The sequence below is a fragment of the Bradyrhizobium sp. genome (genome assembly GCF_035935975.1).
In the GTDB taxonomy this organism is placed as follows: domain Bacteria; phylum Pseudomonadota; class Alphaproteobacteria; order Rhizobiales; family Xanthobacteraceae; genus Bradyrhizobium.
On the sequence record NZ_DASYWN010000042.1, the window covers coordinates 1 to 45,910 of the forward strand.

39 protein-coding genes and 1 pseudogene are annotated in these 45,910 nt (G+C 65.2%); 24 read left to right on the forward strand and 16 right to left on the reverse strand.

From position 1 onward, the window contains the following. Positions 1-211: 211 nt before the first annotated feature. The 6 genes and pseudogenes from VGR99_RS25845 to VGR99_RS25870 form a co-directional block, all read right to left on the reverse strand. Positions 212-946 (reverse strand): thioredoxin family protein, encoded by a 735-nt coding sequence (locus VGR99_RS25845; RefSeq protein WP_326902464.1) that lies wholly within the window; start codon positions 944-946, stop codon positions 212-214. Positions 947-962: 16 nt separating this feature from the next. Further along, positions 963-1,295: pseudogene (locus VGR99_RS25850) on the reverse strand (SRPBCC family protein); the annotation flags it as partial. Between the two features lie 11 nt (positions 1,296-1,306). Continuing rightward, complete coding sequence (locus VGR99_RS25855; RefSeq protein ID WP_326902465.1) at positions 1,307-1,795, reverse strand: metalloregulator ArsR/SmtB family transcription factor; 489 nt, start codon at positions 1,793-1,795, stop codon at positions 1,307-1,309. A 107-nt stretch (positions 1,796-1,902) separates the two neighbouring features. Next, positions 1,903-2,157 (reverse strand): DUF3551 domain-containing protein, encoded by a 255-nt coding sequence (locus tag VGR99_RS25860; protein ID WP_326902466.1) that lies wholly within the window; start codon positions 2,155-2,157, stop codon positions 1,903-1,905. A 126-nt stretch (positions 2,158-2,283) separates the two neighbouring features. Next, positions 2,284-2,556, reverse strand: coding sequence for a DUF3551 domain-containing protein (locus tag VGR99_RS25865; RefSeq protein ID WP_326902468.1), 273 nt, complete (start codon positions 2,554-2,556; stop codon positions 2,284-2,286). A gap of 150 nt (positions 2,557-2,706) precedes the next feature. After that, complete coding sequence (locus tag VGR99_RS25870) at positions 2,707-3,681, reverse strand: tripartite tricarboxylate transporter substrate binding protein (protein WP_326902470.1); 975 nt, start codon at positions 3,679-3,681, stop codon at positions 2,707-2,709. Positions 3,682-3,806: 125 nt separating this feature from the next. Between VGR99_RS25870 and VGR99_RS25875 the strand changes: the two genes are divergently transcribed. Together VGR99_RS25875 and VGR99_RS25880 are read left to right on the forward strand one after the other, a co-directional pair. Continuing rightward, positions 3,807-4,217, forward strand: a complete 411-nt coding sequence (locus VGR99_RS25875; RefSeq protein ID WP_326902471.1) for a VOC family protein — start codon at positions 3,807-3,809, stop codon at positions 4,215-4,217. A 125-nt stretch (positions 4,218-4,342) separates the two neighbouring features. Next, positions 4,343-5,920 (forward strand): ATP-dependent acyl-CoA ligase, encoded by a 1,578-nt coding sequence (locus VGR99_RS25880; RefSeq protein ID WP_326902472.1) that lies wholly within the window; start codon positions 4,343-4,345, stop codon positions 5,918-5,920. Positions 5,921-5,970: 50 nt separating this feature from the next. Here the strand turns inward: VGR99_RS25880 and VGR99_RS25885 are convergent, their stop codons facing one another. Further along, positions 5,971-7,065 (reverse strand): HD-GYP domain-containing protein, encoded by a 1,095-nt coding sequence (locus VGR99_RS25885; RefSeq protein ID WP_326902473.1) that lies wholly within the window; start codon positions 7,063-7,065, stop codon positions 5,971-5,973. 480 nt (positions 7,066-7,545) lie between these two features. On the opposite strand from VGR99_RS25885, the gene VGR99_RS25890 reads away from it, so the two are divergent. Next, positions 7,546-8,787 (forward strand): IS4 family transposase, encoded by a 1,242-nt coding sequence (locus VGR99_RS25890; protein WP_326902474.1) that lies wholly within the window; start codon positions 7,546-7,548, stop codon positions 8,785-8,787. A gap of 152 nt (positions 8,788-8,939) precedes the next feature. Here the strand turns inward: VGR99_RS25890 and VGR99_RS25895 are convergent, their stop codons facing one another. Further along, positions 8,940-9,614, reverse strand: a complete 675-nt coding sequence (locus VGR99_RS25895; protein WP_326902475.1) for a DUF938 domain-containing protein — start codon at positions 9,612-9,614, stop codon at positions 8,940-8,942. Positions 9,615-9,850: 236 nt separating this feature from the next. Between VGR99_RS25895 and soxX the strand changes: the two genes are divergently transcribed. From soxX to VGR99_RS25945, 10 genes are all read left to right on the forward strand, one after another. Further along, the gene (soxX, locus tag VGR99_RS25900) at positions 9,851-10,204 is read left to right on the forward strand and encodes a sulfur oxidation c-type cytochrome SoxX (RefSeq protein WP_414645176.1); all 354 of its coding nucleotides are present in this window, start codon (positions 9,851-9,853) and stop codon (positions 10,202-10,204) included. 38 nt (positions 10,205-10,242) lie between these two features. Next, complete coding sequence (gene soxY / locus VGR99_RS25905) at positions 10,243-10,734, forward strand: thiosulfate oxidation carrier protein SoxY (RefSeq protein WP_326902477.1); 492 nt, start codon at positions 10,243-10,245, stop codon at positions 10,732-10,734. 10 nt (positions 10,735-10,744) lie between these two features. After that, positions 10,745-11,056, forward strand: coding sequence for a thiosulfate oxidation carrier complex protein SoxZ (gene soxZ / locus VGR99_RS25910; protein WP_326902479.1), 312 nt, complete (start codon positions 10,745-10,747; stop codon positions 11,054-11,056). Then, positions 11,056-11,919 carry a sulfur oxidation c-type cytochrome SoxA gene (soxA, locus tag VGR99_RS25915; RefSeq protein ID WP_326902480.1) on the forward strand — a complete coding sequence of 288 codons (864 nt, stop codon included), beginning with the start codon at positions 11,056-11,058 and terminating at the stop codon, positions 11,917-11,919. The genes soxZ and soxA overlap by 1 nt, the downstream gene beginning before the upstream one ends. After that, complete coding sequence (locus tag VGR99_RS25920; protein WP_326902481.1) at positions 11,916-12,221, forward strand: hypothetical protein; 306 nt, start codon at positions 11,916-11,918, stop codon at positions 12,219-12,221. Before soxA ends, VGR99_RS25920 begins: the two co-directional genes overlap by 4 nt. Before the next feature lie 53 nt (positions 12,222-12,274). Further along, positions 12,275-14,026: a thiosulfohydrolase SoxB gene (gene soxB, locus VGR99_RS25925; protein WP_326902482.1), complete on the forward strand. Its 1,752-nt coding sequence runs from the start codon at positions 12,275-12,277 to the stop codon at positions 14,024-14,026. A gap of 370 nt (positions 14,027-14,396) precedes the next feature. After that, the gene (locus VGR99_RS25930; protein ID WP_326902483.1) at positions 14,397-15,434 is read left to right on the forward strand and encodes an MBL fold metallo-hydrolase; all 1,038 of its coding nucleotides are present in this window, start codon (positions 14,397-14,399) and stop codon (positions 15,432-15,434) included. 82 nt (positions 15,435-15,516) lie between these two features. After that, on the forward strand, positions 15,517-15,678 hold the full coding sequence (locus tag VGR99_RS25935) for a hypothetical protein (RefSeq protein ID WP_326902485.1): 162 nt from the start codon (positions 15,517-15,519) through the stop codon (positions 15,676-15,678). Positions 15,679-15,835: 157 nt separating this feature from the next. After that, entirely contained in the window at positions 15,836-17,056 is a 1,221-nt protein-coding gene (locus tag VGR99_RS25940; protein WP_326902488.1) for an MFS transporter, read from the forward strand. Positions 17,057-17,135: 79 nt separating this feature from the next. Then, complete coding sequence (locus VGR99_RS25945) at positions 17,136-18,851, forward strand: N-acyl-D-amino-acid deacylase family protein (protein ID WP_326902490.1); 1,716 nt, start codon at positions 17,136-17,138, stop codon at positions 18,849-18,851. 236 nt (positions 18,852-19,087) lie between these two features. Here the strand turns inward: VGR99_RS25945 and VGR99_RS25950 are convergent, their stop codons facing one another. Continuing rightward, entirely contained in the window at positions 19,088-20,413 is a 1,326-nt protein-coding gene (locus tag VGR99_RS25950) for an MFS transporter (protein ID WP_326902491.1), read from the reverse strand. A gap of 148 nt (positions 20,414-20,561) precedes the next feature. Here VGR99_RS25950 and VGR99_RS25955 point away from each other — a divergent pair, with 148 nt between their 5' ends. The 4 genes from VGR99_RS25955 (at position 20,562) to VGR99_RS25970 (ending at position 25,220) form a co-directional block, all read left to right on the forward strand. Next, on the forward strand, positions 20,562-21,215 hold the full coding sequence (locus VGR99_RS25955) for an ABC transporter ATP-binding protein (RefSeq protein WP_326902493.1): 654 nt from the start codon (positions 20,562-20,564) through the stop codon (positions 21,213-21,215). Continuing rightward, positions 21,212-23,674: an FtsX-like permease family protein gene (locus VGR99_RS25960; RefSeq protein ID WP_326902495.1), complete on the forward strand. Its 2,463-nt coding sequence runs from the start codon at positions 21,212-21,214 to the stop codon at positions 23,672-23,674. Before VGR99_RS25955 ends, VGR99_RS25960 begins: the two co-directional genes overlap by 4 nt. After that, entirely contained in the window at positions 23,664-24,746 is a 1,083-nt protein-coding gene (locus VGR99_RS25965) for a lipocalin-like domain-containing protein (protein WP_326902496.1), read from the forward strand. Before VGR99_RS25960 ends, VGR99_RS25965 begins: the two co-directional genes overlap by 11 nt. 84 nt (positions 24,747-24,830) lie before the next feature. Continuing rightward, complete coding sequence (locus VGR99_RS25970; protein ID WP_326902497.1) at positions 24,831-25,220, forward strand: MAPEG family protein; 390 nt, start codon at positions 24,831-24,833, stop codon at positions 25,218-25,220. A 192-nt stretch (positions 25,221-25,412) separates the two neighbouring features. On the opposite strand, the gene VGR99_RS25975 is transcribed toward VGR99_RS25970, so the two are convergent. From VGR99_RS25975 to VGR99_RS25985, 3 genes are all read right to left on the reverse strand, one after another. Further along, the gene (locus VGR99_RS25975) at positions 25,413-26,606 is read right to left on the reverse strand and encodes an ABC transporter substrate-binding protein (RefSeq protein WP_326902499.1); all 1,194 of its coding nucleotides are present in this window, start codon (positions 26,604-26,606) and stop codon (positions 25,413-25,415) included. A gap of 305 nt (positions 26,607-26,911) precedes the next feature. Further along, positions 26,912-30,076 (reverse strand): multidrug efflux RND transporter permease subunit, encoded by a 3,165-nt coding sequence (locus VGR99_RS25980; protein WP_326902500.1) that lies wholly within the window; start codon positions 30,074-30,076, stop codon positions 26,912-26,914. Continuing rightward, positions 30,073-31,290 carry an efflux RND transporter periplasmic adaptor subunit gene (locus VGR99_RS25985; RefSeq protein ID WP_326902502.1) on the reverse strand — a complete coding sequence of 406 codons (1,218 nt, stop codon included), beginning with the start codon at positions 31,288-31,290 and terminating at the stop codon, positions 30,073-30,075. The genes VGR99_RS25980 and VGR99_RS25985 overlap by 4 nt, the downstream gene beginning before the upstream one ends. 343 nt (positions 31,291-31,633) lie before the next feature. Here VGR99_RS25985 and VGR99_RS25990 point away from each other — a divergent pair, with 343 nt between their 5' ends. The 7 genes from VGR99_RS25990 to VGR99_RS26020 all read left to right on the forward strand — a co-directional run bounded on the left by VGR99_RS25990 (position 31,634) and on the right by VGR99_RS26020 (position 40,053). Beyond that, complete coding sequence (locus VGR99_RS25990; protein WP_326902504.1) at positions 31,634-32,788, forward strand: iron-containing alcohol dehydrogenase; 1,155 nt, start codon at positions 31,634-31,636, stop codon at positions 32,786-32,788. Between the two features lie 20 nt (positions 32,789-32,808). Next, complete coding sequence (locus tag VGR99_RS25995) at positions 32,809-34,359, forward strand: AMP-binding protein (protein WP_326902506.1); 1,551 nt, start codon at positions 32,809-32,811, stop codon at positions 34,357-34,359. A 221-nt stretch (positions 34,360-34,580) separates the two neighbouring features. Beyond that, positions 34,581-36,179 (forward strand): ABC transporter substrate-binding protein, encoded by a 1,599-nt coding sequence (locus tag VGR99_RS26000; RefSeq protein WP_326902508.1) that lies wholly within the window; start codon positions 34,581-34,583, stop codon positions 36,177-36,179. A gap of 33 nt (positions 36,180-36,212) precedes the next feature. Continuing rightward, positions 36,213-37,160, forward strand: coding sequence for an ABC transporter permease (locus tag VGR99_RS26005; RefSeq protein ID WP_326902510.1), 948 nt, complete (start codon positions 36,213-36,215; stop codon positions 37,158-37,160). Positions 37,161-37,169: 9 nt separating this feature from the next. Beyond that, entirely contained in the window at positions 37,170-38,063 is an 894-nt protein-coding gene (locus VGR99_RS26010) for an ABC transporter permease (protein WP_326902511.1), read from the forward strand. Next, the gene (locus VGR99_RS26015) at positions 38,063-39,070 is read left to right on the forward strand and encodes an ABC transporter ATP-binding protein (RefSeq protein ID WP_326902513.1); all 1,008 of its coding nucleotides are present in this window, start codon (positions 38,063-38,065) and stop codon (positions 39,068-39,070) included. Before VGR99_RS26010 ends, VGR99_RS26015 begins: the two co-directional genes overlap by 1 nt. Further along, positions 39,067-40,053, forward strand: coding sequence for a dipeptide ABC transporter ATP-binding protein (locus VGR99_RS26020; RefSeq protein ID WP_326902515.1), 987 nt, complete (start codon positions 39,067-39,069; stop codon positions 40,051-40,053). The genes VGR99_RS26015 and VGR99_RS26020 overlap by 4 nt, the downstream gene beginning before the upstream one ends. On the opposite strand, the gene VGR99_RS26025 is transcribed toward VGR99_RS26020, so the two are convergent. The 4 genes from VGR99_RS26025 to VGR99_RS26040 all read right to left on the reverse strand — a co-directional run bounded on the left by VGR99_RS26025 (position 40,025) and on the right by VGR99_RS26040 (position 45,673). Then, a complete protein-coding gene (locus tag VGR99_RS26025; RefSeq protein WP_326902517.1) occupies positions 40,025-40,837 on the reverse strand; it encodes a hypothetical protein in 813 nt (270 codons plus the stop codon). The genes VGR99_RS26020 and VGR99_RS26025 overlap by 29 nt on opposite strands. Positions 40,838-41,105: 268 nt before the next feature. After that, on the reverse strand, positions 41,106-43,079 hold the full coding sequence (locus VGR99_RS26030; RefSeq protein ID WP_326902519.1) for an acetyl-CoA carboxylase biotin carboxylase subunit: 1,974 nt from the start codon (positions 43,077-43,079) through the stop codon (positions 41,106-41,108). Next, a complete protein-coding gene (locus tag VGR99_RS26035) occupies positions 43,076-44,692 on the reverse strand; it encodes an acyl-CoA carboxylase subunit beta (RefSeq protein ID WP_326902520.1) in 1,617 nt (538 codons plus the stop codon). The genes VGR99_RS26030 and VGR99_RS26035 overlap by 4 nt, the downstream gene beginning before the upstream one ends. A gap of 114 nt (positions 44,693-44,806) precedes the next feature. After that, on the reverse strand, positions 44,807-45,673 hold the full coding sequence (locus tag VGR99_RS26040; RefSeq protein WP_326902521.1) for a 3-keto-5-aminohexanoate cleavage protein: 867 nt from the start codon (positions 45,671-45,673) through the stop codon (positions 44,807-44,809). Between the last annotated feature and the right edge of the window lie 237 nt (positions 45,674-45,910).

Genomic DNA, 45,910 nt, shown 5'->3' on the forward strand with positions numbered 1-45,910 from the left:
CCTCCTTAGAACCCCATCAGGCGACGGCCATAGCGCCGATCCCGTACAGAAGCAGGTTCCCGGTGAGAGGATGACGCGAAAAAGGGATTGACTAACCGAGGCCCGTTACAGAAGCCCGGATGGAGCGCAGCGTAATCCGGGACCTCTGCTACTTGTGGCAAGCCCCCCGGATTGCGCCGCGCTCCATCCGGGCTACGGCCCCACTACGAGCTCACCCGTGGCAGCACGCCCCCTTCGCCTGCGGCTCGTACTGGTCGCGCAGGCGGACCCAGTCCATCGGATAGGGCAGCCCGTCCTCGTGACGGCCGAGCGGAGTGAGGTCGAGATACTGGTAGGCCGCGTTCATCATGTCGAGGCCGCGGGCGAAGCACGAATAGGTATGGAAGATCTCGCCGGCCTCGTTGCGGTAGAACACGCTGATGCCGGGCAGCTCCGGGCCATAGAACGGCGTGGTGCCGAAATTGTATCTGGGCACGCCCTTGTCGATCTCTTCGCGCGTGAATGAGACTTCGTAATCGTAGTTGAAGTCGTTATCGCCGGAAGAGACCCAGTCGAACGTCCAGCCCATCCGCCTCTTGAAGGCTTCGAGCTTGGCGCTCGGTGCCAGCGAGATCGCGACCATGCTGGTGTCGCGCGCGGCCAGATGCGGCACCATGCGCTCGAAGCCGTCGGCCCAGAACGAGCAGCTCTTGCAGGCAGCGTCCCAGTCGGGCGCAAACATCACGTGCTGGACCACGAGCTGCGGGCGGCCCTTGAAGAGGTCGCCGAGCGTCACCTTGCCGTTCGGCCCCTCGAACAGATAGGCCTTGTCGACCTTCACCCAGGGCAGGGCGCGGCGCTCCTCGGCAAGGCGCTCGCGGGCCTGGGACAACTCCTTCTCATGCGCCAGATGGGCCTTGCGTGCGGCGATCCATTGCTCGCGCGAGACGATCTGATGTTGCTGCATAGTGTCCTCCATGAGGTCAGGCGACGAAGGCGTCGAGCTTGTCGAAGAACGACGACCAGCCGCGCTGGTGGTTGTCGCGCGCGGTCTCGTCGAAGAACTGGGCGTGATGGAAGATCATCAGCGTGCCCTCGCCGTCGGGCTTGAACGTGATCGTCACCAGCGATTCACGCTCCGGCGTCGAGTGCCAGGCCCAGGTGAAGACCAGCCGCTCGTTCGGCACGACCTCGCGATAGCTGCCGCCGGCTTCGAAATATTCGCCGTCATCGCGAGTGAAGCTGATGCGAAAGCGGCCGCCGCTGCGAACGTCGAGCTCGGCGTTCAGCGTCGCCGGCTTCATGTTCGGCGGCCCGAACCATTGCGCTAGCTGCGCGGCCTGCGTCCAGGCGGCGTAGACTTTTTCCGGCCGCGCGCGGAGCCGGCGCGTGAGCGTGAGGCTTGGGCGCTCAAGGCTTGGGGGCTCAAGGCTTGGGCGCTCTGCGTCGGCTGGACGGGACTGGGCGTTGACGGCTGCATTGGCCATGTCTCTTCCTCCACGAAGGCGGCGAGGCGATCGAAGGTCTCGGACCAGAACTGCGCGTAGCGATTGAGCCAGTTCATCGCCTGCTCCATCGGCTGCGCGGTGAGCCGGCAGGACACCGTGCGGCCGCTCTTCTCCCGCACGATCAGGCCGGCGTCGGTGAGCACGTCGAGATGCTTCATGATTGCCGGCAGCGAGACCGGAAACGGCGCGGCAAGCTCGCTCACCGACAGGCTCTCCTGCTCGCCGAGACGCGCCAGCAATGCGCGCCTGGTCGGGTCGGACAGCGCCGCGAACGTCCGGTCCAGTGCCTCGCCCTGATACTTAACCATATGGTTTAGTATAGACGCGAACGACCGGACGTCAAGCGGGGGCTTCCATGCATGGGTCTGCACGACTGCGTGATCCGCAGCGGGCCGCCGGCACGCGAAAGGCGTGACTAGGTCGGCGGGACGCGCCGGCCGCGCAGTGAGGGCGGAGGCAACGGTCGCGCGAGCACGGCAGGATTCGGACCGCAAAAACCCTTACGGCCGGACGCGCTCACCATGCACTGCTCGCGGGTTTGATACGCGCAGTCGCCGGGATAGCCGAACTCCGAATCCTGAATGCACCAGGCGTAATCCGCGCGCGCCGGGCTATTGCCGGCGAGCCAAACGAGAACCATGGTGCCCAGCACAAACTGCGCCTTGCGCATGACCAATCTCCCATGTTCGCCGCCCGACATGCGACCTCACTGAGAGAAAGGCTTGCGGAGCCGGTTTATTCCGGGGCGATCACGCGAAAATGCGCTCTGCACGGTGCTTCGTGGAACGCGGCGCGATCAGTACGGCGCCGCGGCCCGCGTACGGCGGTGCGGCTGCGGTTGCGGCGGCTGCCCGTAACCCAGGCGAGGGTTGCGGTCGCAGTACAGCAACCGGCCGGAGACGCTGGCCTGGCATTGCTCATAGGTGCTGTAGGCACATTCGCCGGGATAATCATATTCGCCGCCCTGGGCGCACCAGGGATAGTCGCGCGCCGCCGCGGGCGTGACGGTGACGACACCGGCAAGGACCGTCGCGCCCAGCGTCAGCAGCGCCAATTGCGTCTTGCGCATGATCCCAACTCCTCTCCTGACGGCGCGAGATACGGCGCCATCTGACATCAGGTTTCGCCGCGCCGGCTTATTCCAGATCAGCGCGGCAACCCACGCAAGAAAAAAGCCCTGCCTGATGGCAGGGCTCCATTCCCGATCATCACGAAATCGCTACTCGACCTTCAGGCCGGCGAACTCGACGACCTTCTTCCACTTGGCGGTCTCGGCCTCGATCTCCTTGCCGAACGCTTCCGGCGTCTCGACCAGCGGATCGCCGCCGAGCTCGACCAGGCGCTTGGTCATGTCGGGCTCCTTCATCAGCGCGTTGATCTCGGTGTTGAGCTTGGCGATCAGATCCTTGGGCATGTTCTTCGGCGCACCCATGCCGAACAGCGCGCTCGCCTCGTAGTCCTTCACGGTCTCGCCGATCGCCGGCACGTCGGGCAGCTGCGGGGAGCGCTGCGCGGTGGTGACGCCGAGCGCGCGCAGCGAGCCGGAGCGGATGTGCTGGATGATCGAGGGCATGTTGTCGAAGATCACCTGCACCTGGCCGCCGAGCATGTCGGTGATGGCGGGCGCCGCGCCACGATAGGGCACGTGCTGCATCTTGCAGCCGGTCATCGCCATGAACATCTCGCCGGACAGATGCACCGAGGTGCCGTTGCCGGAGGAGGCCATGTTCACCTTGCCGGGATTGGCCTTCACATATTCGATGAACTCGGCGACGGTCTTGGCGGGCACGTCCTTGTTCACGGTCATCACGTTCGGCACGCGCTGGAACGAGGCGATCGGCGCGATGTCGCGGACGAAGTTGAACTTGAGATTGGCGTAGAGCGTGGCGTTGATGTAGTTCGCCGGATTGACCAGCAGCACGGTGTACCCGTCGGGCTCGGCATTGATGACCGATTCGGTGCCGATATTGTTGCCGGCGCCCGGCTTGTTCTCGATGACGAATTGCTGTCCGAATTTTTCCGACAGCCGCTGACCGATCAGGCGAGCCAGAATATCGGTGGCGCCGCCCGGCGGATAGCCGACTACGAACTTCACCGGCCGGGACGGATAATCCGCGGCAAAGGCTTTCGACAGCGGGCTGGCTGCAAGAGGCGTGGCGGCAAGCAGGCCCAGCGCGGAACGGCGAGTGATCATCTCAAGGGTTCTCCCAGGTGTTGTTCTTAAAGTCCGGATAGCTTGAAACTGGCGTCGTCGCGGTTGTAACAAAGCTTGCGCAGCGCGGAAAGTGCGTGGGGCGCATCACGACGAAAGGATAAGGCATGCCGGTCAAGGTCGAAGCCCTCGATCATCTCGTCATCAATGTCGCCGACGTCGCGGTGACCGCCGAGTGGTACCGCAAGATTCTCGGCATGGAAGTCAAGGTGTTCGACCCCGGCGGCGGCAAAGCGCCGCGGACTTCCCTTCAATTCGGTAACCAGAAGATCAACGTCCGGCCGCGCGATGCCGACAAGGTGGAATGGTTTACCGCCGATCACCAGACCGCGGGCAGTGAGGATCTGTGCTTCCTGACCTCCGCAGCGCCCGACGAGGTGGTGGCGCATTTGCAGGCACATGGCGTCGCGATCGAGGAAGGCCCGGTTCCCAAGCAGGGCGCCCGCGGCACGCTGCGCTCGGTCTATTGCCGGGACCCGGATGGCAGCCTGATCGAGATCTCGTCGTACGAGGATTGAGGCGCGCGGCCCACGCGCACTGCTGCATACGTCCCCGCGATTTGCGCCGCGCGCCATCCGATGGCAGGAAGACGCAATAATCAAAAGGCAGCCGCCAGCAAGATGCAGGCTGCACGGGAGGAGACATGTCCATTCAAAAGACCGCCGGAATCGTGGGCCCGTTCGACGGGCTCGACGTGCCATGGCTGCTGAAGATGCGAGCGGAAGTCCGCCGCGATCATCCGTTCCTGATCTGGGCGCCGTTCGATGCGCCGGCGCGGCGCTGGAGCTATGGCGAGTTTCACGAGCGGGTCGGCGCGCTCGCGGCGGGGCTGACGAAGCGCGGCGTGAAGCCCGGCGAATACGTTCTCATTCATCTCGACAATTGCATCGAGGCGCTGCTGGCCTGGTTTGCCTGCGTCGAGCTCGGGGCGATCGCGGTCACCACCAACACCCGCTCGGCGCCCGCCGAGATCGAATATTTTGCCGATCATTGCGGCGCGGTCGCCGCGATCACGCAGCCGGCCTATGCGGAGATCGTCGCGCAGAACTGCCGCAACATTCGCTGGATGGCGGTGACCTCGCATGATGCCGGCGCAGCACCTGCGCAGGCCGTCTCGCGCGGCGACAGCTTTGAATCCCTGTTCGTGGACAGCGCGGACCGGCCACAACGCGCGACCGATCCGCTGGCGCCGTGCAGCGTACAATACACCTCGGGCACGACATCGCGGCCGAAGGCGGTGCTGTGGACCCATGCCAACGCGCTGTGGGGCGCCAAGATCAACGCCGCGCATGAGGACCTACATGCCGGCGACGTGCACCAGACCTATCTGCCGCTGTTCCACACCAATGCGCTGGCCTATTCGATGCTGGCGACGCTGTGGGTCGGCGCCACCTGCGTGATCCAGCCGCGCTTCTCCGCGAGCCGGTTCTGGGGCGTGGCACGCGAGCATGGCTCGACCTGGACCTCGACCATTCCCTTCTGCATGAAGGCGCTGCTCGAGCAGGAAATCCCGAAGGACCACAAATTCCGCCTGTGGGGCACCGCGATCAACGAGCCGCCGGCCTTCGCCGCATTCGGCGTCAAGATGATCGGCTGGTGGGGCATGACCGAAACCATCACCCACGGCATCATCGGCGAGGTCGATCAGCCCAACATTCCGATGTCGATCGGGCGCGCTGCGCCGGAATACGAGATCCGCATCACCGACGATGACGGTCGGCCGACCGAGGTCGGCGACACCGGCAATCTCGCGATCAAGGGCATACCCGGCCTGTCGCTGTTCGCCGAATACCTCCACAACGAAAAAGCCACGCGCGAGAGTTTTGACGCACACGGCTTCTTCCTCACCGGCGACCGCGTCGAACGGCTGACAAACGGCTTCATCAAGTTCGGCGACCGCGCCAAGGACATGCTGAAGGTCGGCGGCGAGAACGTCGCGGCCTCCGAGATCGAGCAGGTGATCGCGCTCGTGCCCGGCGTGCGCGAGGCGGCGGTGGTGGCGAAGAAGCATCCGATGCTGGACGAGGTGCCTGTCGTCTTCATCATCCCGCATGGCGGCGTCGCAAGCGCCGCGCCCGATCTGCACGACAACGTGATGGCCGCCTGCCGCAAGGGCCTCGCCGACTTCAAGCTGCCGCGCGAGATCCGGCTGGTCGATGACATGCCGCGCTCGACGCTGGAGAAGGTGGCGAAGGCGGAGCTGAGGAAGATGGTGGGGTGACTTTGTAGGGTGGGTTAGCCGAAGGCGTAACCCACCCTACGGCATCTCGCCTAGAACGACCCCAGCGCCACCGGGCGGAACGCCTGCAACAATTGCTGGTCGAGCTTGCCGCCCATGCCTTCCATCATCGTGAAGGCGCGCGCGTGGGTGAAGGGCATGCGGTAGGCGCGCTTCTCCACCAGAGCGGCGTAGATGTCGACGATGGTGGTCAGGCGCACGATGTCGCTGATCTGGTTCGACGACAAGCCGTTGGGATAGCCGGAGCCGTCGAGGAATTCGTGATGGTGCAGGACGACGTCCAGCATCTCCGGCGGGAAGCCGCCTTGGGCGGCGAGCGCGTCGTAGCCGCGGCGCGGATGCTGGCGGACTTCGGCCATTTCCTCGTCGGTGAGCTTGCCGGGCTTGTCGAGCAGCACGGAGGGAACGAAGGCCTTGCCGACGTCATGCAGCAGCGCGGCGCGGGTCAGGCGGCGCTGGTCGTCCTCGCGCATGCCGAGATGCTGGGCGAAGGCGACCGCAAAGCCGGTGACGAACAGGCAGTGACGATAGCTGCCGACATGGTGGCAGCCGACCGTCGTGAGCCATTCGCGCAGCGAGGAGTGCTTGATCGCCTTCAGGATCTTGCTCTCGGCGGCGATGACGTCGTCGAAGGTCAGCGGCACGCCGAGCGGCAGCTTCTCGAACATCTTGGCCAGCACCGCATGCGCCGCCTCGACGCCGCGGTTGAGCGTCTTGCCGCGATCGGTCGCGTCATAGGTGGCGGTGTCGGGGAAAGCCGCGCGGATACGCTGAAGAATGGCGTCGGGCTGGAGCGGACGCGAGATGGTGTCGGTGGCGCCCAAAGCCCAGGCCTGCATGGTGCCGTGATGCAGGGCATCGGCCAGCACGAACAGCCGCGGCATCGAACGATAGCCCTCGCCGCGCAGCTTGTTGCGGACACGCTGCACGCTCTCGGGCGAGCGCAAATTGATGTCGACGACGAGGCCGGACAGGTCGCGCGCCGGCTGCTCGGGAATTTCCTGCGTCGTCACCGTCGAGACGTCGCCGACCGCTTTCAGAATGCTGGCAAGCTCGGTGCTCTCGTCGCTCCGGTCGGAGGCGAGCAGGAGCCGGCGTTTGGCGGCGGGTTTCACTGACGCGTTCATGGCTTCCCCAAAAGCATGGAGACACGGGACTAGGTTTGGCGCGTCAGCCTAAGCCGGTTCAGGTTCTCTGGCCCTTAAGAGGCGTGCTCAATGGAACCTTGGGGAATTCCGCACAATTTTAGGAATCGGGTTTCGGGTCGGGAACCAGCAAAAGTGCGAAAACAACCCCATGCACAGTAGAGAGGGCCTTGATGGATAAGGGGAATTTTTAGGCGCTCTCGCCCCATCCTCCGCTGTCGTCGCCCGGCTTGACCGGGCGACCCGGTACGCCGCTAGAGTGCAAGCATCACCTCTCCCGCAAGGAGCTACGGCATTCACACATCGAGGTTGAAGACGGGAAGGATGTCTGATTCCGTGTTGTCCGACTGGCTAGGAGGACAGCATGGAGACTGGACTGGGACGGTTTGGCGACCGTCGCCTGCAAAAAGGGGGGCGTTCCTTCTGGGCCGCCTTGTTGCCTCGGGTGGCAGGAAGCTGCGGGTGCGTCGATTGGGCGGGTCTCGGGCAGGAGAGATCCGCCTGACGCGGCTTTTGCGGAATGAAGCGTTCAGCTGCGAGGAGATGCTGGCGGAGGCAGCCGGAGGGACGGCAGAACGCTGCGTGGGACGGCATGTCCTGGCGATCCAGGACACGACTGTGCTCCGCTCGGAAGGCGGCGGGGGCGAGTATCTGCATGCCGTATTGGCCGTGGATGCGCAGGACGGGGCGATCCTGGGGCTGATCGGAGGCTGCTTCCTGGAGCGCAAGGGAGGCCGGCGAGCAGCGCGCCGCTCCGTACCGATTGAAGAAAAAGAGAGCTTCCGATGGCTGGAAGGCGCCGACCATGCAGCATCTGTGTGCGCGGGCGCTGCTTCTGTCACGGTGATTGCCGATCGGGAGAGCGATATCTTTGAAGCGTTTGCGCTGCGTCCGGAACGCGTCGACCTGCTGGTACGTGCGGCTCATGACCGTGCGCTTGCCGATGGTGATGGTGATGCGCTGTTTGCCCGGGCCGATGCACTGCCTGCGATGGGGCGGGCTGAACTTGATTTGCCTGCTAGGCCCGGGCGCAGGCGGCGTATCGCGCAGCTTGAAATACGCTTCATGCCGGCGAAACTTGCGCGACCGAAGCATGGATTACGCGCCGGCTTGCCGGAAAGCGTAGCCGTGAACGTGATTGATGTCCGCGAAGTCAACCCGCCGACTGGCGAGGCGCCGATCCACTGGCGGCTTCTGACGACACACGCAGTGGTTAGCGAGACCGAGGCTTGGGAGATGGTCGAGCTTTATCGGCAACGTTGGGCAATCGAACAGCTGTTCCGCGTCCTCAAGAGCGCAGGCTTCGACATTGAAGATGTGCAGATCGAGGAGAAGGCACCCCGCGACCGGCTGATAACTGCGACGCTGATCGCGGCGGTGTGCATCCAGCAACTGGTGCACGCCCGCGATGGTGGTCCGGGACCGCTGCGGCCTCTGAGCGATGCATTCAAGCCCGAGGACATTCCACTGATCGAGGCCTGCTGCGCCGACCTTGAAGGCAAGACGGAGCGGCAGAAGAACCCCCATCCGAAGGGCTCGCTCGCGCGCGCTGCCTGGGTCTGCGCGCGTCTTGGCGGATGGACGGGCTATTACGGCAAGCCGGGCCCCATCGTCATGCTTCAGGGCTGGCTCGAGTTCCAAGCCATGAAGCGCGGCGCCAATCTGTTGATGCGCCAGTCGCAGATGGGCCAAACCGATGTGTGAATCGGATAGCCTTGCGGGGAAGGGGCAGGGAGAGGGGTAGCCACAAACTGAGACCTCGCTTGGGGCTACCCCTCTCCCCCGCCCTCCCCCGCAAGGGGGGGAGGGAGCGCACCGCCTTTGTGGCGCGCACCCAGACCTAGATCAGCAGCGCTTCAGTCTCGCGAAAACACCAGCGTCAGATTGTTCGCGGGCATCTCGATCGTATCAACGAGTCTGAGGCCCGCAGCCTTCGCGAGCGTCTCGACATCACTGATATCGCGCACGCCCCACTCCGGATTGCCTTCCCGCAATGACGTGTCGAACACGGCGTTGCTGAGCGCGGTGTGCTTGCCGTCGCGCTTGAACGGGCCGTAGAGGAACAGCTTGCCGTCGGCGCGCAGGTAGCGGCCGGCGCCGGCGAACAGGCCTTCCGCCACATTCCACGGCGCGATGTGGATGACGTTGGCGCAGAACACGGCCGCGAGGCTGGTCGGCGCCTGCCCGCTTTTCATCTCCGGGCACCAGTCGGGATCGGAGAGATCGACCCGCAGCGGAGAGCGGATGTTCTGCAGGCCCGAATGGACACGCCAGGCCTCGATGCTCCTGACGTGCCGCTGGTTGAGGTCGCTCGGCCACCAGGTCAGGCCGGGCGTATGGCCCGCGAAATAGACCACGTGCTGGCCGGTTCCGCTGCCGACTTCGAGCACGTTACCGGTGTAACCTGCGAGATGCTTTTCCAGGGCCGCCCAGAGCGGCTCGTGGTTGCGATGAAAGGCCGGCGCATCAAGCCGGCCATCGGGCTCGACGCGCCCGCCGTCCCTGCCAAATTCAACGACATAGTCAGCCAATTGACGTCCCCGGGAAATGAGAAAGCGGACCAAACCGCAAGCAAGGGCCAAACGCCCCGAACAGATGCCGGCGAAACCCGGCCGATGAACGATCTATCTCTTCAGTTGCAATGCGGAAGATATTAACGCCATTTTGCGCCCTGCATAGTCTTGATTGTCAGGGCATGCCCTTTGTGCTTTGGAACACTATATTTCCGCGAACCACCATCGATATAACGCCTCGGAACGTTGCCTTGATCGCTGTTCTCCGCAAGCCCGCCCTGCTCCTCGCGCTAGCCTTCCTGGCCGGCCTTTCCGCCAGTTCTGCGCGCGCGCAATCAGCCGTCGCCGACGGCCAAAAACTCGCCTTCGACCGCGGCAAGGGCAATTGCCTGACCTGCCACGTGATCAAGGGCGGCGACCTGCCCGGTACGATCGGCCCGGAGCTCAAGGACATCAAATCAAAATACCCTGATCGCAACGAGCTGGTCGCGATCATTTTCGACGAGACCAAGCGTAACCCGCAGACCATGATGCCGCCGTTCGGCCGCAACCGGATTTTGACCGAGCAGGAGATCAGCGCGATCGTTGATTTCCTGCAAACCCTGTGACCGCCGGCGCACCAACAGACTGTGCAGGAGAACCTCTGATGACTACGACGACCCGTCCCTTTCCGACGCGGCGCCTGATTCTTCAGGGCGCAGCCTCGGTCGCGCTGCTCGGCCTCGGCAATTTGCCGTTCGGCGTTAGCCCTGCGCTGGCGGCCGCCAACGACAAATATCCGGAAGAGGCGTTCAAGCAGAAGAACGAGGCCGACGCGATCAAGGCGCTCTACGGCAAGACCGTCGAGCCCTCGGACAAGGTCAAGCTCGACGCGCCCGAGATCGCCGAGAACGGCGGCGTAGTCCCGATCGCGGTGGCGACGACGCTCGACAAGGTCACCTCGATCTCGCTCTTCGTCGCCGAGAACCCGAACGCACTGGCTGCGTCCTACAGATTTGCCGACGGCACCATCCCTGCCGTCGCCAACCGCCTGAAGATGGCGAAGACCACCAACGTGACCGCGATCGTCGAGGCCGACGGCAAGCTCTACAGCGCGACCAAGGAAGTGAAGGTCACCGTCGGCGGCTGCGGCGGCTAGGAGAACAGACATGGCATCCAGCATTCGCGTACGCGCCACCGCCAACGGTGACATCACCGAGGTGCAGACGCTGATCCAGCACCCCATGGATACCGGCCTGGTGAAGGACGCCAAGGGCGAGCTGATCCCCGCACATTACATCCGGGAGCTGAAGTTCGAATGTAACGGCAAGGACGTCTTCGTCGCCAATTGGGGCACCGCAGTCTCCAAAGACCCCTATGTGAAGTTCAGCTTCAAGGGCGCCAAGAAAGGCGACGAGCTCAAGATCTCCTGGACCGACAACAAGGGCGGCTCGGACACGACCACCGCGAAGATCGCGTGATGAAGGCTCGCTCCGCCCTCCTGCTCGGCTCGCTTGGCGCCGCGCTCGTCGCGTTCGCGCTGACGTCTCCGCGCGTGGTCGCGGCCGACAAGGTCGATCCTGTCGCGGACGCCAAGGCGTTCCAGAATTTCTTCTTCCAGAAATTTCCGACCGTGAAGCACGAGGACTTCGTCAACGGTCCGTATTCGATGAACGCGGACATGAAGCGGCAGTGGCAGGAGAAGGAAGAATTTCCGCCTTACGAGTTCGCGCTCGATGCCGGCAAGGAGATGTTCGCGACACCGTTCAAGAACGGCAAGACCTATGCCGACTGCTTCCCGAACGGCGGCATCGGCATTCGCCAGAACTATCCTTACTTCGACACGAAAGAGGGCAAGGTCGTCACGCTGGAGCTCGCGCTCAACCGCTGCCGCGAGGCCAATGGCGAGGCGCCCTACTCCTACGTCAGGGACGAGATGGCCTCGCTGACGGCGTATATGGCCTACACCTCGCGCGGCAAGCTGATGGACATCAAGATTCCCGATGATCCGCGCGCGCTGGAGGCGTTCGAGAACGGCAAGCGCTATTTCTACACCCGCCGCGGCCAGATGAACTTCTCCTGCGCGAGCTGCCATGTTCAGAGCCCGGGCGAGCGCATCCGCGCCGAGATTTTGGCACCGGCGCTCGGCATCCTGAACGCGATGCCGATCTACCGCTCCGAATGGAGCGGCATGGGCACGACCAGCCGCCGCTTCGTCACCTGCAACAGCCAGACCCGCGCGGTTCCGCTGGAGCCGCAGGCGGATGAATATCGCGACGTCGAATATTTCCTGTCCTACGTCGCCAACGGCCTGCCGATTTCGGGCCCGGGAGCGCGGCCATGAAGCCGTCACTTACCTTGGCCATTCTGCTCAGCCTGAGCTTCGCGCCAGCAGCGCGCGCGGCAAGCGAGGCGGACTACAAGGCGGCCTATGCCGCAGCGGAGGCCGCCTCCAAGGAGGCAGCCGGCATGCGCAACCAGTGGACCGTGACCGTATCTGCGCTGGCGGCAGCCAAGAAGGCGGCCGACGGCGGCGATTTCGACCGCGCGGTTGCCGCTTCCAGGGAAGCCGAGGCGCTGGCGAAGGCGTCCATCTTCCAGGCGACGTCTGAAAAAGAGGCCTGGAAGGCCATGGAAATCCGCTAGAATAAGTTTAGTGGACCCTTCGAACTGCCCAGAGTAGGCGCGGAGAATTTTGGATGGCGATCCGCCGCCGCGATTTCCTGAAGAGCACAGCCATTGCCGCTGCATCGCTTAGCCTGCCGCGGCTGGCGCGCGGCGCTGACACCGCGAGCATCTACGACCTCGAGCGGTTCGGCAATGCGCGCATCCTGCACACCACCGACACGCATGCGCAGCTCAACCCGGTCTATTTCCGCGAGCCCAGCGTCAACATCGGCATCGGCGAGATGGCGGGACGGCCGCCGCACCTGGTCGGCCGCGCCTTTCTCGAACGGTTCGGCATCCGGCCCGACAGCGCCGATGCCTATGCGTTCACCTGCTTCGAGTTCGAGAAGTCGGCGGGCCGCTTCGGCAAGCTCGGCGGCTTCGCCCATCTGAAGACGCTGATCGACCGCCTGCGCGGCGATGTCGGCGACAAGCACGCCGTGCTCGTCGACGGCGGCGATCTCTGGCAGGGCACCGGCCTTGCCAACATCATGCAGGGCCGCGACATGGTCGAGGTCGCCAATCTGCTCGGCATCGAGGCGATGACCGGGCATTGGGAATTCACCTATGGCGAGCAGGTGCTGCGCGACAATCTCGAGCGCTTCAAGGGCGAGTTCCTGGCGCAAAACGTCTTCCTGACCGAGGAAGCCGCGTTCAACGACGCGCCCGCCTTCGACAAGGCGAGCGGGCGAGTGTTCAAGCCGAGCACGATCAAGGAGCTCGGCGGGCGCCGCGTCGCGATCATCGGGCAGGCGTTTCCCTACGTGCCGATCGCGCATCCCAAGCGCTTCACGCCGGACTGGACTTTTGGCATCCGCGAGGAAGAACTGCAGAAGCATGTCGATGGCCTCCGCAGCACCGATAAGGTCGACGCGGTCATCCTGCTGTCGCATAACGGCATGGACGTCGACCTCAAGCTCGCAAGCCGCGTCACCGGCATCGACGTCATCCTCGGCGGCCATACCCATGACGCCATACCACAGCCAATCCCGGTGAAGAACGCCGGCGGCACGACGCTCGTCACCAATGCCGGCTCCAACGGGAAATTTCTGGGCGTGCTCGATCTCGCGATCGAGAAGGGCAAGGTCAGCGACGTCAGATATCATCTGTTGCCGGTCTATTCCGAGCTGCTGAAGCCGGATCCGGCTATGGCCGAGCTGATCGGGAAGCTGCGGGCACCGCATGTCACCGACTGGTCGGAGAAGATCGCAACGCCCGACCGCCTGCTCTATCGCCGCGACAATTTCGCAGGTCCGGTCGACGAGCTGATCTGCACCGCGCTGCGCACCGAGCTCGACGCCGAGATCGCGCTGTCGCCGGGCTTCCGCTGGGGCGTCACCGCGCTGTCGGGCCAGCCGATGACCATGGAGGATGTGCTCGCAGAGACCGCGATCACCTATCCCGAGACCTATGTGCAGGAGATGACCGGCGCGCAGATCAAGGACGTGCTGGAGGATATCTGCGACAACCTCTTCAACGCCGATCCCTATTACCAGCAGGGCGGCGACATGGTGCGCGCCGGCGGGCTCGACTATGTCTGCAGCCCCACCAACGCGGTCGGCAGCCGCATCTCCGAGCTCAAGCTCGCCAACGGCAAGTCGCTCGACGCCAGCAGGCACTACAAGGTCGCGGGCTGGGCCTCGGTCAATGCCCAGCAGGGCGCGCCGGTGTGGGATGTCGTCGGCAAATATCTGCGCTCGGGCCGGATGTTTCCGGAGCGGCTGGGCTCCGGCGTCACGCTGACGGGCGTCGATGGCAATCCGGGCATCGCGGGACAGGGATGATGCGGCCGCCACGCCGGTGCAGATCGGGCGCGGGCAGCTCCTGGCGGAGAATGGGTACACGGTGGTGAGCCCCTGAGCCTTTTGTCAGGGCACGTCGTCGCCACACACTCAGTGTCATTCCCCGCGAAAGCGGGGAATCCAGTACGCCGCGGCCCCTCCGTACCCAACTGCGGCCTCTGGAATACTGGATCGCCCGCCCTCGCGGGCGATGACAGCGGTGGGTGGAGCGAGGATCTGCAGCAAAACCGCCCCCCACCCCATCACGCGGGATAAAAATTTTCTAAATTCTCCTCTCTACACAGTGAATTGCTTCTCTTGTCTGCCGGTGCCGTAGTAGAATCGTCGAAATCAATTCACGCCGGGTTCTGCCATGATCTTCCGCCAGCTCTTCGACAGCGTTTCGGGCACCTATAGCTACGTCCTCGCCAGCCGCCCCGGTGGCGAGGCGCTGATTCTCGATCCGGTGCTGGAGAAGGTCGACCGCTATTGCCAGCTGCTGCGCGAGCTCGACCTCAAGCTGGTGAAGGCCGTCGACACCCATCTGCATGCCGACCACGTCACCGGCCTCGGCGAGCTGCGCGACCGCACCCATTGCATGACCGTGATGGGCGACCAGACCAAGGCCGACGTGGTGGCCATGCGTGTCGCCGACGGCGACAAGGTGACGATCGAGGGCCTGTCGCTCGACGTGATGTACACGCCCGGCCACACCGACGATTCCTATTCCTACCTGATGGGCGACCGCGTCTTCACCGGCGACACGCTGCTGATCCGCGGCACCGGCCGCACCGATTTCCAGAATGGTTCGTCGCGTGCGCAATACGATTCGATATTCAACCGGCTGCTGAAGCTGCCTGACGAGACGATGGTGTTCCCCGCCCACGACTACAAGGGCGACACCGTCTCCACCATCGGCGAGGAGAAGCGCTACAATCCGCGGCTGCAGGTGCGTTCGGTGGATGAATATATCGAGCTGATGGCGAACCTGAAGCTGCCCAATCCGAAGATGATGGACGTCGCGGTGCCCGCCAACATGCGTGTCGGCCTGCATCAGGACGAGCTGGAGAAGGAGGGCCGCGCGCTCAGTGCGGTCGAGGCGATCCGCTCGCTCCACCGGCCCGACATCCTGCTGGTCGATTTGCGCGAGACCAACGAACGGATGAAGCACGGCATGCTCGAGGGCGCGCTGCACACGCCGTACCCGTCCGTCGAGGAGAACCTCAAGCCCGGCGGCATGCTGCGCGAGGTTGCGGCCGCGACGGGCCGGCGCGTGGTGTTCTTCTGCGCGTTCGGCGAACGCTCGGCGATGGCTGTTGCGGCTGCGAAGGAAGCGGGCCTCACCAACACCGCCCACATCGCCGGCGGCATCGACGCCTGGAAGAAGGCGGGCGGGCCTGTGGTGCACTGACGCTCCCCTCCTTGCGGTAAGTCAGGAACCTCACATATTTCCCGGGTAGAAGCGGATGACGCATCACCATCCGGGACCAGCCATGGCCAAGACCGCGAAGCTAAGCAAACCACCCAAAACGAAGACGGCTGACGACAAGGCGAAAAAGCCCGCGCCTCCGCGTGATCTCGACGACGATTATGAGGACGGCGACATCGCAACGCCGAAGCGGGATCGCAATGGCGACGATGACGAGCCGTTGTGAGGGGTCAGAAGCCCGAAACACCGCTGTCATCCCCTGCGAACGCAGGGACGACGGATAACGCCCCCACCTGCGCTACCTGCCATGCGCCTGCGTTCATGGACAAATAACCGCTCTCCCCGATAATTTGCGCCTCTTCCGGGAGTGAAACGGTACTGCAATGGTCGACGTTCTCGCCGCACCGCAACAAGGCAAGGCGGACAGCGCACTGCGCACGCTGACCGGGATCTCGATCGCGCATTGGGTCAGCCATTTCCATCTGCTGGTCCTGCCGATGCTGTTCCCGTTCCTGAAGGACAGGCTCGGCGTCGGCTATATCGAGCTCGGCTTCTCCCTCACCGTGTTCGCGGTGGTGTCGGGGCTGACGCAGGCGCCGACCGGCTATCTCGTCGACCATTTTGGCGCGCGAAGAATCCTGCTGGCCGGGCTCACGCTCGGCGGCTGCGCGCTGATCCTGCTCGGCCTGCACCTCAGCTACGCCTCGCTGATCGCCTGCGCCGTGCTGCTCGGGCTCGCCAACAGCGTCTATCACCCCGCCGACTACGCCATCCTCGCCGAGCACATGGACGAGGCGCGGATGGGCCGCGCGTTCTCGGTTCACACCTTCGCGGGCTTTCTCGGCGGCGCGGTGGCACCGGCGATCGTCGCGGCACTGGTCGCGATGTCCGGCGGCACCGGCGCGTTGATCGCGTCAGGAGCTATCGCCGTGCTGGTGGCGTTGCTGCTGATCGTCATGAACATTCCCGATGCCGGCGCGCACAAGAAAAGGCCCGGCGCGGAGAACGCGCCGAAGCAGGCAGTGATCACGCCGGCGCTGATGATGCTGACCGCGCTGTTCATGCTGCTCAGCCTGTCGGTCGCGGGCATCAACAATTTCGGCGTGGTCGCACTGATGAGCGGCTATGGCGCGTCCTATTCCTCGGCCAACGTCATGCTGACGGCGTTCCTCGGCAGCAGCGCCGCGGGCGTGCTTGCGGGCGGCTTCCTCGCCGACCATACCGCGCGCCATGGCCAGGTCGCCGCGGCCTGCTTTGCCGTGAACGCGGCCATCGTGCTGCTGATCGCGCTCGTCACGCTGCCGGGCTGGGCGCTCACCGCCGCGATGGCGACCGCGGGCTTCCTCTCCGGCGTGATCGCGCCGTCGCGGGACATGCTGGTGCGCAACGCCGCGCCTGCCGGCGCCGCGGGCCGCGCCTTCGGCATCGTCTCCACCGGCTTCAATCTCGGCGGCATCGTCTCACCGCTGCTGTTCGGCTGGATCATGGACCAGGGCGCGCCGCACTGGGTGTTCGGCGCGTCCGTGATCTTCATGCTGGCCACCGTGGTGCTGTCGCCGTTCACCGAGCGGAAGCCGCAAGCCAAGGCTGCCACGCAACCCTGAGCGCACTTCCCCGCGGTTGACACTGCGCTGGCGCGCCCGAAAATGCGCCCAAGCAAAACAACAATCGGGAAGAAACACCATGAGCACCCCTGATCTCGTGATCCGCGGCGGCACCGTCGCGGATGGAAGCGGCGGCGAGCTGTTCGAGGCCGACGTCGCCATCACCGGCGGCAGGATCAGCGAGGTCGGGAAGATCTCCGCGAAGGGACAGGAAGAGATCGACGCGCGCGGCAAGTTGGTGACGCCGGGCTTCGTCGACGTTCACACCCATTACGACGGCCAGGTGACCTGGAGCCAGGACATCACGCCGTCCTCGCAGAACGGCGTCACCACCGCGATCATGGGCAATTGCGGCGTCGGCTTTGCGCCGTGCAAGCCGGCCGATCACACCCGCCTGATCCAGCTCATGGAAGGCGTCGAGGACATTCCCGAACCGGTGCTGAGCGCCGGCATTCCCTGGGCATGGGAGAGCTTTCCGGACTACATGGACTGGCTGAGCAAGCGCGATTTCGACATTGATGTCGGCGCGCAGCTGCCGCATGCCGCGCTGCGCGTCTATGTCATGGGCGAGCGCGGCGCCCGCCGCGATCCCTCGACCGCGGAGGACAATGCGGCGATGGCGAAGCTTGCGGGTGAAGCGGTGCGCGCCGGCGCGCTCGGCTTCTCGACCTCGCGCACGCTCAACCACCGCACCTCGACCGGCGATTTCACGCCGACCTTGAAGGCCGGCGAGGACGAGCTCACCGCGATCGCCGGCGCGATGCATCGCGAGGGCCGCAGCGTGCTGCAATTCGTGCTGGATCTCTCCACCATCCACGAAGACCTGCCGATGATGCTGCGGGTGGCTGATCACACAAGGTGCCCGATCTCGTTCTCGATCACGCAGAACGACAAGGCGCCGAACCGCTGGCGGCAGACGCTGGACGAGATCAATGCGGCGGCGAAACGCGGCCTCTCCATCACCGCGCAGATCGCGGCGCGGCCGGTCGGCCTGCTGCTCGGCCTCGAGCTGTCGCGCAACCCGTTCCAGACCCATCCGAGCTACAAGGCGATCGCGCATCTGCCGCTGAAGGCGCGGCTGGCGCGGCTGCACCAGAGCGAGGTGCGCGAGGCGATCCTGAGCGAGACGGCGACATCGACCGACGATCCGCTGTTCTTCCGTCCCAACTACGACAAGATGTTTCTGCTCGGCGATCCCCCCGATTACGAGCAGCCGCCGGAGAACGCGCTGGGCCCGCAGGCGCGCAAGCAGGGCCGCCAGCCGGAGGAGCTGGCTTACGAGGCGATGCTGTCGGACGAGGGCCGCGGCATGCTCTACGTACCGTTCCTCAACTATGCCGACGGCAATCTCGATGCGACGCGCGAGATGCTGATCGATCCGCAATCGGTGCCGGGCCTGTCCGACGGCGGCGCGCATTGCGGCATCATCTGCGATGCCAGCTTCCCGACCTACCTGCTGACACACTGGACGCGCGACCGCACCCGCGGCGAGAAGCTGACGATCCCGTTCGTGGTCGCCGCCCAGTCGCGCAAGACCGCGCTCTCGGTCGGCCTCACCGATCGCGGGCTGATCGCGCCCGGCTACAAGGCCGACGTCAACGTGATCGACTATGACCGGCTGCATCTGCATTCGCCGAAGGTGCATTACGATCTGCCCGTGGGCGGGCGGCGGCTGTTGCAGGATGTCGATGGCTATGACGCCACGATCGTGTCGGGCGTGGTGACGCGGCGGCAGGGTGAGGCCACGGGGCGCCGGCCGGGGAAGCTGATCCGGGGTGCGCAGGGGGTGAATTAGGCGGTTGGTGCATGGAGGCGCGAAGGCCGCGCCTCATCCTCAGTGTCGTCCCCGCGGAGGCGGGGACCCATAACCACAGGGAGTGGTTGTGGAGCTAAACCGGCAACTCCGAGTCTTCGCCAAACCACTGCCTGTGGTTATCGCGACGAGCGCAAGCGCTCGCGCAGGGGTCCCGGGCTCGCGCTGCGCGCGCCCCGGGACGACAATTGTGGTTGGAGCTGGGAGTGCCGCCACCCTTACGTCGGCGACACCGCGCCCTTCAGCGGCGCGGGCTGCGCGGCGGCACCACGCGTCAGCCTGGCCTTTTCCGTGTTCGGCCACAGCAGCAGCAGGCCGATGACGCCGGAGGCGGCCATCACCACCGCGTTGATGGTGAAGCCGGTCATGTAGCCGTCGAGCATGCTGCCGGCGCGCTGGATCACGGCGCCCATCACGTTCGGCGCGATGATGCCGGAGAGCGTGTAGAGCGCGCCGTAGATCGCGATGACCGCACCGCGCTGCGAGGCCGGGGTGAACTCGCCGAGCATGGGCGGACAGACGACATAAATGGCGCCGCAGAGGCCCGAGCCGACCACGAGCGCCGCGATCTGAAGACCCGCGCCCTGGACGTGCGGCATCATCGCCAGGATCAGGCCGCCGATGATCAGCGGCACCGAGCCGAGCACGCCGCGCGAGATGCGCGTGGTGTAGCCGCGCGCCATCATCACCTGCGAGATCCAGCCCGTCAGGATGACGGTCGTGGCGCCGAACACCCAGGGCAGGATCGAGATGAAGCCGGCATCACTCTGCGAGAAGCCGAGGCCCTTGACGATGAAGGGCGTGAACCAGGTGAGGCCGAGCGACAGCGCCCAATAGGCGCCGAAGGTCGCAACCACGCAGCCGACGAAGGTGCGCGAGGACAGCAGCTGGATGTAGGGAATCTTCGGCTCCGTTGCAGCGAGGGTCTGGGTGTCCTCGAGCGGGCCTTCCTTGCCGAGCGCGAGCCAGGCGCAGACCCAGATCAGGCCGACGACACCGAGCGCGCCGAAGGCATAGTGCCAGGAGTGATTGACGATGACCCAGTTGAGCGCCGGCACCGCCAGGATGACGCCGAAGGCCGAGCCCTGCGACAGGATCGCGGTCGGCAGCGTGCGCTTCTCGTCGGGAAACCATTTGTAGATCGCATGCGCGGCGACCGAGAAGGCCGGGCCTTCGCCCGCGCCGAGCACGATGCGGCAGATCAAGAGCGTGGTGAAGGAGACCGTCCCGACCATCGGAAACTGCGCCAGCGCCCAGATCACCGCCAGCGTCAGCAGCACCCAGCGCGTCGGCACCTTGTTGACGATGAAGCCGACCACGATGGCCGAGATCGAGAACAGGAAGAAGAACGAGGATCCGAGCAGGCCGAATTGCTCGGCGCTGAGCTTCATGTCGGTCATGATCGGCACGCCGGCGAGACCGACGACGATCTTGTCCGCGAAGTTCACCACCATGAAAAGAAACAGGAGAAATGTAACGGTCCAGGCGCCCTTCGGCGTTTCGGTCGTCTTCCCCGCCGCATTGGGCGTTCCCTGAGCGCTCATTATTCTCCCCGTATGTCTTTGTTTCGGCACTTTTTTGATTTGGCCGTCTTGGAAGCTAACAACGGCTTCGGGGCCAACGCAACCCCGGCATTTCCACGGCAAGTGTGCTACGCAGCATTTCCGTTAATTCCGTCCGGCGCCATTGATCGTGCTGAGCATCAAAAACCTCTCCAAGACATTCTCCTCGGGCGGCGAGCCGGTCCATGTGCTGCGCGGCGTCGACCTCGACCTCAGGGCCGGTGAACGCGTCGCGCTCACGGGCGAATCCGGCAGCGGCAAGAGCACGCTGCTGCACCTGATCGCGGGGTTGGACGCCGCCGATAGCGGCTCGATCCGGCTGGAGGAGACCGAGGTCACCAAGCTCTCGGACGCAGGGCGCGCTGAACTCCGGCGCGACCGGATCGGCCTGGTTTTCCAGCAGTTCAACCTGATCCCGAGCCTGTCGGTCGCGGACAATCTGGCGTTCCAGGCGAGGATCGCCGGCCGGCACGATCCTGCCTGGTCGAAAGAGCTGATCGAGCGGCTCGGGCTCGGCGGCCTGCTCAAACGTTATCCAGAGCAATTATCAGGCGGCCAGCAGCAGCGCGTCGCGATCGGCCGGGCGCTCGCGACAAAGCCGTCACTGCTGCTCGCGGACGAGCCGACCGGCAATCTCGACGAGGTTACCGCCGAGGACGTGCTGGCGCTGGCGCGTGACCTCGTCGCGCGCACCGGCTGCGGCTTCCTGATGGTGACGCACAGCCTGCATCTGGCCGGCACGCTCGACCGTCATCTCACCCTGCATGCGGGACGGATCGCATGAGACGCTCGCTCTGGGTCCTCGCCGTGCTCCTGAGCCACTGGCGGCGGCACAGGATGCAGTTCGCAACGCTCCTGATCGGGCTGATCGCGGCGACCGCATTGTGGAGCGGCGTGCAGGCGATCAACCAGCAGGCCCGCAGCGCCTATGACCGCGCCGCGGCGACGTTCGGCGGCACCCGCACCGCGACGCTGGTGGCGCCGAATGCGGCGACCTTTTCGCAGAACCTGTTCGTCAAGCTGAGGCGTGCCGGCTGGCCGGTGTCGCCGATGCTGGAGGGACGCGTCCAGGTGGGCGGACGCTCGGTGCGGCTGCTCGGCATCGAGCCGATCACCCTGCCGGTCGATGTCGGCAACGCGCCGCGCCTTGGCGCTGCGGATCTGGGCAGTTTCGTTGCACCGCCCGGCCAGACGCTGGTGGCGAAGGAAACACTGAGCGATCTGCAGGAGCAGGAAGGCACAGCGCCGCCGATCAGCAGCGGCGCAAAGCTGCCGCCGCTGCGCGTGCTGCCGCAGCTCGTGCCCGACGTGCTCGTCGTCGATATCGGCGTGGCGCAGCGGCTGCTGAACAAGCCCGACCAGGTGTCGCGGCTGCTGATCGGCAAACCGAGGGGCACGCCGGCGCCACTCGCGAGCATCGTCGGCGACCAACTGCAACGCGTCGAACCGAATGCGGAGACGGAGCTGGAACGTCTCACCGACAGTTTCCATCTCAACCTCACCGCCTTCGGACTGCTGTCGTTCTTCGTCGGCCTCTTCATCGTCAATTCGGCCGTCGGTCTTGCGTTCGAGCAGCGGCTGCCGATGCTGCGCACATTGCGGGCGTGTGGCGCCTCGGCGCGGCTGGTCAATACGGTGCTGGTGATCGAGCTGGTGGCGCTGGCTCTGGTCGCGGGCCTGATCGGGCTCGTCTGCGGCTATTTCATCGCAGCCGCGCTACTGCCCGATGTCGCGGCATCGCTGCGCGGGCTCTACGGCGCGCAGATCCCGGGGCAACTCAGCCTGTGGCCGGAATGGTGGCTCGCGGGCATCGGCATCAGCGTTGCCGGCGCGCTGGTGGCGGCCGCAACCAGCCTGATCAAGGCGATCAGAATGCCGGTGCTGGCGACCGCACAGCCGCGCGCCTGGCAGCAGCGGCAGCGTCGCTGGCTGGTCTTGCAGAGCTGTGCGGCCTGCGCCGTGTTCGTAGTCGCGCTGCTATTGCTTCACTACGGACAATCGCTGATCGCGGGCTTCGGCGTGCTGGCGGCGCTGATGTTTGGGGCGGCGCTGATCCTGCCGGCCTTCCTCGAAATCATGCTGCTCATCGGCCAGCGCTGGGCGAAAGGACCGTTGTCGCTGTGGTTCTGGGCCGACAGCCGGCAACAGCTCTCCGGATTGTCGCTGGCATTGATGGCGCTGCTGCTTGCGCTTGCCGTCAATGTCGGGGTTTCCACCATGGTGGAAACGTTCAGCCGTACTTTTGTCGGCTGGCTCAACGGACGGCTCGCGGCCGATGTCTACATCAGCGCCTCCGACAATGCGCAAGGTGTTGCGATCCGGAACTGGCTGAAGGAACGCAGCGATGTGGAGGCGATCCTGTCGGGCGGGCGCGCGGAGACACAGGTTCAGGGCCAGCCGGTCGAGTTGCTCGGTCTGCCCGATCACGCGCTCTATCGCGAGCGCTGGCCGCTGCTGGAGACCGCGCCGCGCGGCTGGACCCAGCTCGTGCCGGGCAATGCCGCCTTCATCAGCGAACAATTGAGCCGGCGGCTGAACGTGCGCGTCGGCGATGTGATCGAGGTGCCGACACCGGGCGGCGCATGGGAGCTCGACATCGTCGGCATCTATGCCGATTACGGCAACCCCAAGGGGCAGCTCACCGTCAACGTCGCAGCGCTGATCAGGCACTTTCCGCAGACGCCGCAGACGCGGATCGGCCTCATCGTCGCGAAGGACAACATCCCCGGCCTGATTGGGGCCTTGCAGAAGCAGTTCGCGCTCGACGATCGCAGCGTCGCCGACCAGGCGACAGTAAAGGCGGAATCGATCAGGATCTTCAATCGCACCTTTGCGGTGACGTCCGCACTGAATGCCTTCACGCTCGGCGTCGCCGGCATCGCGCTGCTGACCAGCCTGCTGACGCTGGCGAATTCACGCCTGCCGCAGCTCGCGCCGCTGTGGGCGATCGGCATCACGCGACCGCGCCTTGCCGCCATTGAATTGACTAAGACGCTCTCGGTCGCGCTGTTCACCTCGCTGCTCGCCGTGCCGCTCGGTCTGCTGGTGGCGTGGTGCCTGATTGCGATCGTCAACGTCAAGGCGTTCGGCTGGCGACTGCCGTTCCACGTGTTTCCGCTGCAACTGGTCGAGCTGGTCGCGGTCGCGCTGATCGCCTCGCTGCTGGCCGCACTGCTGCCGATGGTGCGGCTGGCGCGAATGCAGCCGGCAAGCCTCGTCAAGGTGTTTGCCAATGAGCGCTGAGACAATCTCACGGCGCGCCTTTGCCGGCGGCATCGCCGCGCTCACGCTCGCACGCCGCGCGCGTGCGCAAGGCTATGCCGGGCTCGGCGAGGCCGCCGACGGTTTTGCGAAGGTCACACCGGGCAAAACATTCACCTTCCCTGCCGATCACGGGCCGCATCCGGAGTTTCGCATCGAGTGGTGGTACGTGACGGCAAACCTCGTCGACAGCAGTGGCGCGGCTTGCGGCCTGCAATGGACGCTGTTCCGCCAGGCGGCGCAGCCGGGGCCGCAAGGAGAGGGCTGGGCCAATCAGCAGATCTGGATGGCGCATGCCGCAGTGACGCGCGCCGACACGCATCGCTTCAGCGAAGTGTTTTCACGCGGCGGGATCGGACAGGCCGGCGTCACGGCAAAGCCGTTTGCGGCCTGGATCGACGATTGGGAGATGAAGGGTGCCGAGCGCACCGACGATCGCAGCCTGGCGCCGCTGACGCTGAAAGCGTCCGGCACCGATTTCAGCCATGCGCTGACGCTGGAAGCCGATCGCCCCGTCGTGTTGCAAGGCGACCGCGGCTACAGCCGCAAGTCGGAACGCGGGCAAGCTTCCTACTATTACAGCCAGCCGTTCTATCGCGCGCGGGGCACGCTCAGCATCGACGACAAGCCGGTCGATGTTTCCGGACAAGCCTGGATGGACCGCGAATGGAGCAGCCAGCCGCTCGATGCCGACCAGACCGGCTGGGACTGGCTGTCGCTGCATCTGTCCTCCGGCGACAAGCTGATGCTGTACCGGCTGCGCCAGAAGGACGGCAAGGATTACCCGTTCGGCAACTGGATCAGCGCCAGCGGCGACACGCAGATGATTGCGGGCAGCGAGATCCAGATGACACCGAAGGCGACCGCGGAAGTCGCGGGACGCAAGCTGCCTTTGGAATGGCAGATCGCGATCCCCTCGCGCGCGTTTGCGATCTCCTGCAAGCCGCTCAATCCGAAGGCGTGGATGGGGACCGGCTTTTCCTATTGGGAGGGGCCGATCAGCTTCGCCGGTACGCATGACGGCGTTGGCTATCTCGAACTGACCGGCTATTGAAGCGCGGTCCAGATTCTTGTTTGACGCGCTTTCTTCACGCGAACCGGTACCACTTCGCAGGAAAACGCTTTGGGGGATTCAGCGATGTACCATCTCACCGCCCTCGTCACGCTGCTGGCGATTGCATTTTATCTCTTCGTCACCATCAACGTCTCGCGGGCGCGGTCGAGGACCGGCATCAAGGTGCCGGCGACCTCGGGCCATCCGGATTTCGAGCGCGCCTTCCGCATCCAGGCGAACACGCTGGAATGGATGCCGATCTTCCTGCCGTCGCTCTGGCTGTTCGCAGTCTATATCGGCGATGCCGTTGCAGCCGCGCTCGGCGCGCTCTGGATCATCGGCCGCGTCACTTACTTCATCGGCTATTCGAAGGCGGCGGCGAAGCGCGGCCCGGGGTTCGCGATCCAGGCGCTCACCGCCATTGCGCTGTGGGTGGGGGCGCTGGGCGCGGTGGTGCTGCGGCTGGTGAAGTGAGGCGCGGCAACACGCGCGCTCGTGTCCCGGTTCAGCGGTGCAGCGTGTAACGCTCCACCGCTGAATCGGGACCCAGACGGCAGCGAAACGCGGAGAAGCATGGGTCCCGGCGCTGCGCAGCAACGCCATAGCGCGGCGAAGACGCGCGTAACCGCGCTTTTGGCGCGTTGCAGCGCGTCCGGGACACAAGCGTCACTTCGTCAGCGGGCAGCCGCTTTCCTTGGCGGTGAAGAAAGCCTTTTCGCCGGGGACCACGGCGAGCTGCTTGTAATAGTCCCAGGGCTTCTTCGACTCCGACGGCTTCTTGACCTCGAACAGATACATGTCGTGGACCATGCGGCCGTTCTCGAGCACCTTGCCGCCTTGCGCGAAGTCGTCGTCGACGGGCAGCTCCTTCAGCTTCTTGGCGACCGCATCCGGATCCTTGGTGCCGGCGGCCTTGACCGCCTTGAGATAGCTCAGCGTCGCCGAATAGGTGCCGGCCTGGATCATGTTGGGCATCCGGCCGGTGCGCTTGAGGAAGCGTTCGCCGAGATGGCGCGTGCGGTCGTTGACGTCCCAGTAATAGCCTTCGGTCAGCACCAGGCCCTGCGCCGCCTGCAGGCCGAGACCATGCACTTCGGCGAGCGTCATCAAGAGGCCCGCGAGCTTCTGGCCGCCGGCGACGATGCCGAATTCGGAGGCCTGCTTGATCGAGTTGGTGGTGTCGAGGCCGGCGTTGGCGAGGCCCACGATCTTCGCCTTCGAGCTCTGCGCCTGCAGCAGGAAGGAGGAGAAGTCCGAGGAGTTGAGCGGCACGCGGACCGAGCCAACCACCTTGCCGCCATTGGCGGTGACGATCTCGGTGGTGTCCTTCTCCAGCGCATAGCCGAAGGCGTAATCCGCAGTGAGGAAGTACCAAGTGTCGCCGCCGGCCTTGGTCAGCGCACCACCGGTACCGACGCCGAGCGCGCGGGTGTCATAGGCCCAGTGGAAGCCATAGGGCTGACAGGCATCGCCCGTGAGGCGCGACGTCGCGGCGCCCACCACGATGTCGATCTTCTTCTTTTCCTTGGAAAGCTCGTGGATCGCGAGCGCGACCGAGGAGGTCGTCAGCTCCGTGATCATGTCGACGTTCTCGACGTCGTACCAGCGCCGCGCAATGGACGTGGCGAGATCGGGCTTGTTCTGGTGGTCGGCAGTGACGAGCTCGACCTTCTGGCCCAGCACCTCGCCGCCGAAATCCTCGATCGCCATCCTGGCGGCCTCGACCGACCATTTGCCGCCGTAATCGGCGTAGACGCCGGACTGGTCGTTGAGGATGCCGATCTTGACGCCTTGCGCGAAGGCCGGCGCCGTCAGCAGCAGCGCCGAGGTTGCGACAGCGGCCAAAAGTGCTGATTTCATCTGTTAGCTCCCAGCAGTTTTCTGTTTTGAAATCGCGCGGATAGTAGTGAAGAACCCCAGCCCTGCCCATCCATTTCGGCGTAGGCCGTTAGTCTGGGATTCTGTGTGCCAAACAACCGTGTCGACCCGGGGCGCGCGTAGCGCGAGCCCGGGACCCATAACCACAGGGAGAGGCTTTGCGAGGACTCGTGGTTACGAGCTTCGCGCCACACTCCTCCCAGTGGTTATGGGTCCCCGCCCCCCGTGCGCAATTGCGCACTAGGCGGGGACGACAGCGGAGCGTGTGGAAGCGTCGATGGTCACCGTCAAGCCGCCACCTCCGGCTTCTTGTCCCGTCGCCCCTCGGCCAGGTTCCGCACCACCACGTAGAAGATCGGCGTGAACAGCAACCCAAACAGCGTCACGCCGATCATGCCGAAGAACACGGCGACGCCGACGGCCTGACGCATCTCGGAACCCGAGCCGGACGAGATCACCAGCGGCAGCACGCCGAGGATGAAGGCGAAGGACGTCATCAGGATCGGCCGCAGGCGCAGGCGGCAGGCGTCGATCACGGCCTCCAGCCGCGGCTTGCCCTCGTTCTCGATGTCGCGCGCGAACTCGACGATCAGGATCGCGTTTTTCGCAGCTAGCCCGACCAGCACCACGAAGCCGATCTGGGTGAGGATGTTGACGTCCTGCCCCATGATGCGCACGCCGATGGTGGCAGCGAGCAGACACATCGGCACGATCAGGATCACCGCGAACGGCAAGGTCCAGCTGCCATATTGCGCGGCGAGCACGAGATAGACGAACAGCACGCAGATCGGAAACACGTAGAGACCCGCATTGCCGCCGGTGACCTGCTGATAGGACAGGTCGGTCCATTCGAAGGTGAAGCCGCTCGGCAGGATGTCGTCGGCCAGCTTCTTGATGGTGTTGAGCGCGGTGGTCGAGCTGGTGCCCGGCGCCGGCTCGCCCTGCAGCTCGGAGGCTGCATAGAGATTGTAGCGCGCGACGCGGTCGGGACCCGAGACGTCCTTGAACTCGACCACGCTGCCGAGCATCACCATGTCGCCGTTGGCGTTGCGGGTGCGCAGGCGTGAGAGGTCGCTGGGCTCCTTGCGGAACGGGAAGTCAGCCTGCGCGGTGACGTGATAGGTGCGGCCGAACAGGTTGAAGTCGTTGACATAGGTCGATCCGAAATAGGTCTGGATCGTGTCGTTGATACCAGCAATGGGTACGCCGAGCTTCTGGGCCTTGGTGCGGTCGATGTCGACGAACAGCTGCGGCGTGCTGGCCGAGAACGGCGAGAACACCGTGGGGCCGAGCAGCGAGGGCGATTTGCGCGCGGCGGCGACGAGCTCGTCGGTGGCCGCGGCGAGCAGCTCAGGCCCGCGGCCCTGCCTATCCTGGATGCGGATGGTGAAGCCGCCGCCGGTACCGATGCCGGGCACCGCCGGCGGCGGAATCACGATAATGAATGCGCCCTGGATCGCGGAAAGGCGCTTGCGCAGCTCGGCCGTGATGGCATTTGCGGTCAACCCTTTCTTGATACGCGCCTCGGGCTCGTCGAACACCGGAAACAGCGCGGCAGAATTGCCCGCCTGCGTGCGCGTGGCGCCGGAGAAGCCGGCGAAGGCGGCGACGCGGATGATGCCCGGCGTATCCAGCGAGATCCGCTCGATCTCGCGCACGACCTCGGTGGTGCGCGCCAGCGAGGCCGCGCCCGGCAATTGCACGGAGATGATGACGTAGCCGCGGTCCTGCGCGGGGATGAAGCCCTGCGATGTCGTCCCGATCAGCCAGCCTGCGCTGCCGATCAGCACGACATAGATCAGCAGCATCACCACGGAGTGCCGGATCACGAAATTGGCGAGGCCGGCATAGCCGTGCGAGAGCCGGTCGAATACGCGGTTGAAGGCGCCGGTGAAGGCACCCCACGCCCGCGCGATGACATTCCAGGCGGCCGGCGGTCGCTTCTCCTCGTGCGGGGTCAGGATCAGCGAGGCCAGCGCCGGCGACAGCGTCAGCGAGCAGAAGCAGGAGATCGCGGTCGCCACCGCAATGGTGACGGCGAATTGCTGGAAGAACTGCCCGGAAATGCCGCCGAGGAAGGCGGTCGGCACGAACACGGCACACAGCACCAGCGCGATCGAGACCAGCGCGCCGCCGACCTCCTCCATGGTCTTGAGCGCGGCATCGCGCCGGCTGAGGCCATGCTCGAGATGCCGCTCGACATTCTCAACCACCACGATGGCGTCGTCGACGACGATGCCGACCGCCAGCACAAGCCCGAACAGAGTGAGATTGTTGATGGAGAAACCGAGCGCCGCCATCACCGCAAACGTGCCGACCAGCGAGACGGGAATCGCGATGATCGGAATGATCGCGGGACGCCAGCCTTGCAGGAACACCAGCACCACGATGACCACGAGCAGCATGGCCTCATAGATGGTCTTGATCAGCTCGTGGACGGACTGGGCGATGAACTCGGTCGGGTTGTAGCCGATATTGTAGTCGAGGCCCTTCGGGAAGCTCTCCTTGAGCTTCGTCATCGTGTCGGTGATGCTCTTAGCCGTCGCGAGCGCGTTCGATCCCGGGCGCTGGGTCACCAGCATGGCGACCGCGGATTTGCGCAGCAGGAAGCTGTTGGTCGAATAGGCCAATGCGCCGAGCTCGATGCGGGCAACGTCGCGCAGGCGCACGGTGCGGCCGTCGGAGCCGGCCTTGATCAGGATGTCCTCGAACTGCTTCTGATCCTTCAATCGTCCTGTGAAAACCAGGTTCGGCTGGAAGGCGCGGTCGGCGATCGGCGGCTCCGCGATCTGGCCGCCGGCGATCTGCACGTTTTGCGCCCGGATCGCCGCCAGCACCTCGGTCGAGGTCAGGCCGAGATTGGCGATACGGTCAGGATCAAGCCAGAGCCGCATCGAATAGTCGCGCGCGCCGAAGATCTGGATGTCGCCGACGCCGTCGATGCGCAGCAGCTGGTCGCGAACCTGGAGCAATGCGTAGTTGGAGATATAGAGCTGGTCGAACGTATCGTCCGGCGACAGCATGAACACGACCATCAGGATGTCGGGCGAGTTCTTGCGGGTGACGACGCCGTTGCGCTGCACCTCGTCCGGCAGCTGCGGCTGCGCGATCGCGACGCGGTTCTGCACCAGCACCTGCGCCTTGTCGAGATCGGTGCCCAGCTTGAAGGTGACGGTGATGGTGAGCTGGCCGTTCGAGGTCGCCTGGCTGTAGAGATACAGCATGTCCTCGACGCCGTTGATCTGCTGCTCGATGGGAGCTGCTACGGTATCGGACACGGTCTGCGCGGAGGCGCCGGGATACTGCGTGGTGACGACGACGGTCGGCGGCACCACTTGCGGATATTCGGACACCGGCAGCGTGGTGTAAGCGAGCGCGCCGACGATCAGCAGCACGATCGACAGCACCATCGCGAGGATGGGCTGGTTGATGGAGAGACGGCCGAGATTCATGACTTGCCACCAGCCGGCGCTTGAGCGGTCTGCGGGGCGACCTTGGCGCCGACGCGGGCGCGCTGGATGCCGTTGACGATGACGCGGTCGTCGGCCTTCAGGCCCTCGCGGATCACCCGCAGGCCGTCGTCGAGGGGACCGAGCACCACGGGCCGCGCCTCGACGGTGTCATCGGGCTTCACCACGAACACGATCTTGCGGGACTGGTCGGTTGCGACCGCGACGTCGGGAATCAGCAGCGCCTCATAGGGCGCGCTGCCGATCAGGCGGACGCGGCCGAACTGGCCGGGCAGAATCGACAGATCGGTGTTCTTGATCACCGCGCGGCTGCGCAGCGTGCCGGTGGAGACGTCGAGGCGGTTGTCGAGGAAGTTGATGGTGCCCTCATGCGACGGCTTGGTTTCGCCGGCGAGCGTCACCTGCACGGGGTTCGCGGTGTCGCGCGAGCTCGGGCGGCGGCCTTCGAACCACAGCTTGCTGTATTTGATGAAGGTCGCCTCATCCATGTCGAAATAGACGTAGATCGGGTCGAGCGCGACGATCGAGGTGAGCAGCGTCGAGGTCCCGGTATCGCTGCCCTGCACGAGATTGCCGGGGCTGACGAGATGGCGGCTGACACGGCCGGTGAGCGGCGCCGTCACATGGGTGAACTCGATGTTGAGTCGCGCGGCCTTCAGCGCGCCCGAGGCCTGCGTCTCCGCAGCGTGCGCGGCCTGCAGGGCCTGGCGGCGCTGGTCGACGACCTGCTCGGAGACCGCGCTGGTCTGGACCAGGTTCAGTCCGCGATCGAGCTCGCGCTTGGCCAGCTCCACCTTGGCGCGCGCGTCGGAGAGCTGGCCATCGGCCTGCTCGGCCACCGCCTCGAACGGGCGCGGGTCGATCACGTAGAGCAGATCGCCCTGGTGCACGATGGCGCCGTCCTGGAATTCGACCGAGTTGACGAAGCCGCCGACGCGGGGGCGGACCTGCACTTCCTCGACCGCCTCGAAGCGGCCGGTGAACTCGTCCCAATCGGTGACGGTGCGCTTGACCGGCTGGGCCACGGTCACCGGCGCAGGCGGCGGTGCTGATGCTTGCGAAGCGGGCTGCCCGCAACTGGCGAGTGCGAAGGACGCGGCGAGGAGACTCGCTATTGCGTAATGGCGAGGCCGAACGAAATCGTGCTTTTTGACAAGCTTCTTGACAAGTCGCTCGCTTCCGTCCGGTCCGATCATCCCAGGTCCTCGCATCAAAAGCCGCGGAAAAAGCAGGGTAGGCGTTTACCCGCGGGCGTCCCAAGATGGGTGGAGTTGATGAACACTTCAAGACCAAAGCGCGCGCAGAGCTCGGTGCGACGACCTGACCGTATGGCGGGTTGACAGCGTGGTAGCCCGGCCCGCGCGCGGTGATTAGCCGGCCGCTCGCGATTGGACTTATTCGCCGGGCTCATGAGTGGAGGGCATGATCGACCGTCCCCCTCCAGGACAAGGTGGCCAGCGCCTTCGCACATGACGGATGCCGCCCGCTCGGCTAGACTTCCATTACAAAAACAAGACGAATTGTCCGGGGAGGACAGGCGTGCACCAGGGACGTGTCGTTTACGGCGCGATCGAGGAGGTCGTGTTCGGCCATCCGGCGGCCGGCGCCATCGTCGCGCAAATGGACCGGCTGGGGACGCGCCGCGCCTTCCTGATGGTCTCCGGCACGCTGAACCGGCAGACCGACGAAATCAAAAAGATCCAAGATGCACTCGGCGCACGCTGCGCCGGCCTGTTCGACGCCATGCCGGCGCACACGCCGCGCGAGGCGGTGATCGCCGCCACCAACGCGGCGCGCGAGGCCGGCGCAGACCTGATCGTCACCGTCGGCGGCGGCTCGATCACCGACGGCGCCAAGGCGGTGCAGCTCTGTCTCGCCAACGGCATCGACGACATCGAAGGCATCGACCGCATCCGCGTGCACAAGGGTGTCGCGCCCGAGATGACGCCGCCGACGGTGCGTCAGGTCAGCGTACCCACCACGATCGCCGGTGGCGAGTTCTCTTCCATCGCCGGCGTCACCGACCGCAGCACGCATGTGAAGCAGATGCTGCGGCATCCGCTGGCCGTGCCGCGCGCGACCATCCTCGACCCCGCCATGACCGTGCACACGCCGGAATGGCTGTTTCTCTCCACCGGCATCCGCGCCATCGACCATTGCGTCGAGGCGATCTGCTCGCGCGAGACGCATCCTTACGCCGACGCGCAATCGGTCAAGGGGCTTGCCATGCTCGCCGACGCGCTGCCGCGGGTGAAGGCCGACCCTGCCGATCTCGACGCAAGGATGGATGCGCAGATCGGCACCTGGCTGTCGATGGGCGCGCTCGCGGCCGGGGTTCCCATGGGCGCGAGCCACGGCATCGGCTACGTGCTGGGCGCGGCGTTCGACGTGCCGCACGGCTACACCTCCTGCATCATGCTGCCGGCGGTGATGCGCTGGAATGCGAGCGCCAATGCCGAACGGCAGATGATCGTCGCGGCAGCCATGGGTTTTCCCGGCCACGACGCCGCCGACGTACTCGATGCCTTCATCCGGTCGCTCGGCATGCCGCGCAGCCTCGCCGATATGCGCGTCTCGCCGGAGCATTTCGACGCCATCGCCGAGCAGGCGATGCGGACGAACTGGATCCCGCGCAATCCGCGCAGGATCGATAGCCCAGCGCAGGTGCGCGAAATCCTGCTTCTCGCCGCATAGTTTTTACAGCCGGAGGACTGATGTACCCAGGTCAGCATGCCCGCCTACGCCCGCTGCAGCCCGCCTTCATCATGGCCGCGACGGGCGAGGCCGTCACCTATCGCGAACTCGACGCACGCAGCAATCGCCTGGCGCATCTATTCCGCAAGCACGGCCTGAGGCGGCTCGACCACTATTCGATCTTCATGGAGAACAATTCGCGCTATCTCGAATCCTGCGGCGCCGGCGAGCGCTCCGGCCTCTACTACACCTGCATCAACTCCTTCCTGACGCCGGGCGAGCTCGCCTATCTCCTCGTCAACAGCCAGTCGAAAATCCTGATCACATCGGTTGCAAAGCTCGACATCGCGCGCGAGGCGATCCAGGCCTGCCCTGACGTCAAGCTCTGTATCGTCGCCGACGGCCCCGGCGAGAGCGACCGCATCGTGGGGCTGGCGGACGTCACCGCCGGTCTGCCGGCGTCGCCCATCGCCGATGAATGGCTCGGCACCGCCATGCTCTATTCGTCGGGCACGACCGGACGTCCCAAGGGCATTCTGCGCCCGCTGCCCGAGGAGCCGCCGAAACACAATTTGCCGCTGTTCGATTTCCTGACCAAGCTTTGGCACTACCGCGAGGGCATGGTCTATCTGTCGCCGGCGCCGCTCTATCACTCCGCGCCGCAGGCCGCCGTGAACCTCACGATCCGCATGGGCGGCACCGTGATCATTATGGAGAGTTTCGACCCTGAGCGCTATCTTCAGCTCGTCCAGCAATGGGGCATCACCCACACCCAGCTGGTGCCGACGATGTTCTCGCGCATGCTGAAGCTGCCCGAGGAGGTGCGCGGCCGCTACGACCTCTCGTCGCTGGAGATCGCGATCCACGCCGCCGCGCCCTGCCCGGCGCTGGTCAAGGACGACATCATCAAATGGTGGGGTCCGATCATCCACGAATATTACGGCGCCACCGAAGGCCTCGGCTTCACGGCGTGCAACAGCGAGGAATGGCTTAGCCACCGCGGCACCGTCGGCAAGGTGCTGCTCGGCGACCTCCATATTCTCGACGAGAACATGCATCCGTGCCCGACCGGCACGCCCGGTCAGGTCTGGTTCAAGACGGGATCGCCGTTCGAATATTTCAACGATCCCGAGAAGACCAAGGAGGCGCGCTCGGCCGACGGCAGCATGAGCACGGTCGGCGACGTCGGCTATGTCGATGAGGACCGCTTCCTGTACCTGACCGACCGCGCCACCTTCATGATCATCTCCGGCGGGGTGAACATCTATCCGCAGGAATGCGAGAATCTCCTGATCACCCATCCGAAGGTCGCCGATGCCGCGGTGTTCGGCGTGCCTAATCCCGATCTCGGCGAAGAGGTGAAGGCGGTGGTGCAGCCGATGCCGGGCGTGGTGCCGGGGCCAGCGCTCGCCGAAGAGCTGATCGCCTTCTGCGGAACATCGCTGTCGCGGCAGAAGGTGCCGCGCTCGGTCGATTTCGAGAAGGAGCTGCCGCGGCTGCCGACGGGCAAGCTGTACAAGCGGCTGCTGAGGGATCGGTACTGGGGGAACAAGACGTCGCGGATCGTGTGACAGCGAGCTTGGCGATCCGACATCTCGCAACATCCACACCGGAACCATCTCTTCGCACGCGCACTCTCACATTGTGAGAGAACAGCACCTGCGGCCTTCCGTCATCCGAATTGTCGAGAGGCCAGCCGGCCTTGCCGGTTGCCTCACTGCGCGGGCATCGCTATCGTTCCGACAAACAGGCCACAAAAGGCCCAAAAGACAAATGTCCAGGGAGGACGAGGATGCGGAGCGTGCGGGCGCTCGCCGCGATGGCGGCGCTGTCTTTGCTGGCGTTTTCGACCATTACATTCGCCGGCGAGCCCAAGCAGGGCGGCATTTTGCGGATGTATCACCGCGACAGCCCCGGCAACGCCTCGATCCATGAAGGTGCGACCTACTCGCTCAATGTTCCTTTCATGCCCGTCTTCAACAACCTCGTCATCTACAAGCAGGACGAGGCCCAGAACACGATGGACAACATCGTCCCGGAGCTCGCCGAGAGCTGGGCCTGGGTCAATGACAACAAGACGCTGACCTTCAAGCTGCGCCAGGGCGTGAAGTGGCACGATGGCAAGCCGTTCACCTCGGCGGACGTCAAATGCACCTTCGACATGCTGATGGGCAAGTCGCAGCAGAAGTTCCGGCAGAATCCCCGAAAGTCCTGGTACGAGCAGGTCAACGACATCTCGACCAATGGCGATCTCGAGGTCTCCTTCAACCTGAAGCGGCCGCAGCCTTCGCTGCTGGCGCTGCTCGCCTCCGGCTACACGCCGGTCTATCCCTGCCACGTCTCGCCCGGCGACATGCGCACGCACCCGATCGGCACCGGCCCGTTCAAATTCGTCGAGTTCAAAGCCAACGAATCGATCAAGCTGACGCGCAACAGGGATTACTGGCGCGAGGGCCGGCCCTATCTCGACGGCATCGAGTTCACCATCATCCCGAACCGCTCGACCGCGATCCTCGCCTTCGTCGCCGGAAAGTTCGACATGACGTTCCCGACCGAGGTCAGCATTCCCTTGCTGAAGGATGTGAAGTCGCAGGCGCCGAACGCAGTCTGCGTGGTCGAGCCGAACAACGTCGCGACCAACATCATCGTCAACTCGACGTCGGCGCCGTTCGACAATATCGACATCCGCCGCGCCATGGCGCTGGCGCTCGACCGCAAGGCGTTCATCTCGATCATGTTCGAGGGCCAGGGCGACGTCGGCGGCACCATGCTGCCGCCCCCGAACGGGCTGTGGGGCATGCCGAAGGAGATGCTCGAGACCATTCCGGGCTATGGCCCTGACGTGAACGCCAACCGCGAGGAGGCCAGGAAGCTGATGCAGAAGGCCGGCTACGGCCCGGACAAGCATCTCGCCGTCAAGGTCTCGACCCGCAACATCCCGGTCTACCGCGATCCCGCAGTGATCCTGATCGACCAGCTCAAGAGCATCTATATCGACGGCGAGCTCGACGTGGTCGAAACCGCGAACTGGTTCCCGAAGATCGCGCGCAAGGACTACATGCTTGGGCTCAATCTGACCGGCAACGCCGTCGATGATCCCGACCAGTCGTTCTACGAGAACTATTCCTGCGGTTCCGAGCGCAACTACACCAATTACTGCAACAAGGAGATCGAGAAGCTGTTCGACGTGCAGTCGCAGGAGACCGACATCGCCAAACGCAAGAAGCTGGTGTGGGACATCGACAAGAAGTTGCAGGAGGACGTCGCCCGCCCGATCATCTTCCACGCGCGCACCGGCAGCTGCTGGCAGCCCTACGTCAAGGGCGTGACGGTCATGTCGAACAGCTCGTATAATGGCTATCGCTACGAGGACGTCTGGATGGACAAGTAGCAGGCGGCGGGCGGGTTCGACAGGAGGCGATGCATGTTTGCCTATCTGGTGCGGCGCCTGTTCCTGATGCTCGTGACCCTGTTCGGGATCTCGATCGTCATCTTCTTCCTGCTGCGCGTCGTGCCCGGCAACATCGTCGACATCCTGTTTGCCGCGGCCGGCTATGTCGATCCCGCCGACAAGGCCAATCTCGAGAAGGAGCTCGGCATCGACCAGCCGCTGATCGTGCAATATTGGCACTGGATCAGCGGATTTCTGCGCGGCGATTTCGGCTACTCCTATGTCTCGGAGAAGCCCGCGCTGCAGGAGATCCTGCCGCGGATCCCGATCACCGCACGGCTCGCCGGCCTTGCGCTGTTGTTCTCGGCTTCGATCGGCATTCCCCTGGGGGTCATCAGCGCGGTGAAGCAGGGCACGCGGCTCGATTACGCGCTGCGCGTGGTGAGCCTCAGCGGACTGTCGCTGCCCTCTTTCTGGCTCGGCCTCCTGATCCTCACCGCGTCGGTGGCGATGTTCGGCCAGATCCCGATCTTCAATCCCAACCCGCAGACCTGGCTCGAGGCGTTCACGACCTACGCCGTTCCGGCCGCCGCCGTCGGTTTCCGGAGCGCCGCACTGACCATGCGCATCACGCGGTCCTCGATGCTGGAGGTGCTGCGGCAGGACTACATCCGCACCGCGCGCGCCAAGGGCGCGTCCGATGCGGCGGTGAACTACCACCACGCGCTGAAGAACGCGATCTTGCCCGTCATCACCGTGATCGGCATCGAGGCCGCGTTCCTGATCGGCGGCCTGATCGTCACCGAAACCGTCTTCAACATCCCCGGCGTCGCGCGCTTCCTCGTCGAGGCGATCCGCTGGCGCGACTATCCGATCGTGCAGAACCTCGTGATGCTGATTGCGGTGGTGGTAGTGAGCGCAAATTTCATCGTCGACATGCTCTACGCCGTGTTCGATCCACGCATCAGATACACGGACTAGGAGATCAGCTTGGCCGCGATCGACTTCGACGTTGAACTGAGACGTGCCGGGGCGCATGCGACCGGCGGCTGGCGGCGCGTGCTGTTCCTGGCGCAGCGGCATGTGCTGGGCGCGGCCGGGCTCATCATCGTGACGATCTTCGTGCTGACGGCGATCTTCGCCGACTTCATCGCGCGCTATGATCCGCTCACGGTCGATGCCGCGCGTGCGCTGGCGCGCCCGAACTGGGCTCACTGGATGGGCACGGACTCGTTCGGCCGCGACGTGTTCAGCCGCATCATCCATGGCGCGCGGATCTCGCTCGCGGTCGGAATCGGCTCGACCGCGCTCGGCGGCACCATCGGCGTCATCGTCGGCCTCACCTCCGGCTATCTCTCGGGCTGGGTGGACCTCCTGTTCCAGCGTGTCTCCGACATCCTCCAGGCGCTGCCGCTGCTGGTGCTCGCCTTGATCATGACCGCTGCGCTCGGTCCGTCCTTGCCGAACGTCATCATCGCCATCGCGATCCCACTGATCCCGACCGTGTCGCGCGTCATCCGCGCCAACACGCTGGCGCTGCGCGAGCAGCCCTTCGTCGAGGCCGCAAAATCGATCGGCATGAGCGAGGCGCGCATCGCGCTCCGCCATGTGCTGCCGAACACGCTGGCGCCGCTGATCGTGCTGGCCACCGCCCAGCTCGGCTCGACCATCCTCACCGAGGCTTCGCTTTCCTTCCTCGGCCTCGGCATTCCCGAGCCTTATCCGTCATGGGGCCGCATGCTCTCGGAATCTGCCGCCGAATATGTCCGCACCGCGCCATGGCTGGTGATCTTCCCGGGCATCGCGATCAGCCTCGCCGTGTTCGGCGCAAACCTGTTCGGCGACGCCCTGCGTGACATCCTCGATCCCCGGCAGCGCGGCTGATGGCTGATAAATCCGATCTCGTGCTTGAAGTGAAGAACCTGAAGACGGTGTTCTTCACGAACTCCGGCCTGTTCAGGGCGGTGGACGATGTCTCCTTTTCGGTGAAACGCGGCGAGACGCTGGCGATCGTCGGCGAATCCGGCTGCGGCAAGAGCGTCACGGCGCTTTCACTGATGCGCCTGGTGCCCGATCCGCCCGGCCGCATCGTCGGCGGCTCAGTCACGCTCGAAGGTACCGACCTGCTGGCGCTGGACGAAGCGCAGATGCGCGCGGTCAGGGGCAATCGCATCTCCATGATCTTCCAGGAGCCGATGACCTCGCTCAATCCGGTGATCCGGATCGGCGACCAGATCGTCGAGGCGGTGCGGCTGCATCGCAACCTGTCGAGCAAGGAAGCCCGTGACATCGCGGTCGAGATGCTGCGGCTGGTGCGCATTCCCGAGCCGGCGCGGCGTACGCGCGAATATCCGCATCAGCTGTCCGGCGGCATGCGCCAGCGCGCGATGATCGCGATGGCGCTGGCGTGCCGGCCGGCGCTGCTGATCGCGGATGAGCCGACCACCGCGCTCGACGTCACCATCCAGGCGCAGATCCTGGCGCTGATCCTCGATCTGCAGAAGGAGCTCGGCACCGGGCTCGTGCTGATCACCCATGATCTCGGTGTCGTCGCGCAAACGGCGCAGCGCGTCATCGTGATGTATGCGGGACGGAAGGTCGAGGAAGCCAGCGTCGAGGCGCTGTTCGCTTCGCCAAAGCATCCCTATACGCGTGGGCTGATGGCCTCGATCCCCGCGGTGCCGGCCTCGGGCGTCGCGGCGCAGGAGCGGCTGAACGAAATCCCCGGCACGGTGCCCTCGCTGGTGCGGCTGCCGAAGGGCTGCGCCTTCGCGCCGCGCTGCAAGCTCGCGGTGAAGCGCTGCGAGGCCGAATATCCGCCGCTCACAGACTGGGGTGGCGGCCATCTCGCCGCCTGCTGGCGCGCGGCTGAAGTGGCGGAGGTGGCATGACCGAGGCGCTGCTCGAAGTCACCGACCTCAAGAAGCATTATCCGGTGCGCGCCGGCGTGCTGCGGCGGCAGGTCGGCACTGTGCATGCGGTCGACGGCGTCTCGTTCTCGCTCGGCGCCGGCGAGACGCTCGGCCTCGTCGGCGAATCCGGCTGCGGCAAGTCGACGGTGGCACGCAGCGTGCTGCGACTGGTGGAGCCGACCTCGGGCCAGATCCGGCTCGAGGGCGAGGACATCACGCGCCTGTCCAAGACGGCGCTGCGCCCGCATCGCCGCTCGATGCAGATCGTGTTCCAGGATCCGTTCGCCTCGCTCAATCCGCGCATGACCGCAGGCGACATCGTCGGCGAGCCGCTGGCCGTGCACGGGCTCGCAACCGGCAAGGCGCTGGAGACGCGTGTCGCAAAGCTGTTCGAGCAGGTCGGATTGCGGCCCGACCAGATGCGCAATTTCCCGCATCAGTTCTCGGGCGGCCAGCGCCAGCGCATCTGCATCGCGCGAGCGCTGGCGCTGGAGCCGCGGCTGATCGTCTGCGACGAGCCGGTCTCCGCGCTCGACGTCTCGATCCAGGCCCAGGTGATCAACCTGCTGATCGACCTGCAACGCCAGCACGGTTTTTCCTATCTCTTCATCGCGCATGACCTCGCCGTGGTCGCCCATATCAGCCACCGCGTCGCGGTGATGTATCTGGGCCGCATCGTCGAGATCGCCGGCAAGGACGAGCTGTTCCGTAACCCGCGCCACCCCTACACGCAGGCCCTGCTCGCCTCCGTGCCGGTCGCCAATCCGCTGGCGAAGAGGCTCGCGCCGCTCGTGGACGGCGACGTGCCGAGCCCGGTGAATCCGCCCTCCGGCTGCGCGTTTCACACCCGCTGCCGGTTTGCGATGGAGCGGTGCAGGACGGAGCGGCCGGCGCTGGTGGATGCGGGCGACAGCCACCAGGTGGCGTGCTTGCTCAATGACGGGACGGGGCGAGGCCAGTAGTCCGTAGCGCCCGGATCACCGGCCATGCCGCCAGCGCGGCGGAGAGATGCTTGAGCGTGTGGCCCGAGACGAGGTGCCCTGTCGCTTCGAAAATGGTGGCGTCGCCGAGCTCGAAAAGCTTGGCCAGCACATAAAAGAAGATCACGCCGCCCAGCAGTACACCGAGCGCGCCGGGCCGGGGCTTCGTCAACGCCAGTCCCACGGCGAGCGCCATGCCGCCGAACTGCACGACCACCCATGGCGTGAGATTCTCGCGTGCGACCCAGGCCGCAAGCAGGCCCGCAACCATCATCAGCACCAGCACCGCCTCGCCTGCGCGCACGCTGATGCGCTCGCTGGCCGCGATGCCGAGAAAGCCCGCGAACGCCACCGCCATGCCGAGACGATCGGCGATGAGCCGTTGCGGCATGTCGGGGTCCAGATGATAGAAGCCCGAGCCCAGGCAGGTGAGGATCAATCCCACGAAAAGCCAGCTCGCACCCACAGGCGCATCTTGGCAGGCGCGCAGCCGCTCCGAACCCCAGACGCCCATCGCGAGGAAGGCAAGGTTGCTCAGCACGTCGCCGGCGTTGGGCACGCCAAGCCAGCCGCGCGTGTCGACAAAATGCGGGATGTGCCAGCCCGCGGCCGGCAACGCGGGCGCGAAGAGCGCCACGAGGGCAAGGACGAAGAGCGCGGCCGTCAGGTATTTTTCGCGGGCTTGCAGGGCGCCGAACGAGAGACGACGGAGCACTGAGGGGAGTGTGGCATCGGTCGCTTGGGCGGGATTGTTTGCGCGCAACATGCGAGGCTCCGGGGAAATTGAACAAAGTTCATCGTTTATAGCTCAAGAATGAACAATGTTCAATAGAGATCGCACTCGGGTCTCGCGGGTGAAAATGCCATTGAAATCATTTGGATTTCCGGGAGGTGGCGTAGGGTGGGCAAAGCGGCTTGTCCGCCGTAGCTCGAAGAGCGAAGGCGGAAGCGTGCCCACCACCTCTCAATCATGGCGAGACGGTGGGCACGGCGCTTTGCGCCTTTGCCCTCCCTACGATACTGCGTTCGTCGCGCTAACCGGCCCCGATCTCCGCGACGATCCTGCCCGTCGTGACCTGCTCGCCCTCGGCCACATCGATCGCGGCGACGACTCCGTCGATGCCGGCCTTGTGGACGTGCTCCATCTTCATCGCTTCCAGCGTCATCACCGGCTGGCCGGCTGTGACGCGGTCGCCCGGCTTGACGAGGACGGCGACGACGCGCCCGTTCATCGCGGCGCGGACCTTGCCGTCGCCGCCGTTGCTTGTAGCAGCTTTGGGCGCAGCGAGCGTGAGATCCGTTACCGCGAGCGGGATGCCGCGATGCTGGACGTACAACCGATCGCCGTCGCGCAGGAATTTTGCGCTGTCCATCACGCCGTCATGGCGGAAGCGGATGGCGTCGGGGTCGAGTTGCTCGATCTCGAACCTTTCCTGCCGGCCGTCGGCGACGATGTAGCTGCCGTCGCGCTCGCGGGTGATCTCAAGCTCGTGCGCGTGGCCGGTGATCTCGATTTTCGCCGGCAGCGGAAACGTCGCCGACAGGCTGCGGCCACTCTGCCATGACGGCGCGCGCGGATTGGTGACGTAGAGCAGCAGACCCGCCAGCGCCGTATCGAATGCGGCATTCGTCGACGGCGCCAGCAGTTCGTCGCGGTGCGCACCGATGAAAGCCGTGGTCGCCTCTCCCTTCGCAAAGCCGGGATGGCGCAGGCACGACATCAGGAACGCCTGGTTGGTGGTCACGCCAAGCGCGGTGAGCTGCTCGAGGCCAACGATGAGCCGCCCCCTCGCCTCCTCGCGCGTGGCACCATGGCTGATCACCTTGGCGATCATGGAATCGTAGAACGGCGGGATCTCCGAGCCCGATTGCAGCGCGTGCTCGACGCGGACGCTCTCAGGCACCTGCCAGCGCGCCATGCGGCCGGACTGCGGCATGAAATCCTGCGCGGCATCCTCCGAGCAGAGCCGCACCTCGATGGCATGGCCCGTGAAACGGACGTCCTGCTGCTTGATCGGCAACGCCTCGCCGCGCGCGACGCGCAGCTGCAGCTCGACGAGATCAAGCCCGGTGATCGCTTCGGTCACGGGATGCTCGACCTGGAGACGCGTGTTCATCTCCATGAAGTAGAACTCGCCGCCGGCATCGAGCAGGAACTCCAGCGTACCGGCGCCCTCATAACGCAGCGCCTTCACCGCCGCGACCGCGACCTCGCCCATTTTTGCGCGCAGCTCCGGCGTCACGGCCGGCGACGGCGCTTCCTCGATCAGCTTCTGGTGCCGCCGCTGCACCGAGCAATCGCGCTCGCCGAGGTGGATGGCGTTGCCATGGCTGTCACCGAACACCTGGATCTCGATATGGCGCGGATTCTGGATCGCGCGTTCGAGGATCACCGTGGGATCGCCGAACGCGGCTTTCGCCTCCGAGCGTGCGCTGCGCAGGGCATCGCCGAAAGATTCTGCGTCGGTCACGAGCCGCATGCCGCGACCACCGCCGCCGGCAACCGCCTTGATCATTACGGGGAAGCCGATCTTCTTGGCTTCCGAGAGCATCACCTCGTCGCCCTGATCGGCGCCCTGGTAGCCGGGGACGCAGGGAACGCCGGCCTTCTTCATGATCTCCTTGGCGCCGGCCTTGTTGCCCATCGCCTCGATCGCCTGCGGCGACGGGCCGATGAAGACGAGCCCGGCATCCTTGCAGGCCTGCGCGAAATCTTCGTTCTCAGCGAGGAAGCCATAGCCGGGATGCACGGCATCGGCACCGCTCGCCTTGGCCGCTTCGATGATCGCGGGGATGTTGAGATAGGATTGCGCCGGCAGGGCTTCGCCGATGCGCACGGCCTGATCGGCCTGCTTGACGTGAAGCGCATCGCGATCCGCATCCGAATAGACCGCGACGACGCCGAGGCCGAGCTGCCGCGCGCTGCGCATCACGCGCAATGCGATCTCGCCGCGGTTGGCGACCAGAACCCTGAAGAACGGCCGGTGCTGCACTGATCCGTTCCTCATGGGCGGGCTACCGAAAACTGCATGCGCTGGGGTGTGCGCGAATCGCCCTCGCGGCAGATCGCGAGCACCTCGGACAGCACCGCGCGGGTGTCGCGCGGATCGATCACGCCGTCGTCGAGCACGCGCGCGCTGGTCGAGAACACGTCCATCTGGCCGTCGAACACGCCGACGATCTGCGCCTTCATGGCCTCTAACTTGTCCTTCTCGATCGGCTTGCCGCGGCGGGCGGCGGCGGCTTCCGTCACGATCGCCATGGTCTCGGCGGCCTGCTCGCCGCCCATCACGGCAGTCTTGGCGTTGGGCCAGGAGAAGCAGAAGCGCGGATGGAAGCCGCGGCCGCACATGCCGTAATTGCCGGCGCCGAACGAGGCGCCGCAATAGATGGTGATCTGCGGCACCGTCGCCGAAGTCACCGCCTGGATCATCTTGGAGCCGTGCTTGATCATGCCGGCTTCTTCATAGGCCTTGCCGACCATGTAGCCGGTGGTGTTGTTGAGATAGAGGATCGGCGTGCGGGTCTGGCAGCAGGCCTGGATGAAATGCGTCGCCTTGTTGGCGCCATCAGGATCGAGCGGGCCGTTGTTGGTGATGATGCCGATCGCCTGCCCCTCGATGCGGGCATGGCCGCAGACGGTGGCCGGGCCGTAATTCGGCGCCATCTCGGTGAAGTCGGAATCATCAATGATGCGCGCGATCACCTGCTTCATGTCGACCGGGCGCTTGTGGTCCATCGGCATGATGCCGAGCAGCTCGTCCTGGTCGTAACGTGGCGACTTGAACTCCGATGCCACCCGGCCCGGCCGTTCCCATTCCAACGCGGCCATGATCTCGCGGGCGATGCGCAGGGCGTCGCGGTCGTCCTCGGCGAGATAGTCGCCGAGACCGGACACCTGCGTGTGCATCTCGGCGCCGCCGAGCTCTTCCTCGGTCGCGATCTCGCCGGTTGCGGCCTTCAGCAGCGGCGGCCCGGCGAGGAAGGCGCGGGTGCGGCCGCGGACCATGACGATATAGTCGGACAGGCCGGTCTGGTAGGCGCCGCCCGCGGTGGACGAGCCGTGCGTGACGGTGACGACCGGCAGGCCCGCCGCCGAGAGCCGCGCGAGATTGCGAAAGATGTTGCCGCCGCGGACAAAGTCCTCGACGCGGTAGCGCAGCAGATTGGCGCCGGCGCTTTCGACGAGCTGGACGTAAGGCAGCTTGTTCTCCAGCGCCAGCTCCTGCACGCGCAGCGTCTTGTCGAGGCCGTAGGGCTGCAGCGCGCCGGCATCGATGCCGGCGTCGTTGGCGCTGACCATGCAGCGGATGCCGGAGACGAATCCGATGCCGGCGATCACGCCGCCACCCGGCACACTCTTGGCCGCATCCGGCACGTCGAACATGTAGCCGGCAAGCGTCGACAGCTCGATGAAGGGCGCACCGGGATCGAGCACCAGCGCCACGCGCTCGCGCGGCAGCAACTGGCCGCGCTTGTGGAAGCGATCCTTGGCGGCCGCGGACGCCGCCCGCGTGCGCTCCTCCAGCGATCGCATGCGGTCGATCAGGCCGAGCATGCCGTCGCGGTTAGCGTGGTACGCGGCGCTGCCGGGGGAAATGGTGTTTTCGAGAATGGACATGATTCAATCCTGCTCGTCATTGCGAGGAGCGGAGCGACGAAGCAATCCAGACTGCCGCAGCGGAAAGATTCTGGATTGCTTCGCTTCGCTCGCAATGACGGGTGAGGCGATACCCTACCTGTTCGTCCCAAAGATCTTCCGCGCCTCGGCGGGGCTTGCGATCCCGCGGCCGGCGCGGCGGGCGCAGGCGGCGATGGCCTCGATCAGCTGGCCGTTCGACGTCACCTTCTTGCCGTCGGCGAGATAGAACGCGTCCTCCAGACCGGTGCGCAAGTGACCGCCGAGCTCGGCGCAGCACTGGTGCAGCGGCCAGATCTCTTCGCGGCCGATGGCGGTGACCTGAAACTGCGCCTCCGGGCGCTTCAGCTTGATCAGGATCGGCAGCAGTTCGGGATCAGCAGGCATGCCCGAGGCAACGCCCATCACGAAATTATATTCGAGCGGCCCCTTATACATGCCGACCTGATGATACATACCGACGCAGCGGACGATGCCGACGTCAAAGCATTCGAACTCGGGGATGGTACCGACCGCGTTCATGACGTCGAGATAGTCCTTCACCTTCTCGACCGCGTTGTCGAACATCATCGGCGGCCAGGCCCAGGTGTTGTCGGCCTTCACCTTCAGATAATTCAGCGAGCCGGCGTTGCAGGCGGCGATCTCCGGCCTGGTCTCGCGGATGCAATCGAGCGCGCCGGAATAGTTCGGCCCCGACACACCCGACGTGTGATTGATGATGACGCCGGGGCAGGCTTCGCGGATCGCCTGCTGGATCTCCTTGCTGACGCTGACTTCCCAGGACGGCAGATGTCCCTTGCCCGGCGCCTGCTGGCGCAGATGGATGTGCATGACGGACGCACCGGCATCGAACGCAGCCTTGGCCTCGCTCGCCATCTGCTCGGGCGTCACGGGGACGTTGTGCTGCTTCGGGTCGGTGAGCACGCCGTTCAGCGCGCAGGTGATGACGGCCTTGTCGCTCATGCCAAAAATATCTCGCACGTTGAGAATTCAACGCTTGCGATCATGTGATGCGGGAGCATGCGGCTTCTTGCGCGGAGAAGCTGAGAAAAACGGGGAATCGTAGATTCCATGGGGCGGTGAGCGTGGCCTTTCCGGTAGGTTTGGGTTTCCACACTCGAACCCACGGAGGGTCAGATGCAAGCATCGACTGTAGGCACGCTCACCAGCGACCATAATGGCACAATTTTCCTTGCGATC

Coding starts and splice junctions, on each gene's coding strand:
- soxB (WP_326902482.1), top strand. CDS start 12,275: ATGGCGATCCGCCGCCGCGATTTCCTGAAGAGCACAGCCATTGCCGCT.
- VGR99_RS26020 (WP_326902515.1), top strand. CDS start 39,067: ATGACCGAGGCGCTGCTCGAAGTCACCGACCTCAAGAAGCATTATCCG.
- VGR99_RS25950 (WP_326902491.1), bottom strand. CDS start 20,413: ATGAGCGCTCAGGGAACGCCCAATGCGGCGGGGAAGACGACCGAAACG.
- VGR99_RS26040 (WP_326902521.1), bottom strand. CDS start 45,673: ATGAGCGACAAGGCCGTCATCACCTGCGCGCTGAACGGCGTGCTCACC.
- soxA (WP_326902480.1), top strand. CDS start 11,056: ATGAAGGCTCGCTCCGCCCTCCTGCTCGGCTCGCTTGGCGCCGCGCTC.
- VGR99_RS25945 (WP_326902490.1), top strand. CDS start 17,136: ATGAGCACCCCTGATCTCGTGATCCGCGGCGGCACCGTCGCGGATGGA.
- VGR99_RS25980 (WP_326902500.1), bottom strand. CDS start 30,076: ATGAATCTCGGCCGTCTCTCCATCAACCAGCCCATCCTCGCGATGGTG.
- VGR99_RS25970 (WP_326902497.1), top strand. CDS start 24,831: ATGTACCATCTCACCGCCCTCGTCACGCTGCTGGCGATTGCATTTTAT.
- VGR99_RS25920 (WP_326902481.1), top strand. CDS start 11,916: ATGAAGCCGTCACTTACCTTGGCCATTCTGCTCAGCCTGAGCTTCGCG.
- VGR99_RS25855 (WP_326902465.1), bottom strand. CDS start 1,795: ATGGTTAAGTATCAGGGCGAGGCACTGGACCGGACGTTCGCGGCGCTG.
- VGR99_RS25885 (WP_326902473.1), bottom strand. CDS start 7,065: ATGAACGCGTCAGTGAAACCCGCCGCCAAACGCCGGCTCCTGCTCGCC.
- VGR99_RS25960 (WP_326902495.1), top strand. CDS start 21,212: ATGAGACGCTCGCTCTGGGTCCTCGCCGTGCTCCTGAGCCACTGGCGG.
- VGR99_RS25865 (WP_326902468.1), bottom strand. CDS start 2,556: ATGCGCAAGACGCAATTGGCGCTGCTGACGCTGGGCGCGACGGTCCTT.
- VGR99_RS25880 (WP_326902472.1), top strand. CDS start 4,343: ATGTCCATTCAAAAGACCGCCGGAATCGTGGGCCCGTTCGACGGGCTC.
- VGR99_RS25975 (WP_326902499.1), bottom strand. CDS start 26,606: ATGAAATCAGCACTTTTGGCCGCTGTCGCAACCTCGGCGCTGCTGCTG.
- VGR99_RS25985 (WP_326902502.1), bottom strand. CDS start 31,290: ATGATCGGACCGGACGGAAGCGAGCGACTTGTCAAGAAGCTTGTCAAA.
- soxY (WP_326902477.1), top strand. CDS start 10,243: ATGACTACGACGACCCGTCCCTTTCCGACGCGGCGCCTGATTCTTCAG.
- VGR99_RS26025 (WP_326902517.1), bottom strand. CDS start 40,837: ATGTTGCGCGCAAACAATCCCGCCCAAGCGACCGATGCCACACTCCCC.
- VGR99_RS26000 (WP_326902508.1), top strand. CDS start 34,581: ATGCGGAGCGTGCGGGCGCTCGCCGCGATGGCGGCGCTGTCTTTGCTG.
- VGR99_RS25935 (WP_326902485.1), top strand. CDS start 15,517: ATGGCCAAGACCGCGAAGCTAAGCAAACCACCCAAAACGAAGACGGCT.
- VGR99_RS25995 (WP_326902506.1), top strand. CDS start 32,809: ATGTACCCAGGTCAGCATGCCCGCCTACGCCCGCTGCAGCCCGCCTTC.
- VGR99_RS25930 (WP_326902483.1), top strand. CDS start 14,397: ATGATCTTCCGCCAGCTCTTCGACAGCGTTTCGGGCACCTATAGCTAC.
- VGR99_RS25845 (WP_326902464.1), bottom strand. CDS start 946: ATGCAGCAACATCAGATCGTCTCGCGCGAGCAATGGATCGCCGCACGC.
- VGR99_RS25870 (WP_326902470.1), bottom strand. CDS start 3,681: ATGATCACTCGCCGTTCCGCGCTGGGCCTGCTTGCCGCCACGCCTCTT.
- VGR99_RS26030 (WP_326902519.1), bottom strand. CDS start 43,079: ATGAGGAACGGATCAGTGCAGCACCGGCCGTTCTTCAGGGTTCTGGTC.
- VGR99_RS25940 (WP_326902488.1), top strand. CDS start 15,836: ATGGTCGACGTTCTCGCCGCACCGCAACAAGGCAAGGCGGACAGCGCA.
- soxZ (WP_326902479.1), top strand. CDS start 10,745: ATGGCATCCAGCATTCGCGTACGCGCCACCGCCAACGGTGACATCACC.
- VGR99_RS26005 (WP_326902510.1), top strand. CDS start 36,213: ATGTTTGCCTATCTGGTGCGGCGCCTGTTCCTGATGCTCGTGACCCTG.
- VGR99_RS25860 (WP_326902466.1), bottom strand. CDS start 2,157: ATGCGCAAGGCGCAGTTTGTGCTGGGCACCATGGTTCTCGTTTGGCTC.
- VGR99_RS26015 (WP_326902513.1), top strand. CDS start 38,063: ATGGCTGATAAATCCGATCTCGTGCTTGAAGTGAAGAACCTGAAGACG.
- VGR99_RS25875 (WP_326902471.1), top strand. CDS start 3,807: ATGCCGGTCAAGGTCGAAGCCCTCGATCATCTCGTCATCAATGTCGCC.
- VGR99_RS25965 (WP_326902496.1), top strand. CDS start 23,664: ATGAGCGCTGAGACAATCTCACGGCGCGCCTTTGCCGGCGGCATCGCC.
- VGR99_RS26035 (WP_326902520.1), bottom strand. CDS start 44,692: ATGTCCATTCTCGAAAACACCATTTCCCCCGGCAGCGCCGCGTACCAC.